The organism is Sagittula sp., assembly GCF_052825245.1.
Map to the genome: position 1 here is coordinate 56,651 of NZ_JBRBWD010000015.1, position 54,124 is coordinate 110,774.

Annotated in this window: 58 protein-coding genes (2 of these 58 cut by a window edge); 27 read left to right on the forward strand and 31 right to left on the reverse strand. The window is 66.5% G+C overall.

Going from position 1 to position 54,124, the window contains the following annotated elements; genetic code table 11:
• Both ACU0DV_RS04860 and ACU0DV_RS04865 read left to right on the forward strand, forming a co-directional pair.
• Positions 1-470 carry the 3' portion of an NAD(P)/FAD-dependent oxidoreductase gene (locus tag ACU0DV_RS04860; RefSeq protein ID WP_446241141.1) on the forward strand. Its footprint begins 832 nt before the window's first position, so the window shows 470 of its 1,302 coding nt (coding positions 833-1,302); the start codon falls outside the window, past its left edge; its stop codon occupies positions 468-470.
• 129 nt (positions 471-599) lie between these two features.
• Positions 600-1,805: a DegT/DnrJ/EryC1/StrS family aminotransferase gene (locus ACU0DV_RS04865; protein WP_370313311.1), complete on the forward strand. Its 1,206-nt coding sequence runs from the start codon at positions 600-602 to the stop codon at positions 1,803-1,805.
• A 74-nt stretch (positions 1,806-1,879) separates the two neighbouring features.
• Here ACU0DV_RS04865 and phaR read toward each other — a convergent pair whose 3' ends face one another.
• Both phaR and xseA read right to left on the reverse strand, forming a co-directional pair.
• Positions 1,880-2,425 (reverse strand): polyhydroxyalkanoate synthesis repressor PhaR, encoded by a 546-nt coding sequence (phaR, locus tag ACU0DV_RS04870; RefSeq protein ID WP_446241142.1) that lies wholly within the window; start codon positions 2,423-2,425, stop codon positions 1,880-1,882.
• A gap of 136 nt (positions 2,426-2,561) precedes the next feature.
• On the reverse strand, positions 2,562-4,103 hold the full coding sequence (gene xseA / locus ACU0DV_RS04875; protein WP_446241143.1) for an exodeoxyribonuclease VII large subunit: 1,542 nt from the start codon (positions 4,101-4,103) through the stop codon (positions 2,562-2,564).
• Between the two features lie 163 nt (positions 4,104-4,266).
• Here xseA and purD point away from each other — a divergent pair, with 163 nt between their 5' ends.
• On the forward strand, positions 4,267-5,529 hold the full coding sequence (gene purD / locus ACU0DV_RS04880; protein WP_446241144.1) for a phosphoribosylamine--glycine ligase: 1,263 nt from the start codon (positions 4,267-4,269) through the stop codon (positions 5,527-5,529).
• A 43-nt stretch (positions 5,530-5,572) separates the two neighbouring features.
• Here the strand turns inward: purD and ACU0DV_RS04885 are convergent, their stop codons facing one another.
• The gene (locus ACU0DV_RS04885) at positions 5,573-6,127 is read right to left on the reverse strand and encodes a 5-formyltetrahydrofolate cyclo-ligase (protein ID WP_446241145.1); all 555 of its coding nucleotides are present in this window, start codon (positions 6,125-6,127) and stop codon (positions 5,573-5,575) included.
• Entirely contained in the window at positions 6,124-7,527 is a 1,404-nt protein-coding gene (gene mgtE, locus ACU0DV_RS04890) for a magnesium transporter (RefSeq protein ID WP_100929831.1), read from the reverse strand. Before mgtE ends, ACU0DV_RS04885 begins: the two co-directional genes overlap by 4 nt.
• A gap of 125 nt (positions 7,528-7,652) precedes the next feature.
• Here mgtE and guaD point away from each other — a divergent pair, with 125 nt between their 5' ends.
• Positions 7,653-8,939, forward strand: coding sequence for a guanine deaminase (gene guaD / locus ACU0DV_RS04895; protein ID WP_446241146.1), 1,287 nt, complete (start codon positions 7,653-7,655; stop codon positions 8,937-8,939).
• A gap of 6 nt (positions 8,940-8,945) precedes the next feature.
• Here the strand turns inward: guaD and ACU0DV_RS04900 are convergent, their stop codons facing one another.
• The 4 genes from ACU0DV_RS04900 to ACU0DV_RS04915 form a co-directional block, all read right to left on the reverse strand.
• Entirely contained in the window at positions 8,946-9,371 is a 426-nt protein-coding gene (locus ACU0DV_RS04900; RefSeq protein WP_446241147.1) for a CAP domain-containing protein, read from the reverse strand.
• Entirely contained in the window at positions 9,368-10,708 is a 1,341-nt protein-coding gene (locus ACU0DV_RS04905; RefSeq protein WP_446241148.1) for an 8-oxoguanine deaminase, read from the reverse strand. The genes ACU0DV_RS04900 and ACU0DV_RS04905 overlap by 4 nt, the downstream gene beginning before the upstream one ends.
• 12 nt (positions 10,709-10,720) lie before the next feature.
• The gene (hisN, locus tag ACU0DV_RS04910) at positions 10,721-11,503 is read right to left on the reverse strand and encodes a histidinol-phosphatase (RefSeq protein ID WP_446241149.1); all 783 of its coding nucleotides are present in this window, start codon (positions 11,501-11,503) and stop codon (positions 10,721-10,723) included.
• 73 nt (positions 11,504-11,576) lie between these two features.
• The gene (locus tag ACU0DV_RS04915) at positions 11,577-11,948 is read right to left on the reverse strand and encodes a helix-turn-helix domain-containing protein (protein WP_100929826.1); all 372 of its coding nucleotides are present in this window, start codon (positions 11,946-11,948) and stop codon (positions 11,577-11,579) included.
• 282 nt (positions 11,949-12,230) lie between these two features.
• Between ACU0DV_RS04915 and ACU0DV_RS04920 the strand changes: the two genes are divergently transcribed.
• Positions 12,231-13,199: an NADPH:quinone oxidoreductase family protein gene (locus tag ACU0DV_RS04920; RefSeq protein WP_446241150.1), complete on the forward strand. Its 969-nt coding sequence runs from the start codon at positions 12,231-12,233 to the stop codon at positions 13,197-13,199.
• A 46-nt stretch (positions 13,200-13,245) separates the two neighbouring features.
• Here the strand turns inward: ACU0DV_RS04920 and ACU0DV_RS04925 are convergent, their stop codons facing one another.
• From ACU0DV_RS04925 to rpoH, 3 genes are all read right to left on the reverse strand, one after another.
• Positions 13,246-14,220: a Gfo/Idh/MocA family protein gene (locus tag ACU0DV_RS04925; protein WP_446241151.1), complete on the reverse strand. Its 975-nt coding sequence runs from the start codon at positions 14,218-14,220 to the stop codon at positions 13,246-13,248.
• An 88-nt stretch (positions 14,221-14,308) separates the two neighbouring features.
• Complete coding sequence (locus ACU0DV_RS04930) at positions 14,309-14,776, reverse strand: Lrp/AsnC family transcriptional regulator (RefSeq protein WP_100929823.1); 468 nt, start codon at positions 14,774-14,776, stop codon at positions 14,309-14,311.
• Between the two features lie 323 nt (positions 14,777-15,099).
• Positions 15,100-15,996, reverse strand: coding sequence for an RNA polymerase sigma factor RpoH (rpoH, locus tag ACU0DV_RS04935; protein WP_100929822.1), 897 nt, complete (start codon positions 15,994-15,996; stop codon positions 15,100-15,102).
• A 304-nt stretch (positions 15,997-16,300) separates the two neighbouring features.
• On the opposite strand from rpoH, the gene ACU0DV_RS04940 reads away from it, so the two are divergent.
• Positions 16,301-16,933 (forward strand): DUF4386 domain-containing protein, encoded by a 633-nt coding sequence (locus ACU0DV_RS04940; RefSeq protein ID WP_446273483.1) that lies wholly within the window; start codon positions 16,301-16,303, stop codon positions 16,931-16,933.
• Positions 16,934-16,961: 28 nt separating this feature from the next.
• Here ACU0DV_RS04940 and ACU0DV_RS04945 read toward each other — a convergent pair whose 3' ends face one another.
• On the reverse strand, positions 16,962-17,990 hold the full coding sequence (locus ACU0DV_RS04945) for an RluA family pseudouridine synthase (RefSeq protein ID WP_446241153.1): 1,029 nt from the start codon (positions 17,988-17,990) through the stop codon (positions 16,962-16,964).
• Between ACU0DV_RS04945 and ACU0DV_RS04950 the strand changes: the two genes are divergently transcribed.
• Entirely contained in the window at positions 17,989-18,294 is a 306-nt protein-coding gene (locus ACU0DV_RS04950; protein ID WP_100929820.1) for a DUF6476 family protein, read from the forward strand. The two genes, ACU0DV_RS04945 and ACU0DV_RS04950, sit on opposite strands and share 2 nt — an antisense overlap.
• 25 nt (positions 18,295-18,319) lie before the next feature.
• On the opposite strand, the gene hpaH is transcribed toward ACU0DV_RS04950, so the two are convergent.
• From hpaH to ACU0DV_RS04980, 6 genes are all read right to left on the reverse strand, one after another.
• A complete protein-coding gene (gene hpaH, locus ACU0DV_RS04955) occupies positions 18,320-19,117 on the reverse strand; it encodes a 2-oxo-hept-4-ene-1,7-dioate hydratase (RefSeq protein WP_446241154.1) in 798 nt (265 codons plus the stop codon).
• Positions 19,114-19,968 carry a fumarylacetoacetate hydrolase family protein gene (locus tag ACU0DV_RS04960; RefSeq protein WP_370312558.1) on the reverse strand — a complete coding sequence of 285 codons (855 nt, stop codon included), beginning with the start codon at positions 19,966-19,968 and terminating at the stop codon, positions 19,114-19,116. The genes hpaH and ACU0DV_RS04960 overlap by 4 nt, the downstream gene beginning before the upstream one ends.
• Entirely contained in the window at positions 19,968-21,362 is a 1,395-nt protein-coding gene (locus ACU0DV_RS04965; protein ID WP_446241155.1) for a pyridoxal phosphate-dependent decarboxylase family protein, read from the reverse strand. Before ACU0DV_RS04965 ends, ACU0DV_RS04960 begins: the two co-directional genes overlap by 1 nt.
• Positions 21,363-21,659: 297 nt before the next feature.
• On the reverse strand, positions 21,660-22,640 hold the full coding sequence (gene hpaD, locus ACU0DV_RS04970; RefSeq protein WP_446241156.1) for a 3,4-dihydroxyphenylacetate 2,3-dioxygenase: 981 nt from the start codon (positions 22,638-22,640) through the stop codon (positions 21,660-21,662).
• A gap of 91 nt (positions 22,641-22,731) precedes the next feature.
• A complete protein-coding gene (hpaE, locus tag ACU0DV_RS04975; protein WP_446241157.1) occupies positions 22,732-24,234 on the reverse strand; it encodes a 5-carboxymethyl-2-hydroxymuconate semialdehyde dehydrogenase in 1,503 nt (500 codons plus the stop codon).
• 49 nt (positions 24,235-24,283) lie between these two features.
• A complete protein-coding gene (locus tag ACU0DV_RS04980) occupies positions 24,284-24,694 on the reverse strand; it encodes a 5-carboxymethyl-2-hydroxymuconate isomerase (RefSeq protein ID WP_446241158.1) in 411 nt (136 codons plus the stop codon).
• 63 nt (positions 24,695-24,757) lie between these two features.
• Here ACU0DV_RS04980 and hpaR point away from each other — a divergent pair, with 63 nt between their 5' ends.
• On the forward strand, positions 24,758-25,219 hold the full coding sequence (gene hpaR, locus ACU0DV_RS04985) for a homoprotocatechuate degradation operon regulator HpaR (RefSeq protein ID WP_446241159.1): 462 nt from the start codon (positions 24,758-24,760) through the stop codon (positions 25,217-25,219).
• A 2-nt stretch (positions 25,220-25,221) separates the two neighbouring features.
• On the opposite strand, the gene ACU0DV_RS04990 is transcribed toward hpaR, so the two are convergent.
• Genes ACU0DV_RS04990 through rsxA form a run of 8 tightly spaced genes read right to left on the reverse strand, consistent with a single transcriptional unit; the run spans position 25,222 to position 31,601 of the window.
• Positions 25,222-26,208 carry an FAD-dependent oxidoreductase gene (locus tag ACU0DV_RS04990; RefSeq protein WP_446241160.1) on the reverse strand — a complete coding sequence of 329 codons (987 nt, stop codon included), beginning with the start codon at positions 26,206-26,208 and terminating at the stop codon, positions 25,222-25,224.
• A gap of 31 nt (positions 26,209-26,239) precedes the next feature.
• Positions 26,240-26,497, reverse strand: coding sequence for an RnfH family protein (locus ACU0DV_RS04995; protein ID WP_370312564.1), 258 nt, complete (start codon positions 26,495-26,497; stop codon positions 26,240-26,242).
• Complete coding sequence (locus tag ACU0DV_RS05000) at positions 26,494-27,216, reverse strand: electron transport complex subunit E (protein ID WP_446241161.1); 723 nt, start codon at positions 27,214-27,216, stop codon at positions 26,494-26,496. Before ACU0DV_RS05000 ends, ACU0DV_RS04995 begins: the two co-directional genes overlap by 4 nt.
• A complete protein-coding gene (locus ACU0DV_RS05005) occupies positions 27,213-27,875 on the reverse strand; it encodes an RnfABCDGE type electron transport complex subunit G (RefSeq protein WP_446241162.1) in 663 nt (220 codons plus the stop codon). The genes ACU0DV_RS05000 and ACU0DV_RS05005 overlap by 4 nt, the downstream gene beginning before the upstream one ends.
• A complete protein-coding gene (locus ACU0DV_RS05010; RefSeq protein WP_446241163.1) occupies positions 27,872-28,939 on the reverse strand; it encodes an RnfABCDGE type electron transport complex subunit D in 1,068 nt (355 codons plus the stop codon). The genes ACU0DV_RS05005 and ACU0DV_RS05010 overlap by 4 nt, the downstream gene beginning before the upstream one ends.
• Entirely contained in the window at positions 28,936-30,459 is a 1,524-nt protein-coding gene (gene rsxC / locus ACU0DV_RS05015) for an electron transport complex subunit RsxC (protein WP_100929809.1), read from the reverse strand. The genes ACU0DV_RS05010 and rsxC overlap by 4 nt, the downstream gene beginning before the upstream one ends.
• Complete coding sequence (gene rsxB / locus ACU0DV_RS05020) at positions 30,456-31,004, reverse strand: electron transport complex subunit RsxB (RefSeq protein WP_446241164.1); 549 nt, start codon at positions 31,002-31,004, stop codon at positions 30,456-30,458. Before rsxB ends, rsxC begins: the two co-directional genes overlap by 4 nt.
• 15 nt (positions 31,005-31,019) lie before the next feature.
• Positions 31,020-31,601, reverse strand: coding sequence for an electron transport complex subunit RsxA (gene rsxA, locus ACU0DV_RS05025; RefSeq protein WP_100929807.1), 582 nt, complete (start codon positions 31,599-31,601; stop codon positions 31,020-31,022).
• Positions 31,602-31,887: 286 nt separating this feature from the next.
• Here rsxA and ACU0DV_RS05030 point away from each other — a divergent pair, with 286 nt between their 5' ends.
• The 6 genes from ACU0DV_RS05030 (at position 31,888) to ACU0DV_RS05055 (ending at position 35,092) form a co-directional block, all read left to right on the forward strand.
• Entirely contained in the window at positions 31,888-32,175 is a 288-nt protein-coding gene (locus tag ACU0DV_RS05030; protein ID WP_100929806.1) for a 2Fe-2S iron-sulfur cluster-binding protein, read from the forward strand.
• Between the two features lie 53 nt (positions 32,176-32,228).
• Positions 32,229-32,426, forward strand: coding sequence for a 4Fe-4S binding protein (locus ACU0DV_RS05035; protein ID WP_100929805.1), 198 nt, complete (start codon positions 32,229-32,231; stop codon positions 32,424-32,426).
• 6 nt (positions 32,427-32,432) lie between these two features.
• Positions 32,433-32,882, forward strand: a complete 450-nt coding sequence (locus ACU0DV_RS05040) for a SoxR reducing system RseC family protein (RefSeq protein ID WP_446241165.1) — start codon at positions 32,433-32,435, stop codon at positions 32,880-32,882.
• Positions 32,882-33,958, forward strand: a complete 1,077-nt coding sequence (locus tag ACU0DV_RS05045; RefSeq protein WP_446241166.1) for an FAD:protein FMN transferase — start codon at positions 32,882-32,884, stop codon at positions 33,956-33,958. The genes ACU0DV_RS05040 and ACU0DV_RS05045 overlap by 1 nt, the downstream gene beginning before the upstream one ends.
• Before the next feature lie 70 nt (positions 33,959-34,028).
• Positions 34,029-34,400 (forward strand): 2Fe-2S iron-sulfur cluster-binding protein, encoded by a 372-nt coding sequence (locus ACU0DV_RS05050; protein ID WP_100929802.1) that lies wholly within the window; start codon positions 34,029-34,031, stop codon positions 34,398-34,400.
• Between the two features lie 149 nt (positions 34,401-34,549).
• Complete coding sequence (locus tag ACU0DV_RS05055; RefSeq protein ID WP_100931004.1) at positions 34,550-35,092, forward strand: peroxiredoxin; 543 nt, start codon at positions 34,550-34,552, stop codon at positions 35,090-35,092.
• Positions 35,093-35,425: 333 nt separating this feature from the next.
• Here the strand turns inward: ACU0DV_RS05055 and ACU0DV_RS05060 are convergent, their stop codons facing one another.
• Genes ACU0DV_RS05060 through ACU0DV_RS05070 form a run of 3 tightly spaced genes read right to left on the reverse strand, consistent with a single transcriptional unit; the run spans position 35,426 to position 36,694 of the window.
• Positions 35,426-35,842, reverse strand: coding sequence for an SRPBCC family protein (locus tag ACU0DV_RS05060; RefSeq protein WP_446241167.1), 417 nt, complete (start codon positions 35,840-35,842; stop codon positions 35,426-35,428).
• Positions 35,839-36,357, reverse strand: coding sequence for an SRPBCC family protein (locus tag ACU0DV_RS05065; protein ID WP_446241168.1), 519 nt, complete (start codon positions 36,355-36,357; stop codon positions 35,839-35,841). The genes ACU0DV_RS05060 and ACU0DV_RS05065 overlap by 4 nt, the downstream gene beginning before the upstream one ends.
• Complete coding sequence (locus ACU0DV_RS05070) at positions 36,347-36,694, reverse strand: ArsR/SmtB family transcription factor (protein WP_370312575.1); 348 nt, start codon at positions 36,692-36,694, stop codon at positions 36,347-36,349. Before ACU0DV_RS05070 ends, ACU0DV_RS05065 begins: the two co-directional genes overlap by 11 nt.
• Before the next feature lie 289 nt (positions 36,695-36,983).
• Here ACU0DV_RS05070 and nifH point away from each other — a divergent pair, with 289 nt between their 5' ends.
• From nifH to nifK, 3 genes are all read left to right on the forward strand, one after another.
• A complete protein-coding gene (gene nifH, locus ACU0DV_RS05075; RefSeq protein ID WP_100929798.1) occupies positions 36,984-37,862 on the forward strand; it encodes a nitrogenase iron protein in 879 nt (292 codons plus the stop codon).
• Between the two features lie 123 nt (positions 37,863-37,985).
• Positions 37,986-39,488, forward strand: coding sequence for a nitrogenase molybdenum-iron protein alpha chain (nifD, locus tag ACU0DV_RS05080; RefSeq protein WP_446241169.1), 1,503 nt, complete (start codon positions 37,986-37,988; stop codon positions 39,486-39,488).
• 191 nt (positions 39,489-39,679) lie between these two features.
• A complete protein-coding gene (nifK, locus tag ACU0DV_RS05085) occupies positions 39,680-41,218 on the forward strand; it encodes a nitrogenase molybdenum-iron protein subunit beta (protein ID WP_283980736.1) in 1,539 nt (512 codons plus the stop codon).
• Between the two features lie 124 nt (positions 41,219-41,342).
• Here nifK and ACU0DV_RS05090 read toward each other — a convergent pair whose 3' ends face one another.
• Positions 41,343-42,218, reverse strand: coding sequence for a MurR/RpiR family transcriptional regulator (locus ACU0DV_RS05090; RefSeq protein ID WP_100929795.1), 876 nt, complete (start codon positions 42,216-42,218; stop codon positions 41,343-41,345).
• Positions 42,219-42,356: 138 nt separating this feature from the next.
• Between ACU0DV_RS05090 and ACU0DV_RS05095 the strand changes: the two genes are divergently transcribed.
• Genes ACU0DV_RS05095 through ACU0DV_RS05125 form a run of 7 tightly spaced genes read left to right on the forward strand, consistent with a single transcriptional unit; the run spans position 42,357 to position 50,149 of the window.
• On the forward strand, positions 42,357-43,106 hold the full coding sequence (locus ACU0DV_RS05095; protein WP_446241170.1) for an N-formylglutamate amidohydrolase: 750 nt from the start codon (positions 42,357-42,359) through the stop codon (positions 43,104-43,106).
• Entirely contained in the window at positions 43,091-43,687 is a 597-nt protein-coding gene (locus tag ACU0DV_RS05100; RefSeq protein WP_446241171.1) for a TRAP transporter small permease subunit, read from the forward strand. The genes ACU0DV_RS05095 and ACU0DV_RS05100 overlap by 16 nt, the downstream gene beginning before the upstream one ends.
• Entirely contained in the window at positions 43,687-45,009 is a 1,323-nt protein-coding gene (locus ACU0DV_RS05105) for a TRAP transporter large permease (protein WP_100929792.1), read from the forward strand. The genes ACU0DV_RS05100 and ACU0DV_RS05105 overlap by 1 nt, the downstream gene beginning before the upstream one ends.
• Before the next feature lie 48 nt (positions 45,010-45,057).
• On the forward strand, positions 45,058-46,098 hold the full coding sequence (locus ACU0DV_RS05110; protein WP_100929791.1) for a TRAP transporter substrate-binding protein: 1,041 nt from the start codon (positions 45,058-45,060) through the stop codon (positions 46,096-46,098).
• Between the two features lie 53 nt (positions 46,099-46,151).
• Entirely contained in the window at positions 46,152-47,513 is a 1,362-nt protein-coding gene (locus ACU0DV_RS05115; protein WP_446241172.1) for a glutamine synthetase family protein, read from the forward strand.
• 46 nt (positions 47,514-47,559) lie between these two features.
• Entirely contained in the window at positions 47,560-48,945 is a 1,386-nt protein-coding gene (locus ACU0DV_RS05120; protein WP_446241173.1) for an aldehyde dehydrogenase family protein, read from the forward strand.
• A 58-nt stretch (positions 48,946-49,003) separates the two neighbouring features.
• Positions 49,004-50,149: an iron-containing alcohol dehydrogenase gene (locus ACU0DV_RS05125; protein ID WP_446241174.1), complete on the forward strand. Its 1,146-nt coding sequence runs from the start codon at positions 49,004-49,006 to the stop codon at positions 50,147-50,149.
• A 118-nt stretch (positions 50,150-50,267) separates the two neighbouring features.
• Here ACU0DV_RS05125 and ACU0DV_RS05130 read toward each other — a convergent pair whose 3' ends face one another.
• Positions 50,268-50,600 (reverse strand): antibiotic ABC transporter, encoded by a 333-nt coding sequence (locus tag ACU0DV_RS05130; RefSeq protein WP_100929787.1) that lies wholly within the window; start codon positions 50,598-50,600, stop codon positions 50,268-50,270.
• A 168-nt stretch (positions 50,601-50,768) separates the two neighbouring features.
• Here ACU0DV_RS05130 and nifE point away from each other — a divergent pair, with 168 nt between their 5' ends.
• The 3 genes in view from nifE to nifX are tightly spaced (at most 1 nt apart) and all read left to right on the forward strand, a layout consistent with a single transcriptional unit that may run on beyond the window.
• Positions 50,769-52,340, forward strand: coding sequence for a nitrogenase iron-molybdenum cofactor biosynthesis protein NifE (nifE, locus tag ACU0DV_RS05135; RefSeq protein WP_446241175.1), 1,572 nt, complete (start codon positions 50,769-50,771; stop codon positions 52,338-52,340).
• A gap of 1 nt (position 52,341) precedes the next feature.
• Positions 52,342-53,727 (forward strand): nitrogenase iron-molybdenum cofactor biosynthesis protein NifN, encoded by a 1,386-nt coding sequence (gene nifN, locus ACU0DV_RS05140; RefSeq protein WP_446241176.1) that lies wholly within the window; start codon positions 52,342-52,344, stop codon positions 53,725-53,727.
• A protein-coding gene (gene nifX / locus ACU0DV_RS05145) for a nitrogen fixation protein NifX (RefSeq protein ID WP_446241177.1) crosses the window boundary here: on the forward strand, positions 53,702-54,124 show its 5' portion. 72 nt of this gene lie beyond the right edge of the window; 423 of the gene's 495 nt are visible here — the first part of the coding sequence; its start codon is at positions 53,702-53,704; its stop codon lies off the right edge, out of view. The genes nifN and nifX overlap by 26 nt, the downstream gene beginning before the upstream one ends.

Sequence of the window (54,124 nt, forward strand, 5' to 3'; positions counted from 1 at the left end):
TGCTGGCGCGCGATGTGGCCGTGGCCGACGACCTCTTCGTGGTCAACTACTTCCGCCTGTCCGAGGACCGGCGTCTGCTGTTCGGCGGCGGCGAAAGCTATGGCTACAAGTTCCCGAAGGACATCCGTGCCACGGTGCGCAAGCCCCTATCGCGGATCTTCCCCCACCTCGCCGACGCCCCCCTGACCCATGCATGGGGCGGCACGCTGGCGATCACCATGAAGCGCCTGCCCCATCTGGCACGGCTGGGGCCGAACGTGCTCTCGGCCTCGGGCTATTCCGGCCACGGGGTCGGCAACGCGGTGCAGGCCGGGCGCCTTCTGGCAGAGGCCGTGCGCGGCCAGTCGGAGGGGTTCGACACCTTCGCCCGCCTCCCCACTCCAGTCTTCCCGGGCGGCGGCGCCTTGCGCTCTCCGTTGCTGATGCTGGCGATGACGTGGTTCTCGCTGCGCGACCGCCTCGGCATCTGACGCCCCCGATCCCGTCACCCATCGGCCACAAAATCCCTGCCTGTCGCGTCCTGCGGCGCAAAGACCCTTTGCGCTGCGCGCCGGCTTGTTTTAGATTTCCGAAAACGGACCTTAAGGATTTTGAAAACCATGCTCCCCAACATGCATGACGCCGAGCCGATCCCGCCCGAGGCCCGCGCCGAGATCGACCGCCTGCTGCAATCCGGCGACCTGTTCCGTTACACCGCGCCCGAAGATGCGCCCGTCGCCCTGCTGGAACGCGAATTCGCCGCCGAGATGGGGGTGAAATACGCGCTCGCCGTATCCTCCTGCTCGGCCGCGCTGTTCCTGTCGCTCAAGGCACTCGGCCTGCCCCGCGATGCACGCGTGCTGATCCCGGGGTTCACCTTCGCCGCTGTGCCCTCCTCGATCATCCACGCGGACCTTGTCCCCGTGCTGTGCGAATGCGGCGACAACTACCGCATCGACATGGACGACTTCGCGGCCAAGCTGGACAGCGTCTCGGCGGTCATCGTCTCGCACATGCGCGGTCACACCTCCGACATGGACGCGATCATGGCGCTCTGCGATGCGAGGGGCATCCCGGTCATCGAGGACGCGGCCCATTCGCTGGGCACCACCTGGCACGGCCGAAAGATCGGCACCATTGGCCGGATCGGCTGTTTCAGCTTCCAGTCCTACAAGCTGCTGAACGCCGGCGAAGGCGGCATCCTGATCACCGACGACGCAGAGGTGGTGGCGCGCGCTGTGATCCTCTCCGGCGCATACGAACACATGTGGCAGAAGCACCTGCGCCCCGGCGACAACACCGCCGAGCTGGAGGCCGCCTTTGCCCGCTGGCAGAACCGCCTGCCGCTCTACAATCTGCGCATGTCGAACCTCTCGGCAGCGGTGATCCGTCCTCAAATTCCGCATATCGCGCGCCGAGTGACCGATGGCCGCCGCAACCACGACCGGGTGGCCACGCAGATCGACGCCTCGCCCTGGCTGCACGTCCCCGCCCGGCTCGAGCCGGAGATGCGCGCCCCGGACTCGCTCCAGTTCAACGTGGTCGGCATGGACGAGGCGCAGACCCGCGCCTTCGTCTCGGTCGCGGCGGGCAACGGAGTGAAGGTGCAGGTCTTTGGGCTGAGTACGGACAACGCCCGGGCCTACTGGAACTGGCAGTTCCTACCCGAGATGCCCGATCTGCCGAAGACCCGCGCCATGCTGATGTGCGCCTGCGACACCCGCCTGCCCGCCCGCCTGACGGAGGAAGAGTGCGATGCGGTGGCGGCCGTGCTGATCCACGCCGCCGAGACCGTCATGGGCGACCAGCGCGCCTACGGCACCTGAAAATACGGGCGTTCAGGAATCGGAAAGGCGCGCACCGGCAGGCCCGGGTGGCGCGCCTTCGATGAACAACGGGCTTACTTGTCGAGCTTCGACAGCTTGTTCTGAAGCTCGGCCAGTTGTTTCTTTATATCGCCGAGGTCGTCCCCGCCCTTGGCCGGTGTCTCCATCGTCGGCCCGGTCGAGCCCGCAACCCCGCCGGTCATCGCCTTCAGGAACGCCTCCTGCTGCGCCTGCATCGCCTCGAGGCTCTTGGCCATGGACGGGTTCATGTTGCCCATGTTCTCGACCCACTTCGACTGGCTGTCGCGGAACATCTCGAAGGTCTGGGCCAAGAACTGCGGCACCGTGCTGGTGGCCTGCGTCGTGTAGCTGCGGACAAGGTCGGTCAGCACGTTGATCGGCAGGACGGACTCGCCCTTGCTTTCATGCTCCGCCACGATCTGCAGAAGGTACTGCCGCGTCAGGTCATCTCCGGACTTCAGGTCGACGATCTGCACGTCCCGGCCATCGCGAATGAAGCCCGCGATATCCTCCAGCGTCACGTAGTCGGAGGTCTCGGTGTTGTACAGCCGCCGGCTGGCGTAACGCTTGATCAAAAGCGGTTTTTCGGTCTCGGCCACGGGTTCCCCCTCCTCCGGAAAATGCAGCGATGCAGCAAAGCCTATGCGAGCGCAGAAGAAAAGGAAACCCTTCTGTGAGCAGGGCTTCCATGCGCTGAAAGCGTGACGTGGCAGGGGGTTACGGCAGGCGCGCCCGTCAGAACAGGCTGCCCTGCTCGGGCGGCTCCTGTTTTGCCTTGCGGCGTTGGGGCGCGCCGCCGCCCAGCTTCAGCCTCCCGTCGGCGAATTCCACCTCCAGCCCGGAGGCCTCCTCCGCAGCGGCCCGGCTGGTGACAACCCCGCTCTCGGACCAGACGACGGCATAGCCGCGGTCGAGCGTGGCGCGATACGAGAGCGTCTCGGCCAGGCGGGCCAAGGCCTCCAGCCGCTGACGGGTATCCTGAAGGCGGGCCTCCTGCGCGGCATCCATCCGTTGGGACAACCGGTCCAGCCGCTCGCGCCCGGTGCCGATCTCGCGCAGGATGGCACGCGGCGTCAACCGCGCGGCCCGCGCGTCCAGCGTGTCCCGCCGCACCTTGATGGCCCGTTCCAGCGCCGGGCCAAGGCGGGCCGCGCGCTCATCCAGCCGCCCACGCTCCACCGACACCGCGCGCCGCAGGATCGCAGGGCGCAGGGACCCCACGGTTTCGGTCAGCCGCAGGCGCTGCCGGTCCACCGCGCGGGTCAGTGCCGCGGGCAGCCGGTCGCCCATGACATCCAGCCGCTGCCGCGGCCCTTCGACCAGTTCCTCCGGGCGGGGAAGCGCACGCGCCAGATCGCGCAGCCGCTGCCCGCGATGCTCGATCCTGAGGCCCATCGCGCGGGTCATTCGTGCACCGAAATCCCGGATCTGTGCAGCAAGTTCCATCCGTACCGGCACCGCCAGTTCGGCGGCGGCAGTGGGCGTCGGCGCCCGGCGGTCGGACACGAAGTCGATAAGCGTGGTGTCGGTCTCGTGCCCCACCGCGGATATCAGAGGGATGTCGGAAGCCGCCGCCGCCCGCGCCACGACCTCCTCGTTGAATCCCCAGAGGTCCTCGACGGAGCCGCCCCCCCTTGCCACGATCAGCAGGTCCGGACGCGGCAAGGGACCGCCGCGCTGGAAGCGGTTGAACCCCTCGATGGCCCGGGCCACCTCCGGCGCGCAGGCCGCACCCTGCACCGCCACCGGCCAGATCAGCACCTTGCGCGGGAAACGATCGCGCAGCCTGTGCAGGATATCCCGGATGACCGCGCCCGAAGGCGAGGTCACGACACCGATGATGTCCGGCAGGTAAGGCAAGGGTTTCTTGCGCCCGGCGTCGAACAGGCCTTCCGCCGCCAGCGCCGCCTTGCGCTTTTCCAGCATCGCCATCAGCGCGCCCGCGCCTGCCGGACGGATATCCTCCAGCACGATCTGGTACTTCGACTGCCCCGGGAAGGTGGTCAGCCGTCCGGTGGCCACCACCTCCATCCCCTCCTCCGGCTGGGTCTGCAGGCGCGACGCCACGCCCTTCCACATCACCCCGGAGATCACCGACCGGTCGTCCTTCAGGTCCAGGTACACGTGCCCGGAGCGCGGTCGCGACACGCGCCCCACCTCGCCCCGCACCCGGACGAAACCGAACTCCCCCTCGATCACGCGCTTCACCGCGCCCGAAAGCTCGGAGACCGAGAATTCCGGCGTGTTGCCATTCGTGCCGTCGTCGATCAGGTCCATGCCACGCTCTCTTGCCCTCACTTCCCGCGAACCTTAAAGCACCCGTAAACCGATCAAAAGCGCCCCCGTCCTTCATCTTGGTGACAAATACCTCGGGGGTCCGGGGGCTGGCCCCCGGTCCCGCCCAGGCCATCCGCCCCGACTGCAACACAGGAGCACGCACATGAACATCCTCATCCTCGGCAGCGGCGGACGCGAACACGCCCTGGCATGGGCCGCGCTCCAGAACCCGAAATGCGACAAGCTGATCGTCGCACCGGGCAACGCGGGCATCGCGCAGATCGCGGAATGCGCACGTATCGACATCGAGGACGGCGGCGTGGTCGCGGAATTCGCTTCCGACAACGCCATCGACCTGGTGATCGTCGGACCGGAGGCCCCCCTGGCGGCGGGCGTCGCAGACCGGCTGCGGGAGGCCGGCCTGTCTGTCTTCGGCCCCTCGGCAGCGGCGGCACGGCTCGAAGCCTCCAAGAGCTTCACCAAGGAAATCTGCGACGCCTGCGGCGCGCCCACCGCCGCCTACGGACATTTCACCGACGCCGATGCAGCAAAGGCCCATATTCGTGCAGGAACCGCCCCTGTCGTGGTCAAGGCGGACGGTCTGGCCGCGGGCAAGGGCGTCATCATCGCCGAAACCCTCGACGAGGCCTGCGCGGCAGTCGACGAGATGTTCGGCGGTGCCTTCCGCGGCGCAGGTGCCGAGGTGGTGATCGAGGAATTCATGACCGGCGAAGAGGCGTCCTTCTTTGTCCTTGTCGATGGCGAAACCTGCCTGCCGGTCGGAACGGCGCAGGACCACAAGCGGGTGGGCGAAGGCGACACCGGCCCGAACACCGGCGGCATGGGCGCCTACTCTCCCGCCCCGATCATGGACGATGCCGTGACCGCGAAGGCGCTGGACGAGATCGTGCGCCCCTGCATGGCCGAGATGGTCCGGCGCGGCACGCCCTACCAGGGGGTCCTTTACGTTGGCCTGATGATCGAAGACGGCCAGCCGCGGCTGGTGGAGTACAACGTGCGGTTCGGCGATCCGGAATGCCAGGTCCTGATGCTGCGGTTGGGCGCTCAGGCACTGGACCTGATCCACGCCTGCGCCGATGGGCGGCTTGCCGATGCACAGGTCAACTGGGCCGACGACCACGCCATGACCGTCGTCATGGCAGCCGACGGCTACCCCGGCAGCTACAAGAAGGGCACCGTGATCCGCGGGCTGGACGCCCTGCCCGAGGACAGCTTCAACGTCATGTTCCATGCCGGCACGACCGAGGCCGACGGCGCGGTAACGGCTACCGGCGGGCGCGTCCTGAACGCAACGGCACGCGGCGCCACGCTGCAGGAGGCCCGCGACCGGGCCTACGCGATGGTCGATGCGGTCGACTGGCCGGAAGGGTTCTGCCGCCGCGACATCGGCTGGCGGGCGCTCTGACACCTGCACCGCCGGGGCAGGCCCTGACGGAAAGGGGCCGGCTTCAGGGCTCGATGATCTCCCGCTCGGTCACGATCAGGTCGAGCGGCTGGTCCGTGTCCTCCAGCGGCAGATCATCCATCTCCTGACCGGCAAACGCGAAGCCGATGGCAAGGGTCGGTCGTTTCGCCCGCAGCCGCTCCAGCGTGCGGTCGTAGAAGCCGCCGCCATATCCCAAACGCCCCCCGCTCCGACTGAAGGCAACCAGCGGCACGATGAGGATCTCCGGCACCATCGCCATGCCCGCCGACGGGATGCGCGCGCCGAAGGGTCCGTCCGTCATCTCGCAGTCCGGCTCCCAGACGGAAAAGCTGAGCGGCAGCCCCGGTCCGTCGATCACGGGCACGCCGACAGGACCGTAGGCCGAGGCCTCGGCCATGGCGGCGAGCGGGTCGATCTCCGTGCGGATGGCCATGTAGCCCGACAAAGGCACCCCGCGATGCCCTGCCAGTATCTCGCTCAGACGTCCCGCCTGGCCCGGCAACCGTGCCTCGAACGCCGCTTTTCGTGCAGCAAAGGCCGCCTTGCGGGCGGCCGCCTTGCGCTCTTCCAGCGTCACAGCAGCACCACAACGGCGAGCCCGAGGAAGGCGAAGAAGCCGACCACATCCGTGACGGTGGTGACGAAGGCGCCGGAGGCGAGCGCGGGATCGACGCCCACCTTTTCAAGCACCACCGGGATGATGATCCCCGCCAGACCTGCGATCACGAGGTTGATGACCATCGCCGATGCGATCACCCCGCCCAGGGCAGGCGAGCCGAACCAGATGATGCCGACGATCCCCATGATGACCGCGAAGGCCACGCCGTTGATCAGGCCGACCACGCCTTCACGGCGGATCACCCGCCACAAGTTGGAGCCGGTGAGGTCCTTGGTCGCCAGCGCACGCACCGCAACGGTCAGCGACTGCGTCCCGGCGTTCCCCCCCATGGAGGCGACAATGGGCATCAGGACCGCCAGCGCGACGATCTCGGCGATGGCCGCTTCGAACTGCGCGATGACAAGGCTGGCCAGAACCGCCGTAACGAGATTGACCGCCAGCCAGGGAATGCGGCGCTTGACTGTATCGACCACCTTGTCCGACAGGCGGCTTTCGCCGTCCACACCGGCCAGCCGCAGGATGTCTTCCTCGTTCTCCTCGTCGAGCACCGCCATGGCGTCGTCGATGGTGATCTGTCCGACGAGGCGGTCGTTCTCATCCACGACCGGGGCGGAGATCAGGTGGTACTGGTTGAAGGCATATGCGACCTCGCCCTCGTACTGCATCACCGGGATGGTGTGGAACGACTCCTCCTGGATCGACTTCAGGGTCACGTCGCGCTTGGACGACATGAGCCGCCCGAGAGTGACGTTGCCGACCGGCCGCAGGCGCGGATCGACCAGCACGATATGGTAGAACTGCTCTGGCAGGCTCTTGGACGAACGCAGGAAATCGATGGCCTCGCCGACACTCCAATGCTCGGGGGCCATGACGACCTCGCGCTGCATGAGACGGCCGGCGGAGAACTCCGGGTAGGCCAGCGACTGCTCGACCGCGGCCCGTTCGCTTTCCGGAAGTACGTCGAGGATCGCTGTCTGCTGCGGCGTGTCGAGGTCCTCGATCAGATCGACCACGTCGTCGGAATCGAGCTCGCGGACCGCCTCGGCCAACACCTGCGGCGTGAGGATGCCGATGACTTCCTCGCGCAGCGCCTCGTCGAGTTCCGAGAGGATGTCGCCGTCCATCTCGTGCCCGTAAAGCCGGATCAGCCGCATCCGGTCGTAGGCGTTCACCTGTTCCAGAAGGTCGGCGATGTCGGCCGGGTGCAGCGGCTCCATGAGCTCGACAAGCTGCTCCCGGTCGTCGGTGTCTACGGCGTACAGAATCCGCGCGACAGCCTTGCGGTCGAGGTCGTATCCCTCGTCGCGCGCCTCTTCCCGCGCGTCCTCGTCGGCCACTGCCTCGCTTTCCTGCGCCATGTGCCTGCCCTTCCGCGTTTCTTGTCACGGAGACTAGGTCAAGCGCCCGGAAAGCAACAGGGCAGATTGTCCTTTTCGCAGCGGCCCCATAGGGTTTGCCCGGACTGCGCGGGAAGGAGATCGCGATGACATCAGAGCTGCATCTCGGGCAATTGATCCGTTTCAGCGCAGACCCCTTCAAGGAGGGGATCGAAGCGGCCGAACACGTCACTTCGGGCGCGATTCTGGTCGTTGACGGCAAGATTGCAGAAGTTGGCGGGGCGGACGCGCTCAGAAAACGTCACCCTGACGCGACGGTGCGCGACCATGGTAGCGGGCTGATCCTTCCCGGCTTCGTGGACGCCCATGCGCATTACCCGCAAACCGCAATGATCGCGAGCTGGGGCAAACGGCTGATCGACTGGCTGAACACCTACACCTTCCCCGAAGAAAGCCGGTTCCAAGACCCTTCCTACGCGCAAGAGATCGCGGGGCGATACCTCGACCTGTTGCTCGCGCATGGCACGACCACGGTCTGCACCTATTGCACGATCCACCCGGCCTCCGTCGATGCGATCTTCGAAGCGGCTGAGGCACGCGGCATGCGGGTGTTCGCGGGCAAGACCTGCATGGACCGCAACGCGCCGGACACGCTGCGCGACACAGTGCAAAGCGCCTACGATGACAGCAAGGCACTGCTGAGCCGCTGGCATGGGCGCGGGCGGGCGTCCTACGTCATCACGCCCCGCTTCTCACCCACGTCGACGCCCGAACAACTCTCGGCCCTTGGCGCGCTTTGGGCCGAGCATCCCGACTGCCTGATGCAGACCCACCTGTCCGAGCAGACCGAAGAAATCACGTGGGTCAAAGGGCTTTTCCCGGAGGCGCGCGATTACCTCGACACCTACGAGGCGCACGGGTTGCTCGGGGCCAATGGTCTCTACGGGCACGCGATCCACCTTGAGCCGCGCGAACGCGACCGGCTGCGCGAGGTCGGCGCCGCATTGGTTCATTGCCCGACGTCCAACACGTTCATCGGCTCCGGGCTGTTCGACATGGACGGGCTGATGGCAGAGGGGCCCCGGATCGGGCTCGCCACCGACACGGGCGGCGGGTCCTCCTTCTCGATGCTGCGGACCATGGCGGCGGCCTACGAGATCGCGCAGCTGCGTGGCCGGGCGCTGCACCCGGCAGAACTGCTGTGGCTTGCGACCGAAGGCTCTGCCCGCGCCCTGCGTCAGGACAGGATCGGTCGGCTGGAACCGGGCGCGGAGGCGGATTTCGTCGTCCTCGACCTCGCCTCCACCCCGGCCATTGCGCAGCGCTCCGCCGTAGCGGAAACCATCTGGGAGGCGCTCTTCCCGACGATCATAATGGGCGACGACCGCGCGATCGCGCAGACCTATGTGATGGGCAAACCGTCCAAAGCGTGAGGCGCCTCAGCAGCCGTCGCGGCCCAGCACCAGCACCCAGACATCGCCCGGCGCGCGGACCAGTCCGTATTCCCTGACCTCCGGCTTCACCATATTTTCGCGGTGCGGCGGGGAAGCGATCCAGTCGCCCAGCACCTCGGACAGGGTCTTCTGGCCCTTGGCGATGTTCTCGGCCACGGCGCAGGCCCGGTAACCCTGCCGCCTGACGCGGGTCATGACGTCACTGCCGTCCGAGCCCTCGTGCGAAAAGAAACCCTTGCGGGACATGTCGAGCGCATGCGCCTTGGCCGCCTCTTCCAGGCGGGGCGAGGGATTGACCTGGTCCAGCCCTTCTTCGGCGCGCAGGCCGTTCAGCATCTGGCGGACGGGTTGGGCGGTGGCAGCACCGGCGGCAAGAATAGCCGCAAGACACAGTCCATAAAGGATTTTCACAGAATATTCTCCAAACGACGCACAAGCGCATTCTGCCTTTTTATGGCAGCGTCCAGATCGAAAGTCACCACCTGCCCGTCCCGGACCACCTGCCGCCCCTCAACCAGAAGGTGTCGGACCTTGGGCGGCCCCGCCAGCAACAGCGCAGCTGGGTCCCAGCTTCCTGCGGACTCGATGCCCGACACGTCCCACAGTGCGATGTCCGCGCGCTTGCCCACAACAATCTGACCGCAGTCGTGGCGGCCCAGCACCTCTGCCCCGCCGCGCGTCGCGATGCGCAGTGCCTCGCGCGCGCTCATGGCGTCGGCGCCGCGGACGACACGCTGCAGCAGCATGGCCTGCCGCGCCTCGGCCACGAGGCTCCCTGCGTCGTTCGAGGCCGAGCCATCCACCCCGAGACCCACCTTCACGCCCGCATCGCGCATGGCGCGGACCGGCGCGATGCCAGATCCGAGGCGGCAGTTGGAACAGGGGCAATGGGCGACCCCGGTGCGGCTGCGGGCGAAGAGGTCGATCTCCGTCGTGTCGAGCTTCACGCAATGCGCGTGCCAGACGTCGTCGCCGGTCCAGCCGAGATCCTCAGCGTATTGACCCGGCCGACAACCGAAATGCGCCTCGCTGTAGGCGATGTCCTCGTCGTTCTCGGCGAGATGGGTGTGCAGCATCACGCCCTTGTCGCGGGCCAGCAGAGCCGCGTCGCGCATCAGGTCCCGGCTGACCGAGAAAGGCGAACAGGGGGCGATGCCGACGCGGACCATGGCGCCGTCGCGGGGATCGTGGAAGGCGTCGACCACGCGGATGCAGTCTTCGAGGATGGCCGCTTCCCGTTCCACGAGGCTGTCGGGCGGCAGGCCGCCGTCGCTTTCTCCAATGCTCATGGCACCGCGGGTCGGATGGAACCGCAGCCCGACCTCGCCCGCCGCCGCGATGGTGTCGTCCAGCCGGGCGCCGTTGGGATAGAGGTAGAGATGATCGGAAGTCAGCGTGCAGCCGGTCAGCGCCAGTTCGGCCAGACCGATCTGCGCCGAGACAAATATCTCCTCGGGACCGAAGCGCGCCCAGATCGGGTAAAGCGTCTGCAACCAGCCAAAGAGCAGGGCATCCTGTCCGCCGGGCACCGCACGGGTGAGCGTCTGGTAAAGGTGGTGATGCGTGTTCACGAGGCCCGGCGTCACGACGCAGGTCGCCGCGTCGATGACCTCTCCCGTTGTGGCAAGGCCGGTGCCGATCTCTGCGATGATCCCATCGCGCAAACGGATGTCCGTGCCGGTCGTCTCCGTTCCGGCATCGTCCATGGTCAGGAGGTGGCGGGCATTGCGGATCAGGATCTCGGGCATTGCGGCGGCTCCTCAATAGCCTTTCAGGATCTCCAGCGCCGCCGCGTGCAATTCCGGGTTCGCCGCCGCCAGAGCGCGACCGCCGTCATGCACCGGCCCGCCCGCCCAGTCCGTCACGATCCCGCCCGCCGCCTCGATCACGGCGATGGGGGCCTGGATGTCGTAGGCCTGTAGCCCGGCCTCGATGACGAGGTCGATCTGCCCGGCCGCCAGCAATGCGTAGGCGTAGCAGTCCATGCCATAGCGCACCAGTTTGGCGCGGGCCGCAACGGCTTCGAAACCGGCGCGGTCCTGCGGCTGGCCGACTTCGGGGAAGGTGGTGAAAAGCAGGGCGTTTTCGAGGCCGGAGGTTCGCCGTGTGACCATTGGGCCCTGCCCGCGCGGACCACGCCACGCCGCCTGCCCCAGCCCGCCGGAAAAGCGTTCGCCCATGTAGGGCTGGTCGACGATGCCATAGCGCGGGCCGGTGTCGTCCGACAGCGCCACGAGCACGCCCCATGTCGGGGTTCCGGCAAGGAAGCCACGCGTCCCGTCGATCGGGTCGAGCACCCATGTCAGCCCACTGGTGCCGGATTGCGTGCCGTATTCCTCGCCAAGGATCGCGTCGTCGGGCCGGCGTTCTGCCAGGACCTTGCGCATCGCCTCTTCGGCGGCGCGGTCAGCGGCGGTCACGGGATCGAACCCGTCCGTCAGCTTGTTGTCCGCAGTCAGCCCGGCTGATCTGAAGTAGGGGAGTATCGCCGCCCCGGCTGCATCTGCAAGGGCGTGCGCAGTGCCGATCAAATCTTCGGCCAATCGTCCTGAAATGTCCACCTGTCGCCTCCGTACGCTTCGCCCTGTCAGGGGCTATCGCAGGCGGCGCGGCGGCTCAAGCCACGTCGGACAGGACGCGGGCGAGTTCGAAAAGACGGCGTCGCTGGTTCTCGGGGATCGCGTAGTAGGACCGCACGAGGTCGAGTGCTTCCTTGTCGCCAAGGATATCCGCCGGGACGTTGTCGCCAGAAGCAACTTCGGAATTCTCGTTTTCGATGCCTTCGAAGAAGAAGCTCACCGGAACGTCGAGCGCATCTGCGATGTCCCAAAGGCGGGAGGCACTGACACGGTTCGCACCCGTTTCGTACTTCTGGATCTGCTGGAACTTGATACCCACTTTTTCGGCCAGCTGTTGCTGGGTCATGCCCACCAGCCAGCGGCGATGTCTAATACGTTTTCCAACATGAACGTCAACGGGATGCGCCATCGTGTGTCTTCCTGTTCTAAGGTTTGGCCAAATGAGAGACCCGGTTATCTTCAGACCGTCCGACCAGCCTCATCCTGCACGTGTATGGCCTGATGTGCTACATCAAAACGGTCACTCATATCAAGACACACAACCGCCTAATAATGGTAAACGCGAACGAATAACAACACAAAGTTGAAAAAAAACAGGAATTGTTGCTGTTAATAAATTTGGACTGCACATTACGCGTCCAAGGCGCGAGGAATTCGTCGATCTTCCGGCGCAAAAGGATAGGAGGCACCTATGCGTGCGTACGTTAAATTTTCTCCGGACTCCGCACCGGAGTTGAAAGAAATCGAGGTACCGACCCCGGGACCGGGAGAGATTCGGATTCGAGTCGCCGCCTGCGGCCTGAATTTCGCCGACCTTTTGATGATCAAGGGTACCTATCAGGATACTCCGGACTGTCCTTTCGTACTCGGTATGGAGGTCGCCGGCGTGGTTGATTCGCTCGGTGAGGGTGTCGAAAACTTCGCTCCGGGGGACCGTGTGGCGGTCTTCGGCGGGCAAGGCGGTCTGGCCGAGATGGCCTGTTTCGATGCCACCCGCGCCGTCCGTCTGCCGGATACAATGGACTTCACCACCGCCGCGGCCTTCCAGATCGCCTATGGCACCAGCCATGTCGCCCTCGATCACCGCGCGCGCCTGCAACCGGGAGAGACCCTTCTGGTGCTGGGCGCTGCCGGGGGTGTCGGGCTGACGGCGGTGGAGATCGGCAAGCTGATGGGCGCGACGGTCATCGCCTGTGCCCGCGGCACCGATAAGCTGGAGGCCGCGAAAGCGGCCGGTGCAGACCACCTGATCGACGCGCGGACACAGGACATACGGGCCGAGGTGAAGGCGCTCGGCGGTGCGGATGTGGTCTATGATCCCGTTGGTGGCGAACAGTGGGAGGCCGCCTTCCGCGCCTGCAATCCCGAGGCGCGCCTGCTGCCGATCGGCTTCGCATCCGGCGACGTGCCGCAGGTCAAGACGAACCACCTGCTGGTCAAGAACCTCTCCGTGCTGGGCGTCTACTGGGGCGGTTACCTCGCCTTCCGGCCAGACATCCTGACCGGGTCGCTCGCGACGCTGATGGAGTGGCATGGCGCGGGCCGGCTCAAGCCGCATGTCAGCCACACCTACCCGCTCGATCAAGCGGCGGAAGGGCTGGCTCTTTTGCGCGACCGCAAGTCGACCGGCAAGGTGGTCATCACCATTCAGGAGATGTGATCGCGACCCAAAGGGCCGGGGCGCAAAACCGCGCCCCGGTCCGTCCTCACGCCTTTTCGGCCGCCCAGATCATGTCGATCATCTCCTGCGTCCCGCGGGAGAATTCTAGCGGACAGGGATAGGGCGCGCCGTCCAGCACCGATGCATTGAACGCCTCGACCTGATGGACGTAGTGATTGTCGGACGGGAACCGCCACCTTGTCACCTTCAGGTCCTTGCCCTGCACCTCCACCTCGGCCTGCCCGTAAACCGCCGCGTTGAAGGGCGTTGTCAGGCGCATCACGCCGCCGTCGCCGTGGAAAACCACCTCCTGCCAGGGCGCCATCCGCATCGACACCACGCCTGTATAATGGAACGAGGGGAAGCGCGCGGTGATGTGGCTCCAGACATCGACGCCGTTCTCCCGCTCGATTTCCGTCGACAGGATCGCCTGCGGCTCCTCGCCCGTCACGAAGCGAACCGTTCCGTAGGCGTAGACGCCGATGTCGGGCACCGCGCCGCCGCCGGTCTCCGGACGGTTGCGGATGTTCTCGCCGTCGCTGCTGTTGTCATAGGAGAAGGCGACGGAAACACGCTTGAGCGCGCCGATGGCCCCCTCTTCATAGAGCGCCTTGGCCTTCTTCCACTGGGGGTGGTGCACGACCATGTAGGCCTCTGCCGCGAGTTTTCCGGTGGCATCCCGGGCGGCGATCACCGGCGCGAAGTCGGCGGCCTGCATGGCCAGCGGCTTCTCGACCAGCACGTGTTTGCCCGCCTCCAGCGCCTTCACCGCCCATTCGACGTGCAGGTGGTTCGGCAGAGGGATGTAGACCGCGTCGATCTCCGGATCGGCCAGCAGGTCGTCGTAGGAGAGGTGCACCTTCAGCCCCGGCGCGCGCTCTGCAAACGGCGCGGCCTTTTCCTCGCTCGATGTGGCAAGCGCACAAAGCCGCCCGCGGCGCGCCTGGTTGATGGCCGGTCCCATGTGCTCGCGCGCGAACTTTGCCGCGCCGAGGATGCCCCATCTCACGTGATCTGTCATCGTCAGCTCCCTGGTGTTTGCGCTCACGCTAGACCAGTTGCGCCGGGGATGGAACGTGCCGCGCCCGCGAAATCCGGGCGATCGGGTGTCAGTCGGACAGGAGCGGCCAGGGGCTGCGGGTCTTGGCCTGCCGCAGGATGAAATGCGTCTGGCTGACCCGCACCAGCCCGCCGGCCAGCATCCCGCGCTTCAGGAACGCCTCAAGGTCCTCCGGATCGCGCGCCGCAACCTTCAGCAGGAAATCGCAGGCCCCCGTCACGGACTCGCACTCGACGATCCGCGCCTCCTGATCCACGAGGTCGCCGAAGGCCGACAGGGTGTCATCGGAATGGTCGATCAGGCTGACGAAGACATAGGCCAGCGCGCCAAGCCCGAGGGCCTTGGGGTCCAGCCGCGCGACGTAGCCGCGGATGACGCCCTCGTCCTCCAGCCGCTTGATCCGCCGCCAGCAGGGCGAGGTCGAAAGCCCGGCCGCATCAGCCAGCGTCTGGATGCTGGCCTTCCCGTCATGCTGCAAATGCGCGAGGAGTTTGCGGTCGGTGTCGTCTAGCTTCATGATCGGATATTGCCCTTCATTCCCATGCTTCTGGAATAAGTTTCCCGCAATCATTGGAAAACTCGGCAACAGGGTTTTCGGTTCCGTAATCCGAGAAACTACGCAGTCGCAGCATTCGACTCAATATCAATTGGCCGCCGTACTATTTACCGATTCCCAATAGATGTATTGTTTAGTACATTTCTTTGGGGTTTATCGTTTCATGAATGAAAAGGCCCCCTCCGTTTCCGGAGGGGGCCGCCAGCGCCTTCGAACACATGAGGTAATCTTGGGAGTCCGCCGCTTTGACCACCGGGCCACCGCTGCCGGCCCGGCGGAACGGTTCAGGCGCTGGTCAGCATGCCCTGCTCGCGGGCAAGGTCACGCATCCGCTTCTGCAGCTTCTCGAACGCCCGCACTTCGATCTGCCGGATACGTTCCCGGCTGACGTCGTACTGGCCCGAAAGCTCTTCCAGCGTCACCGCCTGGTCGGACAGGCGCCGCTGGGTCAGAATGTCCTTTTCCCTCTCGTTGAGCACGTCCATCGCCTGCTCCAGCAGGGCGCGGCGCGCCTCGAGCTCGTTACGTTCGGCATATTCACCGGCCTGGTCGGCATCCTCGTCCTCAAGCCAGTCCTGCCATTGCATCGACCCTTCGCCTTCGGAACCGACCGTTGCGTTGAGCGACGCGTCGCCACCGGACAGGCGCCGGTTCATCGAGATGACCTCGTCCTCGGACACGCCCAGATCGGTCGCGATCTTTTCGACGTGTTCCGGACGCAAGTCGCCGTCCTCCAGCGCGCCGATGCGGCTTTTGGCCTTGCGCAGGTTGAAGAACAGCTTCTTCTGCGCCGAGGTCGTGCCCAGCTTCACCAGCGACCAGGACCGCAGGATGTATTCCTGGATCGAGGCGCGGATCCACCACATCGCATAGGTGGCAAGGCGGAAGCCCTTTTCCGGGTCGAAACGCTTCACCGCCTGCATCAGGCCGACGTTCGCCTCGGAGATCACCTCCGCCTGCGGCAGTCCGTAGCCGCGGTAGCCCATGGCGATCTTGGCCGCGAGCCGCAGGTGAGACGTCACGAGCTGGTGTGCCGCCTGCGTGTCCTCGTCCTCGACCCAGCGTTTTGCCAGCATGTATTCCTCTTCAGGCTCCAGAAGCGGGAACTTGCGGATTTCCTGAAGGTAGCGGCTCAGACCGGCTTCCGGCGTCGGTGCCGGGAGATTTGCGTAGTTGCTCATGCCTTGCCCCTCTCGTACGACGCGTTTGCGCCTTTCATGTTACACGGCTTAACATCCAGATGGCCCTTGGCCACATCGGTTTCAAGATGCTTAACCAACAAACGTTGCGCATAAGTTAAGGTTTCGTGAACGTTGGGGAACCCATATGTCAGCGGGTTCACATGCACGTGCACTCGATGACATCCGGCTTTTCCAACCCATACATTATCGCATGACATGGATGCATTTTCAGCAAATTTCCATACACAACGCGATGACGTACTCCGCGACCAAACCCAATCCGAACGTCACGGAGTATTATCCCATGCCCGCCCTCGACGCACCTCGCCAGATCCGCACAGCCGGTGTGCTGTATCTGGTCATCATCGCTTCCGGCCTGACGGCCGAGCTGGCCCTGCGCGGACCCGCGCTGGCAGGCGGGGCAGAGACGCTGGTCACCCATCTCTCCTCCATCCGCCTCAGCCTTCTGGCCGACGTCGTCATGCTGCTGGCGGACATTGCCCTGGCGCTTGTCTTCTTCACCCTTCTGCGCCCGGTCTCCGAAGGCCTGTCCCGCGCCGCCATGGTCTTCCGTCTCGGACAGGCGGCGCTGATCGGCACCAGCCTCGTGGCCCTCTCGGCCGTGCCGCAACTGGTGGAGGGCGGGCGCACCGATCTTGCCCTGACCTTCGCCGCGCTCCATGCCAGCGGCTATGATATCGGTCTGATCTTGTTCGGGGTGAACGCGATGCTGATGGCGAAACTGGTCTGCCTGTCCCGCGTCGCGCCGATGGTGCTGCCTGCCGGGCTGATGCTGACCGGGCTCATCTACATCGCCGGCGGGATCACCCGCCTGGCCGCGCCCGACCTGAACGTGCTGATGCAGCCCGCCTACCTCGTCTGCATCGTGACGGAGGTAGGGTTCTGCCTCTGGCTGCTGATCGCTGGCCGACTCTGACCTAAGTCAGGCACGGACACTCGGCGCTTCACGCCACCGTGCGCAGCGCCGCCAGCAGGTCCTGCATGTCCGCAGGCAAAGGCGCCTCGAACAGCATTTCTTCCTCCGTCACCGGATGGACAAATCCCAGCTCGGCCGCATGCAGCGCCTGCCTGTCGAAGGCATCGGCGGCGGCAAAGGCCGCAGGGGAGAGCGCGCTGCCCTTCAGCTTGCGCCGCCCGCCATAGGTGCTGTCGCCCACCAGTGCGTGCCCCGAATGGGCCATGTGCACGCGGATCTGGTGGGTGCGCCCGGTCTCGAGCCGGCATTCCACCAACGCGAGGCATTCCGGCGCGCCGAAGGTCTCCAGCACGCGGGCATGGGTGATCGCGTGCCGCCCCTGCCCGTCGAAGAACACCGCCTGCCGCTGGCGGTCCGTCCTGTGCCGCGCGAGGCCGGAGGTGATCGTGATCCCGCCCCCTGCCCCGGCAGAGACACCGCGCGTGCCCATCAGCCGGGGATCGGCCACATCCGGCACGCCATGCACAACCGCCAGATAGGCCCGGCGCGCCGTGTGCTTCTCGAACTGCTTGGCCAGCCCGTGATGCGCGCGGTCGGACTTTGCCACGACCAGCAGGCCGGAGGTGTCCTTGTCGATCCGGTGCACGATGCCGGGCCGTTTCTCGCCGCCGACGCCCGACAGATCGCCGCCGAAGTGGTGCAGCAGCGCGTTGACCAGCGTGCCGTCCGGCGTGCCGGGCGCGGGGTGAACCACCATGCCCGCGGGCTTGTTCACGACCAGCAGGTCGGCATCCTCGAAGACGATCTCCAGCGGGATGTCCTGCGGGACGACGTCATACTCTTCCGCCGCCGGCACGGCGATCTCCAGCACGTCCCCCTCAGCGACCTTCGCCTTGGGATCGGTCAGCGGCGCGCCCTCGCGGGTCACGGCGCCCTCGGCGATCAGCCTGCCCAGACGGGTGCGCGACAGGGCCGCGGCCTCTGGCACATCGCGGGCAAGGGCCTTATCAAGGCGTTGCGGCGGATCGGCCGCGATGACGACACGAAGGCGGTCCATGGAAACTCCCGAGCCGGAATATCGGCACCCGCCCGGCCTGCGGTTCCTGCAGGCAATGGTGACGGTGCTCATGGTGGTGATGATGGTCGGGATCGTGGGGATCCTCGGCCTGATCTGGCACCGCTATAGCAAGGCACAGGCGCCGCTGCCAGAGGTCATCACCCTGCCCGGTGGCGCAACCGCCACCGCTTACACGCAGGGCGTGGACTGGTACGCCGTGGTGACCGGCGACGACCGCATCCTGATCTTCGACCGGGGCACCGGCAAACTGCGGCAGGAAATTGCGGTCGAACCGGCGGAGTGACTCCGCCCGCGCGGCCCGAGTGCAATCAGCCGAAACTGATACCCACCTGACCGAAGGCACCGAAGTCCGCCTCCACATGGCTGCCCGGCGGGCATTCGAGCGGACGGATGAACGAGCCCGACAGGATCACCTGTCCCGGCCGGATCGACTGACCGTAGGTGCCCATCCGCTCGGCCAGCCAGACGATGCCCATCACCGGATCGTTTAGCACCCCCGCACCCAGCCCGGTCTCCTCGACCTCGCCGTCGCGGCTGACGATGGCCCCCACCCAGCGCAGGTCGACCAGCCGCGGATCGTGCCGCGCCTCCCCCAGAACGATCCCCGCGTTGGCCGCGTTGTCGGAGATCGTGTCGACGATCACGCGCGCCTGACCCGTCGCCGGATCGCTGCGCAGGATGCGGGTGTCGAGGATCTCCAGCGCGGGGCAGACGTAATCGGTGGCGGCGATCACCTCCTCCCGCGTGACCCGGCCCTCCAGCGGCGCCTTCATGACAAAGGCGATCTCTGCCTCCACCCGCGGCTGGATGAAGCGGCCCCCGGGCACCATCCCGTCCGTTTCAAAGGCCATGTCATCGAACAGCACACCGGAATCCGGCGTGTCGATCTTCAGCGCGTCCTGCATGGCCCTCGACGTCAGCCCTATCTTCCAGCCGATCACCTTGCGGCCCTCCACCAGCTTGGCAGTCATCAGCGCCGCCTGCACGGCGTAGGCGTCGTCCATGGTCATGCCCGGATGCTTCAGGGACAGGAGGCCGATCTGGCTGCCCATCTTCTCTGCCTGCAAGAGGGCCGTGGCGGCGGCGTGGATCTCGTCCTCGGTCATTCGTCCTCTACCCCGTTTCTCAGGATTCCGATGCCCTCGGCCTCCACCTCGACCACGTCGCCGGGTTTCAGCCAGACCGGCGGATCGAACCGCGCCCCTGCCCCGGTGGGCGTGCCGCAGACGATCACGTCTCCCGGCACCAGCGTGGTGAAGGTCGAGACATAGTTCACGATGTAGCGGAAATCATACAGCATCCGCGACGTGCGGTCCTTCTGGCGCACCTCGCCGTTGACCCGCGTCTCCAGCCCGATGTCGTCGAGCTGCGCGGGATGGGTGAACGGCACAAGCCACGGCCCCATCGCGGCGGACCGGTCCCAGTTCTTGCCCTGCGTCACGTTGAACTTCGCATGGCGCACCCAGTCGCGGATCGTGCCCTCGTTGCAGAGCGTCAGCCCGATGATGTGGTCATAGGCCGCCTCGCGCGAGATCCGCCGCCCGCCCTTGCCGATAACGATGGCGATCTCGCCCTCGTAATCCAGCTGTTCGCTCTCCGGCGGCCGCACGAGGTTCGCGCCATGCCCGACAAAGGACCGCGGGAACCGGATGAAGAGAGAGGGCTTGCCCGGCGCCTCCTGCCCGTCCTTGTATTCGGCATTGCGGTCGGGGAAGTTGACGCCGACGCAGATGATCTTCTCGGGTGTGCGCACCGGGATCTCCAGCACCGCGTCGGCATGGGCCACGTCCGCCGTCTTCCCCATGGCCGCCTGCGCCAGACCCTTGAGCGATCCCGCCGCGATCACCTCGCACAACCCGGGATGTCCGTCGAAGCCGGTCATCTCGACCAGCCCGTCCTCCTGCCACAGCCCGTATTTCGCCCGGCCCTCGTGGGTGAAGCTGACAAACCTGACCATCACATCCTCTCCGAAATCTCGCGGATCACGTCCGCCGCCATCATCACGTCGTCGCGCGTGCAGTCGAACTGGCCGACCTGGAACCGCACCACCTTGCGCCCGGCGAACATGCCTTGCGTGACATAGATGCGCCCGTCTGCATTGATCGCATCCACCAGCGCCTGTTGTGTCGCATCGTCCCCCGGCCCGCGGAAGGTGAAGAGCGACAGGATCGGCTCCGTCACGATCTCGAAGCCTTGGGCCCGCAGCGCCTCGCACACCTCACCGGACCAAGCGACGTGGTTGCGGATGCGTGCCCGCAGGCCCTCCAGACCGTAGTACCGCAGCATGAACCAGAGCTTGAGGGCCCGGAACCGCCGCCCCAGCGGGATGGTCCATTCCGAATAGTTCACCACCTCCGAGCCGGAGGTCCTGAGGTACTCCGGCTCGATCTTCAGCGTGTCGATCTGCTGGCGCGGGTCCTTCAGGAACTGCACGGAACAGTCGAACTGCGCGCCCAGCCACTTGTGCGGGTTGAACACGATGCTGTCGCAGGCCTCCACCCCCGGCCACATGGCGTCGCGGATTTCCGGGCAGATCATCGCCGCCCCGCCCCAGGCCGCGTCGAGATGCAGGTACAGCCCCTCCTCCCGCGCCACAGCGCCCACGGCCGACAGGTCGTCCCAGGCGCCGATGCCCGTGCCGCCGGTGATCGCGATGATGCCCGCCGGCACATGGCCCGCCGCACGGTCCGCCGCGATGGCCGCCCGCAGCGCGGCGGCATCCACGCCATAGGATGGCGCGCCAACATCCGGCAGCTTCACGAGGTTCTCCTGCCCGATGCCCGCCACCCAGCAGGCCCGGTCGATGGAGGAATGCGCCTGTCCCGAACAATAGATCCGCAAAGACCCCTTGCCCGATAGCCCCTCGCGGTTGCCCGACCAGCCGGTCGCCCGCTCCCGCATGGTCAGCACAGCCGACAGCGTGGCCGACGAGGCCGAATCCTGGATCACCCCGGACCAGCCCTCCGGCAGGCCCACCGCCTGCCGCAGCCACTGGACCATGACGCCTTCCATCTCGGTCGCAACCGGCGAGGTCTGCCACAACATGCACTGCGGCGCCATCACCGTGACCAGCATCTCCGCCAGCATCGAGGGTGGCGCGGCATTGGCCGGGAAGTAGGCGAAGAACCGGGGATGCTGCCAATGCGTCAGGCGCTCGGGCACGACGCGCAGGAAATCCTCCCAGATCGCCTCCATGCCTTCGCCGGCCTCGGGCGGGGCCGCCTCCAGCAAGGCCGCCGCCTCCCCGGGCTGCACATCCGGCCGCACCGGCCGGTCCCTGAGCGTCTTGTGATAGTCGGCCCCGAAAGCCGCCGCCTGCGCGCCCCAGCGCGCAAATTCATCCCAATCCATCTTTCCTCCGTGCAGCGCGCCGCATTTGGCGCACCCTGCCCTTCATCTTGGCCCAAATACCTCGGGGGCGCCGCCGGAGGCGGCGGGGGCAGAGCCCCCCGGGCCGCACCACAAGTGCATCCAGCACCACGCGGCGCACCTGAATGCCCGCAACCACATCACCCTCGGCACCACACATCAACACGCCCGATCCCCGATCATCCTTCCTTCACCGACTCGGCCCAGAGTGGAGGGCGGTAGGGAGGGGGAAACACCGACAAGGCCATTCATAAAGCGTTCACCACGTCGGCCAACCTGTCAGGGCGCCACGATCGGCGTCGCCTTCAGTTCAGCCGCGCGCGGCTCCACCCCGTGGAAAAACGACCCTTCCTCGAACCACGACCGCGGCGCAGGCGCGCCCCAGAGCGTCTGGCGCTGCGGGTCCTTCAGATCCCAGCGGATCGGCTCCAGGTCCGGGTCCACCGTCTGGTAGTCCGAACAGTAGATCTCAATCCGGTGCCCGTCGGGGTCGCGGATATACAGGAAGAAGGCGTTGGAAATCCCGTGCCGCCCCGGCCCCCGCTCGATATTGGAGAGGTAGCCGGTCGTCGACATCAGGTCGAGAAGGTCGATGATGTTCAGCGGGGTCGGCACCCAGAACGCGGTGTGGTGCAGCCGCGGTCCCGTCCCGTTGGTGAAGGCCACGTCGTGCACGCCGCCCTTGCGGTGCATCCACGCCGCCCAGAGCTTTCCGGACGCGTCATCCTCGGTGTATTCCGTCACCCGGAACCCCAGCTTGCCGTAGAAGGCAACGGCGGCATCCACGTCCGGCGCGAAGCAGTTGAAGTGGTCGATCCGCAGCGGCTTCACCCCGTGGTACAGCTTGTACTGCTGGTGGATCGGCGGCAGGCGATCCATCCTGTGATAGAACTCCATCGGCGCGCCGAAGCAGTCCACGGTCCGCAGCGTCCGCCCCTGGTGCGACCGCTCCACCCAGTCCACCGCATGGCCCCGGTCCGCGAACCAGTCATGCGCGCGGTCGAGGTCCTCCTCGGCATAGACCTTGTAGGCCAGGTATTGCACCGCGGGGTTGTCCGTCTTGCGCAGCACCATGCAGTGGTGGCCGCGCTCCTCCAGCGCCCGCAGGCACAGCATGTCGGCGGTCTCCTCCGTCACCTGCAGACCCAGCGTATTCACGTAGAACGCCTTCGAGGCCGCGAGGTCCGTCACCCCGAATTCTACGTGGCTCAGCCGCACGATGTTGAAGGGCGGATAAAGGTTCGGTTCGGGAATCGGCATCTCTCACTCCTCCGGGGACGGCCCGCGCCGCCGCATGTCTCTCTTCCATCGGGACCGGGGGCCGCTCTCCTCAACGCCCCCTCGGTGCCCGTCAGCCGCCCAGCGTGGGGATCCGGTGCTCCGTCGTGGCGAAACAGACGTTCACCGTCTCCATGTAGAAATCGAACGACCAGTCGCCGCCGTCGCGCCCGATGCCGCTGGCCTTCACACCACCGAAGGGCGTGGGCAGGTGCCGCACATTCTCAGAGTTCACCCACATCATCCCCGCCTCGAGGGCCGAGGTCATGCGGAACGCCCGCTCCAGGTCCCTGGTCCAGAGATAGGCGGTCAGGCCGTATTCCGTGTCGTTGGCGATGCGCAGCGCGTCCGCCTCGTCCCTGAAGGGGATCGCCGTCAGCACCGGGCCAAAGATCTCCTCCCGCGACACCGCCATCTCGTTGGTGGCACCGGTGAACAGCGTCGGCGCCACATAGCAGCCGGTCTCGCCCAGCTTCTTCCCCCCCGTGGCGATGGTCGCGCCCTCGGCCACGGCCTTCTCGAAGTAGGACAGCACCTTCTTCTCGTGCACCGGGTGGATCAGCGGGCCGATCACCGTCTCAGGGTCCAGCGGATGGCCGACCCTGATCCGCGCCGCCCGCTCCGCCACCTTCGCGCAGACCTCGTCGTAGACGGTGTCCTGCACCAGCAGCCGCGACGACGACGTACACCGCTCGCCGTTCAGCGAGTAGATCATGAAGACCGCCGCATCCACCGCGCGCTCCAGATCGGCATCGTCGAAGACGATCACCGGGTTCTTGCCGCCCAGTTCGAAATGCACCCGCTTCAGCGTATCGGCGCCCTGCCGCATGATGTGCGAGCCGGTGGCGCTCTCGCCGACGAAGGCCACCGCCCTGATGCCGGGATGTTCGGTCAGCGCACGGCCGCAGTCCTCGCCGAAGCCGTTGACCACGTTCAGCACCCCCGGCGGCAATCCCGCTTCCTCGGCGATCTCCACCAGAAGTCGCGCCGTCAGCGGCGAGAACTCCGCCGGCTTCTGGACCACCGTGCAGCCCGCCGCCAGCGCAGGTGCGATCTTCCACGTCGACAGCATGAAGGGCGTGTTCCACGGCGTGATGACCCCGACCGGCCCGATCGGACGGCGCGAGGTCATGTTGACCTGCCCCGGCGCGTGCAGAGTCTGGCCGTCGCAAGCCTCCGGCGCCTTGTCCGCGAAGAAGCGGAAGTTCTCCGCCCCGCGCACCGCCGCCTTGGACATGAAGCGGATCGCCTGACCGGTGTCCATCGCCTCGACCACCGCGATGTCGTCCGCCCGCGCCACGATGGCATCCGCCACCTTGTGCAGCAGGGCCCGGCGCTCCTTGCCCGGCATCGCCTTCCACTCACCAAAGGCCGCATTTGCCGCCTGCACCGCCGCGTCGATCTCGCCCGCGCCGCCGCGGGCGACCTGCGCCAGCACCGCCCCATCGACCGGCGAGACGGTCTCGAACGACGCGTCCGAGCGCACGTCCCGGCCGCCGATGCGATGCGCCACACCGCCCGAGACGCGCGCCAGCGCCGCCTCCGCCCGTGCCAGATTTCCCGCCAGATCCGCCATCTTCCCGGCCTCCTGCTTCATCTTGGTCCAAATACCTGCTTGCCCGGCCTCAGCCGGTTGCGTTGTCCGCCGCCAGGCGCGCGTGGATCGAGTTCGCCTTCCACGACAGCTCCGGATCGATTTCCCGGATCTCCAGCGAGAGCATGAAATGCGGCGCGGCAAGCTGGTCTGCGCAGACCGCCTCGGCCACCTGGAAGAGCTGCCGCCCGGCCTCGGCCAGCACGTCCTTGTCGCGGCCCGCACCCACCGAAAGTTCCAGCGCGAGGAAGTGGTTGACCACTCCGTGACCCGGGTTCGCGTCGCCCACCATGGCTAGCGAACAGCGGTGCATCTTCACCCGGATACCGCCCAGCGGGAAGACGCCCGTCTCCGCCATGGCGGCGTGCAGCGTCCGCCCCAGCACCTCCATGTCGAGGTGCGCCTCAAGGCCCGCCGAGTATTCGCAACGCAGATGTGGCATGTCATCCTCCCTTTGACACTTAACATGTTAAGTTTTATTCTGCCTGTCAACAGGAGACTTCAGATGCCCGATTTCCCGCTGTCCCAGACCCGCCGGACCCTGCCCATCGCGCTGCTGCGCGCCCGCGAAGCGGTGATGGAGCGGTTCCGCCCCATGCTGCGCGCCATCGACGTGACAGAGGCGCAGTGGCGCGTGCTGCGGGTGGTGCAGGAGATCCCGGGGATCGAACCGACCCGGCTGGCCGAGCAGGCGGTGATCCTTGCGCCTTCACTGACCCGCATCCTGAAAACGCTGGAATCACGCGGACTTGTCACCGTGGAGCGCGCGGCAGAGGACCGGCGGCGCACGCAGGTTCGGCTGGCCCCCGGCGGCGACCGGCTGCTGCGCGAGGCGTCGAGGGAAAGCGCCGCCATCTATGCGACCATAGAACGGGAGCTGGGGGCAGAGGATCTGGCGGCGCTCCTCGACAAGCTCGACGTGCTGCTGACGCGGCTGAACGGGCCCGGGGATGCCGCCGACGGTTGAGTTCAGCCCTTCAGGGACGCCCTAACCGATTGCAGCGCTCCGTCGATGGTTCTTTCCGCTTCGGCGCGGGCATCTCCCAGCACCAGCGCCCCGGCCCGAAGTTTCGACACACCGGAGGCGTCGCAAGGGCACCAGCCGGATGCGTCAGTCAATCCGGATCGGCCGGCGATGTCGCCCGCCATCATCGGAGTGACGAAATTCACCGCGTCCGCCAACAGAAGGCCGGCGTCCGTCTCGATCCGTCCATTCCCAACATCCACCGACAGGACCCGGCCACCTGCGCCCGGCCCGAACCACTCGCAGGACACGCCGGCGCTCAGGGCGGCACGCTTCAGCGCCGGGTCTGCGGAGCCGTCGAGTACGGTCATCCGTGCCTCAGGGCGGTTCTTGGCCAGCCACCGGCCGAGAGTCATCGCGCGTTCCACCGCCACGGACCGGTGGCTAACGTCGGCCGGCAGCCGAAGGACAAGGTGCCCGCGCTCCGGCATTGCGCCCAACGCGGCCATCAGCCGCCGTGCCTCCCGCGCGCTGCCCCAGGCCGCGGGCCATGCGAAGCGGGCGGCGGCGCCGAGCCCGGGGATGTCTTCCGGGCGGGGCATCGTTCCCGGGGCGACGCAGATCCGGTCGAATGCCTCCGAACGGCCGGAGAAGAGGGCGATCCGTGCCGCCCGCCAGTCGATCCCGATCACCTCGTCCAGCAGGACCTCCACCCCATGTGCGCGAAGCGTCTCCAGCGTCACGCTGGCACAGGGTGCGGCAAAGGCTGTGGCCGGAACGGGGGACAGACGGGTCGGGTCGCGTTCGACCAAGAGGACGGACGCCGCGGGCTGCGCGGCCTTCAGCGCCAACGCCATGGCGGCACCCGCAGCACCGCCCCCGACCACCAGCGCCCGCCCGCGCGAAGGCAAGGCCAGCGTCAGGGCGGCGGCGCCTGCAAGGGTCAGCATCGACCGGCGGGTCAGGCGATTGCGTTTCGATGAACCTGTCATCTTGGTGCTCCTCTGGCGGGGCGGGGCCCTGTCATGTCCGCTTTTCAAGAAGTTCGGCGTCGGGATGGATCGGACGGTAGATCTCCACCCGGTCCCCCTCCGCCACGGGTTTGTCGAGCTTCGCCACCGCGCCGAAGATGCCCACCCGATTGACCGCAAGGTCGATCTCCGGGAACTGCTCCAGCAGCCCGGAGCGCTCGATCACGTCGCGCACCGTCGCGCCCTCCGGCACGTCGATGTTGCGCCAGACCTGCGCGGTCGGCTTCGCATAGGCCACGCCCACGTTCATCGCTGTTCTCCTTCCGGTGGGGTCAGCACGCCGGCGGCGATGAACTCGCGCGCTGTCGCGTCGAGCGAACGGGCGCGGGCCGGCGCCTGTGCGCGACGATCCATCCGGCCTTTCAAGGCCAGCAGGACGCCCAGCACGATGAACCCGCCGGGCGGCAGGATCAGGATCAGGAAACCGTCATAGCCGGGCAACACGGTCGTTTCGAGGAACCCGAAACGCGGTCCCAGCAGGACTGCTGCATTGGCGAACAGCGTCCCCGATCCGAGGATCTCCCTCACGGCGCCCAGTCCGACAAGTGCCAGCGTGAAACCCAGGCCCATCATCAGCCCGTCGACCGAGGACGCCAACGGCGCCCTGCGCGAGGCAAAGGCCTCTGCCCGGCCCAGAATGGCGCAGTTGGTGACGATCAGCGGAATGAACAGCCCCAGGACCTTGTGCAGATCGTGCACCCATGCGTTCAGCGCCATGTCCACCACTGTCACGATGCAGGCGATGACGAGAACGAAGGCGGGGATGCGGACCTCTGGCGGGATGAACGACCGCAGCAGCGACACGGCAAGCCCCGAAACCACCAGCACGGCGGTCGTCGCGAGGCCCATCCCGAGGCCGTTGGTGGCGGTTCCGGTGACCGCCAACAACGGGCAGAGCGCAAGCAGCTGGCCGAAGACGATGTTGTTGTTCCAGAGCCCGTCGCGGGCGATCCTGGCGTAGTCGGTCATTGCCCGGCCTCCTTGTCCAGATGTGCAAGCAGCACGTCGCTCTGGCGGGCAAACATCTCCAACCCCCGGTGCACGGTGGCAACCACGGCCCGCGGCGTGATCGTCGCGCCGGAGAACTGGTCGAAGACACCGCCGTCCCGCTTCACCTTCCACTTTTCAGGCAGCGGATCGGCCAGAGAGCGCCCCGCAAACCCGAGGATCCAGCCGTCCTTCGCCACTTCGATCTTGTCGCCCAGACCCGGCGTCTCGGCATGGGACAGGACACGCACGCCCAGCACAGACCCGTCCGGCGCAATCCCGAGCAGCACCCGGATTGCCCCGCCATAGCCGTAGCCGGTCAGTTCGAAGGCGACACCGGTAACCTGCTGCCCCTCGACGGCGAGATAGACGGGGACAGTGCCTTCCACCCCGTCCTCGACCATGCGCTCAGTTGTGCCGGGATCGTTGTCGTGATCCTCAGGCGGCAACACCTGCAGCAGGGAGGCGTTCAGATCCTCCGTCGCGCGGGCCGCAATGGCCGGCCGGGTCAGGTCGTCGGACAGGCCGAGGATCAGCGCCGTCGCGAGCGAGAACGTGCCCAGCATCAGCGCCGGACGCGCAGCCCCCGCGCGCGATACCGAGGGCGAGGCCTTGGGAGAAGCAGGCTCGTGACAACTCATGACCGGTCTCCCAGCGGCAGGGGGTCCCCCTTGCGGGTACGCCCGAAGATCCGTGGCCGCACGTATGTGTCGATGAGTGGCGTGCAGGCGTTCATCAGCAACACGGCAAAGGCCACGCCTTCCGGAAACGCCCCCCAAGTGCGGATGATAAAGGTCAGGCTGCCGATCCCGACGCCATAGATCGCCTTGCCCATCGCCGTGACCGGCGAGGTCACGTAATCCGTGGCGATGAAGAAGGCGCACAGCATCAGCGCGCCAGAGCCGAGGTGCACGGCCGGAGGCGCAAAGTGCAGCGGGTCGATGAGCCAGGCCACGCCGGACAAGACCGCGACGGAGCCCAGCACCGCCAGAGGTGTCACCACGTTGATGATCCGCAGCAGCACCAAGGCCAGGCCGCCGCCCAGGAGCAGCAGCGCCGACGTCTCGCCCAGCGACCCGGGGATGCGCCCGGTAAAGAGCGGCCAGGCCCCGCCCGCCTCGGCCATGATCTCCGGCACCGTCCGCCCGGCGTCGAGTTGGCTCTGCATCGTCCCCAGAAGCGAAGCGCTGCTCATGGCGTCGAAGACCGGCATGCCGCCGAAAGTGACCGCCAGCGCCTGCGCGAGGTCGGGGCCATGCGCCGCGTCGAAGGGGGCGACCCATTGCGTCATCGGCACCGGCAGCGCAACCAGCAGCATCGCCCGTGCGACCATGGCCGGGTTGAAGAGGTTCTGCCCCAGCCCGCCGAACATGTGCTTGGCAATAACCACCGCGATGAAGGCGCCCGTGACCCCCACCCACCACGGCGCCCATGGCGGCAGGGTCAGCGCGACGAGCCAGCCGGTCAGCAGGGCCGAGCCGTCCCTGGCAAAGCGGGCGACGGGTCTGCGCGCCACCCAAAGGCATGCCAGTTCGATCAGGTAGGCGGATGCCACGGTCACGCCGAACAGGAAGATCGCCGGCAGACCGAAATGGTAGAGCCCGAAAGCCGTGGCCGGAGCGAGACAGACCATCACGGCCACCATCGTCCGCGCGACGTTGAACATCGAGTGCGTATGCGGCGCGCTGGCGAGAATGACACTCATTTGGCCGGCTCCCCTTCGGATGACGTGGCCACCGCCTCGGCCGCCTTCTTCGCCGCCATCTCGGCCTTGCGTTTCGCCATGGCCTGCCGCTTCTTCTCGGCAATCGCGTCCTCCCGGGCCGTCCGGGCGGCAGCGAGGCGCTTGGTTTCTTCCTGCTGGTGCTTGCGGGCCGTCCGCTCTGCCAGCCTGCCCTTGGCAAAGTTGAACCCCTGCACCAGCGGGATGTTCGATGGGCAGATGTAAGAACAGCACCCGCAGGACACGCAGTCGAGCAGACCCACGCCGGCTGCACCGTCGAGGTCGTCCGCCTGGATCTTTGCGTTCATTTCGAATGGCGTGAGACCGCAGGGGCAGGCCTGCACACAGGTGCCGCAGCGGATGCAGGGCATGACGTCGGCCTTGCGCGTCTCTGCCCTTGTGAGGGCGAGCACCCCGTTGGTGCCCTTGACCAGCGGCACGCGGCGGTTGGCGATGGGCATGCCCATCATCGGTCCGCCCAGCAAGAGACGGTCCGGCTCCTCCACCAGCCCGCCACAGTGCTCAAGCAGGTCGGCGACCGGGGTGCCGATCAAGACGCGCACATTCGCCGGCCGCCGGATACCCTTGCCCGAGACGGTGACCACGCGGCTGACCAGCGGCTCGCCGTAGCGGACCGCATGATGCACGGCCTGCGCGGTCGCGGCGTTGTGCACGACGACGCCCAGTTCTGCGGTCAGCGCGCGGGCCGGCGTTTCCAGACCGGTCACAACCTTCACGAGGTGCTTCTCCGACCCCATCGGATACTGCGTCGGGACAACCTTTACCCGCAGCTTCAGACCGAGCCCGAGGTTGTGGCGGCGCATCGCGGCGACGGCCTTCGGCTTGTTGGCCTCGATGGCGACGACGATCTCCCCGACACCCAGCGCCCGCGCCATGATGCCCGCACCATCCGCGATTTCCTCGCCGTGTTCCTGCAACAGCCGGTCATCGCAGGTGAGGTACGGCTCGCATTCGGCAGCGTTGATGATGAGCGTCCTGAGCGGATAGCGGTCGCGCAGGTTCAGTTTGACCGCCGCCGGGAAGGTCGCGCCGCCCATGCCGACGATGCCCGCCTCTGCCACGCGGGCGGCGATCTCTTCCGGCGTTGCATCCTCCGGTCGCAGACGCGGGAGGCGATCACCCCAGGTGTCCTGTCCGTCGGTCCGGATGGTGATCGTCGGCACCGGAAGGCCCGAAGGATGCGGGGCGGTGAAATGGCCCACGGCGATCACCCGTCCGGAGGTCGGTGCATGCACGTTGGCCGAAACAGGACCGCGCGCCTTGCCGATCAATTGTCCTTTCAGGACGAAGTCGTCACGCACCACAACCGGTTCCGCCTGCACGCCGATATGTTGCTGCAGCGGCACGCGCACCAGGGGCGGCACCGGCATGGTCTCGATCGCGCAGTCCGCGGTCAGGTACTTGCGCGTCTCCGGATGCACGCCGCCCCGGATGGAGAACAGAGTGGCAGGAGCCAGGAAGGAGCCGAGGTTCAGGCTCATGCCGCGACCTCCGCGCTCGGCAATGCCGGTTTCGACCAGTACCAGCCGCGCAGGGTCTGCGGTTTCGACCTCAGCAGGATCGCCTGCGTCGGGCAGGCTTCGACACAGGCATCGCAGCCGATGCAGGCGTCGGTGACGACGGTGTGGATCTGTTTGGCCGCACCGACGATGGCGTCGGTCGGGCAGCGCTTGAAGCACTTGGTGCAGCCCGTACAATGATCCTCGAAGATGAAGGCCACCAAGGGGACGGCCTCTTCGACCCCGCCCGCGCTGGCAAGGTCCGCGCCCATGATTTCCGCCAGCTTCACCGCGACGTCGCGCCCGCCCGGCGGACACAGCGTCACCCGCGCGCTGCCATCGGCGATGGCATCCGCAGCGCCCCGGCATCCCGGGAAACCGCATTGCCCGCAGTTGGTGCCGGGCAGGACGCTTTCGATTTCATCCACGATGGGCGGTGTCTCGACATGGAAGCGACGGGCGGCCACGCCCAGCAACAGCCCGAAACCGAGACCAAGCGCGGACATGGAAGCAACGGCAGCGATCATCGGAAGTCTCCCCTTTCAGTTGGGAACCAGCCCGGCAAAGCCGAGGAAGGCCATCGACAGGAGGCCGGCAGAGATGAAGGCGATGGGCGGGCCGGCAAAGGTCTGCGGCACGGACATCTCCGCCAGCCGCTCACGCATCCCGGCAAAGATGACGAGGACGATGGTGAACCCGAGGGCGGAGCCGAAGCCGTACAGCAGGCTTTGCGCGAACCCGTGCCCCTCCTGGATGTTCAGGAGGGCTACACCCAGCACCGCGCAGTTGGTGGTGATGAGGGGCAGGTAGATCCCAAGCGCCCGGTAAAGCCCCGGTGCCAGCTTGCGCATCACCGTTTCCGTGAACTGCACGATCGCTGCGATCACGAGGATGAACGACAGGATGCGCAGGAACTGCAGTTGCATGGGGATCAGGATTGCCGTCTCGACGACCCAGCTGGCGGCGGCGGCCAGCGTCAGAACGAAGGTGGTGGCGAGCCCCATGCCCACCGCCGCGTCGATCTGTTTCGACACCCCCATGAAGGGGCAGAGACCGAGGAACTTCACCAGCACGACGTTGTTCACGAGGGCGGTGCCCAGAAGGCTCATGAAGAGGTCCTGCATGGTCAGAGGTCCTTTCCGCGGGATGGCCCGACAGGGCGTTCGGAAGGGGGTCCAGCAAGAGGCGTGCCAAGCTGTCCCGGGCCCCGGCGTGCCCCGCAAGGACGGGCGTTCGCGGGGCCGGCCCGGGGCGCCGTTGTCCCAAAGCCGACAATTTGTCCGGCAGCCGGTGTCGGGAAGCCTGCCCTGCGCTGTCCTTTTAGGGCTGTCCGCGCTTGGCACCGACCTTGCTGAACACTTGGAAACCGGGCCGCACCGCAAGCCTCATCCGTTCTCAAGGACCCGCCCCATGCCACACGCCAAGCTAACGTTCACCGACGTGTCGCTCACCGTGAACGTCCCCGCCGGCACCCGGATCATCGAGATCTCGGAAAAGATCGGTGCCGGCATCACCTACGGCTGCCGCGAAGGCGATTGCGGCACATGCCTGACGTACGTGGAGGAAGGAGCGGAGAACCTCTCGGAACCCTCGGCACTTGAGGCACAGGTCCTGCGCGAGGCGATGGCCGGGCGAAACGACCGCCTCGCCTGCCAGTGCCAGGTGCTGGGCGGCACCGTGAAGGTACGCCCCGGCTGACGCCGTCCCGACATGAACGCTCAACCCTCTGAAACCACGAAAGGAAACCTCCCATGGCCATGTTCATTGTCTCTGATCTCTGCACGTCCTGCGGCGACTGCGAACCCGTCTGTCCGACCGGCGCCATCGTCCCGCAAAAGGGTGTCTTCTTCATCAAGGCCGACATTTGCACGGAATGCGAGCCGGACCACGACATGCCGCAATGCCTGTCCGTCTGCATGGAAGACGGCTGCATCATTCCCGCGGAGTGACAGGTCATGGACGACCGGATGATACGCCGGACCCTGCAGGTGGCATCTGTCGGGGAAGGACGCGTGGCGCTTGAAGCCAAGCGCCTGACCGCCTGCACCACCTGCGCCGCTCGCGCCGGTTGCGGTGCCGGGGCGCTGGCAGAGATGGCGGGCGATGACCTTCTGCGGCTGGAGCTGGACAGCCACGCTCGGGTCGCACCGGGGGACGATGTCGTGGTGTCCATGCCCGCCGGGACCTTCCTTGGCGTGGCGGGGCTGGCCTACCTGTTGCCGCCCGCGGTGCTCGTCCTGGCGGTAGCGCTTTTCTCGGCGCTGGGGCTTTCGGACGGACCGATGGCCCTGCTGGCGGTCCCGGTGCTGGCGGTCTCCTTCCTGCCGCTCTGGCGAGCGGAACGGACAGGGCGCCTGACGGATGACATCCGCATCGAACGCGTGATCCCGGCGGTTCGAAACTGATGCGCGGGCCGCGCCTCTCCCTGCCGGGGCTCGCCGTGCTGAGCGCGCTGGCCCTCTTCGGCACCCTGCGCGCCGCAGAACCGGAGAGCGAGGCGCGCACGACGCTTTATGTCTTTGGCACACTTGTGGAAATCGTACTCTACGGCGTCGATCACCAGACCGCAGAGAGCGCCTTTTCGACCCTGTCACACGACCTTCGGAAGATGCACGCCGAGTGGCACGCATGGCAGCCGGGCGCCCTTGGCACCTTGAACGCGGCATTGGCAGAGGGGCGCACCGCCGAGGTCGGGGACAGATTGGCAGATGTGCTGAGGGAGGGATCGGAGTTGTCGTGCCTCAGCCACGGCACATTCGATCCGGCAATCGGGCGGCTGATCGCGCTCTGGGGATTTCATTCCGACACACCGCCGGAGGACGGGCTGCCCGACCTGGCACGGGTGGACGCGCTGGTGCGTGCGCAGCCGCGCATGGCGGACCTGACGATTGACGGTCGCCGCGTGACCTCGGCCAACCGGGCCGTGCAGCTCGACCTCGGAGGATATGCCAAGGGGGCCGCGATGGACCTTTCGGCGGACCGTCTGAGGGCGATGGGCGTGGAGAATGCGGTGCTCAATTCCGGCGGCGACGTGAACGTGATCGGCACCCACGGAGACCGCCCCTGGCGCGTGGCGATCCGCGATCCGTTCCAATGGGGCGCCGTTGCCGCCGTCTCACTCCGGCCCGGGGAAACCCTATATACATCAGGCAATTACGAGCGCTTTTTCGAACACGACGGCACGCGGTTCGCGCATATTCTCGATCCGCGCGACGGGTGGCCCGTGCGGAACGTCGTGTCCGTTTCGGTGCTGGACGACAACGGAACGCGGGCCGATGCGGCAGCCACGGCGCTGTCGGTCGCAGGGCGCAAGGACTGGCCCCAGGTAGCGGCGGACATGGGCGTCACGGCGGTGCTGATGATCGCTGACGACGGCTCGATGCTTGCGACGCCCGCCATGGGCGCACGGCTGGAGATGATCGGCGGCACCCCTGCCCCGGACATCGTGGCCCTGCCCGCCCCCGTCCCGCCCGACTGCTGAACCCCGGACACGAGACTTCCTGCCACGACCTTCACACCGTTCAAACCACTTCACCCAGAAAGGGTCCGACATGGCCAACATCACCTTCCAGTCCCCGATCATGCACCGGGACAAGACCGTCTATGCCGTTGCAGGCAATACGAAAACCATTCTCGCCGTGGCGAGGGACAACGCCATTCCGATCCCCTTCGACTGCGGCGACGGCAACTGCGGGTCCTGCCTGATCGAGGTCACCTCGCTGGATGCCAAACCGGCGATGAGCATGGCGCTGACCGAAAAGGAAAAGGCCCGCCTGAAGGAACTGCAGAAGATCACCGATGCGGAGATCGCGAATGCGGAAGTCAACGACGTGCCACCGCGGTTCCGGCTGGCCTGCCAGTTCATCGCCCGTGACGAGAACGTGACGGTCCGGTTCCCCGGCACACCCGGCGGCTCTTTCTGAAGGCACGCCGCCGCAGTGCGGCGCGAATTTTCAGCAGACGATACAATTGCTTGAGGGACATACCAGCCATGCGCCCCGCAACGATTGACGCGGCGCAGCACAGAGGACACCCAAGGGCCAAACCTCCCATCAGCGACAGGAGACAGATGATGAAGACCGGAACCAGACTGCCCGACGTGACCTTCCGCACCCGCGTGCGCGACGACAGCATCGAGGGCCCGAACCCCTTCCGCTGGCAGGACATGACCACCGCCGACTACTTCGGCGGCAAGCGGGTGATCCTGTTCTCCCTGCCGGGCGCGTTCACGCCCACATGCTCCACCTACCAGCTGCCGGGATTCGAGGACAACTTTGCCGCCTTCCAGGAGCAGGGGATCGACGCGATCTACTGCCTTTCGGTCAACGACAGCTTTGTGATGAACCAGTGGGCCAAGGCGCAAGGCATTGAGAACGTGAAGGTTATTCCCGACGGCTCGGGTGAGTTCACGCGCCGGATGGGCATGCTGGTGCACAAGGACAACCTTGGCTTCGGCGCACGGTCCTGGCGTTATGCGGCCATCGTCAACGACGGCGTGGTCGAGGCATGGTTCGAAGAGCCGGGCCTGATGGACAACTGCCCGGACGACCCCTACGGCGTCTCCTCGCCGGAGAACCTGATGGCCCACCTGACGCAGGCCGTGGCCGCAGAATAAGCGCCTTTCCGAGGCAAAGACAAAGCCCCGCCCGACCGGCGGGGCTTTTTGCCGCGTATGCGAGACAACCGGCCCCAAAGCCCTGTCATCAACGCAGCGGCCGCCCCGTTAAATACGCCGCGTTAACCGTTTGTTATGGTGAGTCCCGGCCGGTTCGATATCCTGAACCGGCCGTTTGTTAACCTTTCCTGCCGCAGTGCGGCGTGGGCGAATCGGGCGTTTCGCCCCGGATCGGTCCATTGCGGCCCTTTCCCGCCCCGATGGCCCGAAACCGGCGCCGGGGGCGGCTCACGTTTCCGTGAACCGCAGGCATTTTTTCATGCCGCCCCCGGCTCAGAGGCTTTCGGCGTGGGCCTTGAAGTTGTTCAGGATCGCCTGCCAGCCCTCGCGCTGCATCTCGACGGAGTGCTCGGTTTCCGCGTCGAAGACGGTGACCACCTGCGTGCCGCCGTCGACCGGGGTGAAGGTCGTCTCTGCCAGCCGTCCGTCGTCCATCAGGAAACTGGCTTTCTCCTGCGGCACGACCTCCTGGTAGGTGGCCGTGAAGTCGAAGCCGAAGGAGCCGTCCTTCGCCTCCATCCGGCTGCGGTAGGCGCCGCCGGGCCGCAGGTCGACGGAAGCCGAGGGGCAGCACCAGTCGTCGCTGGCAAAGTTCCACCGGGTGATGTGGTCCGGCGTGGTCCAGGCGGTCCAGACGGTCTCGGGCGGCGCGTCCACCTGCGCGGAGATGGTGACTTTTTCGAAGCTCATGTCGGGGTCCTTTCGGTCGTGAGGTCGTCGAGCAGGGTGTCGAGGCGGGTGAGCGAATTGGCCAAGCCGGCCTCCATCCCCATGTCGATCACCGTCTGCAGATCCTTTTCGGAGGCGTAGGCGATGACCGTTCTGACGGTGGTGCGGTCGCCCTCGCCGGTGAAGCGCACGTCCCAGTCGGAGGTCGGCATGTCGGGGTTCACCGCACCGTCCGCGTCGGAAAAGGCATCGCGGGAGGTGTAGCGGTCCTGCGCCTCGATGCGGATGTAGTCGAAGCGGTTCCAGAACTCCGCGCCGTCCGGGTCGACCATGGCGAAGTGCCAGTGCCCGCCATCGGAGAAATCCATGGACTTCGTGCGCGCGGTGAAGGGCTCGGGCGCGAACCAGCGGTCGAGGAGGTCCGCCTCCGAGTGGCAGCGCCAGACCAGCGCCTTCGGTGCCGCGAAGTCGCGCGTGATGGTCAGGCGGTGCGCGGGCATATCCGCCTGGAAGGTAAAGCGCAGGTCAGGTTTCATTCTTGTCCTCCTCCGTGAGGGTCGCCAGCAGGGTGTCGAGCTTGTCGTAGCGGCTTTTCCAGACGTCCCGCTGGGCGTTGAGCCAATCCTCGATGAGCGCCAGTCGTTCCGGTTCCAGCGTGCAGGTCCTTACGCGCCCGGTCTTCTCGGTGCGGATCACGCCCGCGTCTTCCAGCAGCCGCACGTGCTGCAGGAAGGACGGCATGGCCATGTCGAAAGGACCGGCCAGTTCGCTGACCGTCGCGGCCCCGTGGCCCAGCCTTTGCACCACGGCGCGCCGGGTCGGATCGGAGAGCGCGTGGAAAAGCGTATCGAGGGGAGCGGGTTGCTGTTTCATGCCGCTATCCTGCCTCGATTCTTTAGTTAGGTAAATACCTAAGTTTTGATGCCTGACCCGGCGGCAAGGACACACCGGGCCGCTTTGTCGGCTTTTGTCCGACAGCGGGTGAAACCGGACACTTTGTCGGGCGCTGGCACCTGCCCTGCACAGCGGATTGTTCCCAAAGGATTTTCCGGATGGACGCCCGGCTGAAGGGGCTTGGCACAGAGCCTGCTGATCCTTCCCCGAGCGCGGTCGCGCGCCGTCTCGTCCTCGATTGAGAATTAGCAACCAAAGGAAACTCGACATGAGCGAACTTCGTCAGATTGCCTTTTACGGCAAGGGGGGGATCGGCAAGTCCACCACCTCGCAGAACACCCTCGCAGCCCTCGTGGAACTCGGACAGAAGATCCTGATCGTCGGCTGCGATCCCAAGGCCGACTCCACCCGCCTGATCCTGAACTCCAAGGCGCAGGACACGGTGCTGCACCTCGCGGCCGAGATGGGCTCCGTCGAGGATCTCGAGCTGGAAGACGTGCTGAAGACCGGCTTCAAGGACATCAAGTGCGTCGAGTCCGGCGGTCCCGAGCCGGGCGTCGGCTGCGCCGGCCGCGGCGTCATCACCGCCATCAACTTCCTCGAGGAGAACGGCGCCTACGATGACGTGGATTACGTGTCCTACGACGTTCTGGGCGACGTGGTCTGTGGCGGTTTCGCCATGCCGATCCGCGAGAACAAGGCACAGGAAATCTACATCGTCATGTCCGGCGAGATGATGGCGCTTTATGCCGCCAACAACATCGCCAAGGGCATCCTGAAGTACGCCAACTCCGGCGGCGTACGCCTGGGCGGCCTTATCTGCAACGAGCGCCAGACCGACAAGGAACTGGAACTGGCGGAGGCGATGGCCTCCAAGCTGGGCTCGAAGCTCATCCACTTCGTGCCGCGCGACAACATCGTGCAGCACGCCGAGCTGCGCCGCCAGACGGTGCTGCAGTACGCCCCCGAAAGCCAGCAGGCGGAAGAGTACCGCCAGCTTGCCAACAAGATCCACGGCAACTCTGGCAAGGGCGTGATCCCGACTCCGATCACCATGGAAGAGCTGGAGGAGATGCTGATGGAGTTCGGCATCATGCAGTCCGAGGAGGAGCGCCTCGCGGCCATCGCCGCCACCGAGGCGGTCTGAGCGCCCCGCGGGGCGGCGTGCCGCGGCGGCCGCCCCTTTGCGACATGACGTAGGGTGGGCCTTCGGGCCACCCTGCCCCGCCCACCCCGAACAGTCCCAAGATCAGTGAGAGGAGCCAAAAGGATGGCCAAGGATCACGCAACAGGGCCGGAAGACTACGAGGCAATGATCGAGGAAGTCCTCGAAGCCTATCCGGACAAGGCGAAGAAGCGCCGCGCCAAGCACCTGACGGTGTCGAAGGCGAGCGACGAGGAACCCGATGCGACGACCGGCATCGCCTCGAAGTGCGACACCCAGAAATCCAACATCAAGTCCGTTCCGGGCGTCATGACGATCCGCGGCTGTGCCTATGCCGGATCGAAGGGCGTGGTCTGGGGGCCGGTCAAGGACATGGTCCACATCTCTCACGGCCCCGTCGGCTGCGGGCAGTATTCGTGGTCCCAGCGCCGCAACTACTACATCGGCAAGACCGGGGTGGATTCGTTCGTGACGATGCAGTTCACCACCGACTTCCAGGAAAAGGACATCGTCTTCGGCGGCGACAAGAAGCTGGCCAAGACGATCGACGAGATCGAAGAGCTGTTTCCGCTGTCGAACGGCACCACGATCCAGTCCGAGTGTCCCATCGGCCTGATCGGCGACGACATCGAGGCCGTCGCCCGCCAGAAGCACAAGGAGCACGGCAAGACGATGGTGCCGGTGCGTTGCGAGGGTTTCCGCGGCGTGTCGCAGTCGCTGGGCCACCATATCGCCAACGACGCGGTGCGCGACTGGGTGTTCGAGAAGGGCGAAGGCGCCGGTGCGGGCTATGAGCCCGGACCCTACGACGTCAACGTCATCGGCGACTACAACATCGGCGGCGACGCCTGGGCCTCGCGAATCCTGCTGGAAGAGATGGGCCTCAACGTGGTCGGCAACTGGTCCGGCGACGCCACCCTGGCCGAGATCGAACGCGCGCCGAAGGCAAGGCTCAACCTCATCCACTGCTACCGGTCGATGAACTACATCTGCCGCTACATGGAAGAGAAGTACGGCATCGGCTGGATGGAGTACAACTTCTTCGGCCCGACCCAGATCGCCGCCTCGCTCCGCGCCATCGCGAAGAACTTCGACGCGACGATCCAGGAGAACGCCGAGAAGGTCATCGCAAAGTACCAGCCGCTGGTGGACGAGGTCATCGCCAAGTATCGCCCGCGTCTCGAGGGCAAGTCGGTCATGCTTTATGTCGGCGGCCTGCGTCCGCGCCACGTCGTCACCGCCTACGACGACCTCGGCATGGTGATCGCCGGCACGGGTTACGAGTTCGGCCACAACGACGACTACAAGCGCACCGGCCACTACGTGAGGGAAGGCACGCTGATCTACGACGACGTCACCGGCTACGAGCTGGAGAAGTTCATCGAGAAGATCCGCCCCGACCTCGTGGGTTCCGGCATCAAGGAGAAGTACCCGGTGCAGAAGATGGGCATCCCGTTCCGCCAGATGCACTCGTGGGACTATTCCGGCCCCTACCACGGCTACGACGGCTTCGCGATCTTCGCGCGCGACATGGACATGGCGATCAACTCGCCGGTCTGGACCATGTACGACGCACCGTGGGAGGCCCAGGCCATCGCGGCAGAGTGACGGGCGGCGCCGCGGCCCGGGCCGGCGCGGCGGGTCGGTGACCCGCCCGGCGGACAGAGGGTCGCGGCGCGGACAGCGGGGCCAGAGGGCCCACCCCGCGGAGGGCGGACGCCGCCCTCCCCATCTCCAGAACTGTTCTTCCACACCAGGCGCGTCTCGGAATGCGGACGGCCAACAGAAGGAATACATCCATGCCCCAGTCCGGCGACAAGGTGCTCGACCACGCACCGCTCTTCCAGCAGCCCGAGTACAAGGAGATGCTGGCCAACAAGAAAGTGAACTTCGAATGCGGCCATCCCGACGAGATGGTCAAGGAAATCGGCGACTGGACCAAGTCCTGGGAGTATCGCGAGAAGAACCTCGCCCGTGAGGCGCTGACCGTGAACCCCGCGAAGGCCTGCCAGCCGCTGGGCGCCGTGTTTGCCGCCCAGGGCTACGAGCGGACCATGCCGTTCGTGCACGGCTCGCAGGGCTGCGTCGCCTACTACCGCTCGCACCTGAGCCGTCACTTCAAGGAGCCGTCCTCCTGCGTGTCCTCCTCGATGACCGAGGACGCGGCGGTCTTCGGCGGGCTGACCAACATGGTCGACGGGCTTGCCAACACCAAGGCGCTGTACGATCCGAAGATGATCGCCGTCTCGACCACCTGCATGGCCGAGGTGATCGGCGACGACCTCAACTCCTTCATCCAGCAGGCAAAGCAGAAGGGATCGGTGCCGGACGACTTCGACGTGCCCTTCGCCCATACGCCGGCCTTCGTGGGCTCCCACGTGGACGGCTATGACAATGCGCAGAAAGGCATCCTGCAGCACTTCTGGGAAGACGGCACCCGAGTCGAGGCCGACCGGATCAACGTGATCCCCGGTTTCGACGGCTTCGCCGTGGCCAACAACCGCGAGATCCGCAAGCTGCTGGAGGCTATGGGTGTCGACTTCACCTTCCTGTCGGATGTCTCGGACGTCTATGACACGCCGTCGGACGGCGCGTTCCGCATGTATGACGGCGGCACGAAGCTCGAGGACGTGAAGGCGGCGCTGAACGCCAAGGCCACGGTGTCGATGCAGGAATACTGCACGCCGAAGACGCTGGAATACGTTGCGGCGAAGGGCCAGCAGACGGTGGCGCTGAACTACCCGATGGGCGTGCAGGGCACCGACGAATTCCTGATGAAGGTCAAGGAGCTGACCGGCAAGGACATCCCGGAGGCGATCCGCATGGAACGCGGGCGCCTGATCGACGCCATCGCCGACAGCCAGGCCTGGCTGCATGGCAAGACCTTCGCGATCTACGGCGATCCGGACTTCGTCTACGGCATGACCCGCTTCGTGATGGAACTGGGCGGCGAGCCGGTGCACTGCCTTGCCACCAACGGCGGCAAGAAGTGGGCCAAGAAGATGGAGGCCCTGCTGGCCTCGTCCCCCTTCGGCAAACAGGGGCAGGTCTGGGCGGGCAAGGACCTGTGGCACATGCGGTCCTTCCTGAACACCGAGCCGGTCGACCTGCTGATCGGCAACTCCTACGGCAAGTACCTCGAACGGGACACCGGCACGCCGCTGGTCCGGCTGGCCTTCCCGATCTTCGACCGTCACCACCACCACCGTTTCCCGACCATGGGCTACCAGGGCGCGCTGACGGTGCTGGTGAAGCTTCTCGACACGATCTTCGACAAACTCGACGACGACACCATCGTGCCGGGCGAGACGGACTATTCCTACGACCTGACCCGCTAAGACGCATATCGTGCAGCAAAGGACCGGCGGGGGCAGCCCCGCCGGTTTTTCGTTTCCCGCCTCGCAGCAGAGTTCGCCGGGAGCGGCCTGCACCTCCTTGGCGTATGCGCCGGGATGAAGCGGGTCAGCCGCCCGGTTTGCGGAACAGGCGCGTCTGCTCGAAGAGGCTGTCGAGCCGGTCGAAGCGGTCGCGGGTGGCGGGCCAGCGTTCCTCCTGCGCGGCGGCGATCAGCGCCTCCAGCAGCATCATGGTGGAGATGTTGGAATCCCAGGCGGAGGGGATTTCCACCCAGCAGTTGAAGCTTTGCGTGGCGAGGTCGGCGATCGGGCTCGACCACTGGTCGGTGAGCAGGACCACGTTCACGCCCTTGGCGCGCGCCAGTTCGGCGAGCCGCAGGAGGTTCGATTCGTAGCGCCGGATGTCGAACATCAGGAGCGTGTCGCCCTCTTCCATGTCGAGCAGGTAGTGCGGCCAGTTGGCCGAGGCGGAGGTGAGATGGATCACCTTCGGACGCACCGCCTGCAGGTGGGTGAAGGCGTAGTCGGCCAGCGCATGGGTGATCCGGCCGCCGACGATGAACAGCGTGTGGCCGCTGTCGGCAAGCAGGTGGGCGGCGGCGTCGAAGCTGTCGGAGGAGAGGTTGGAGAAGGTGGTCTGGATGTTCTGCGTCACCGCCTTGGCGAAGCGGTTGAGCAGGTGCGATTCCGGCGCCTCCGCCGCCCAGTTGGCGCGGCGTTCGGTGGGGCCGGAGACCTTGGCCTGCAGTTCCTTCAGCAGGGCCTGGTGGAACTGCGGGAAGCCCTTGAAACCCAGTTTCTGCACCATGCGGGCGATGGTGGGGGTGGAGGTGCCGGTTTCCGCCGCGACGATGGTGATCGAGGCGAGCCCCGCCGCCGGATAGTTTTCCAGAAGCGCGTTGGCGGCCTTGCGTTCGGAGGCGGTCAGGCTGGTGTAATGCTCCCGGATCAGGTCGCGGACGGTGGCGTTGGGCTGCGTCAAGGTCGGTCCCCCCGGGCGTGTGCTTCAGCATTGGGCTGCGGTGGCGGGGCGCGCCGGAAATCCCCGGCCCGCCCTTGAAGAAATATTGACACAAGCTGCGCGGATGTGGAGAGTTTTCTTCAAAGAGGGGAGAAAAGGATGTCCGAAGGGCCGGGCGAAGACCGTCTGAACGTGGTCGAGGTGGTGAACGGGGCGGGGCGCGGCGGCGTCCTGCTGATCTGCGAGCATGCGTCGGCGGCCATACCGGCACGGTTCGGGGACCTTGGCCTGACGGCGGAGGCGCGGGTCAGCCATGCGGCCTGGGACCCGGGCGCGCGCGACCTGGCGGCGCTGCTGTCCGCCGAGCTCGATTCGCCGCTGGTGGCGGGGACGGTGTCGCGGCTGGTCTACGACTGCAACCGCCCGCCGGAGGCGCCGGGCGCCATGCCCGCGCGGTCGGAGGTCTTCGACGTGCCGGGCAACGCCGGTCTGACCGATGTGCAGAAGGCCGAGCGGGTGGAGACGGTCTATCGCCCGTTCCGCGCCGCCGTCGAAGCCCGGCTCGACGCGGCGCGCGCGGTGGTGACGGTGCACAGCTTCACCCCGGTGTTTCACGGTGCACCGCGCGACACGGAGATCGGCCTCCTGCACGACAACGACGCGCGGCTGGTGGACCTGATGCTGGCGCATGCGCCCGAGGGCCGCGTGGTGCACCGCAACCGCCCCTACGGTCCGGAGGACGGCGTGACCCATACCCTGAAGGCGCACGCCCTGCCTCGCGGCCTGCCCAACGTGATGATCGAGGTCCGCAACGACCTGCTGACCACGCCGGAGGACATCCGGGCCGTGGCGCGCCACCTAATGGCGATGCTGACCCCGGCGCTGGAGGCCACATGCCCCGCGTCCTGATCGGTTTCGTCCGCGCCATCGAGGCGATGAACCGCGCCATCGGCCGGGTCGCCATGTACCTGATCTTTGCGCTGATCGGCGTGCTGCTGTGGTCCTCGGTGTCGAAGGTGGCCTTCCTGCCCTCGCTCTGGACGCTGGAGACGGCGCAGTTCGTCATGGTGGCCTACTACATCCTCGGCGGGCCCTACTCGATCCAGCTTGGATCGAACGTGCGCATGGACCTGTTCTACGGCAACTGGACGGTGAGGCAAAAGGCCTGGGTCGACGCCTTCACCGTGCTGTTCCTGATGTTCTACCTCGGTGTTCTGCTTTATGGCGCGCTGGGATCGCTGGCCTATTCCATGGGCTACTTCGGGATGCAGCCGCTTGATTACTTCTTGGAATTCTTCGGGGCGCTCCTGACCGGCGGGATCGACGGCGCGGCGGAAAAGCTGGGCTTTCTCGAACGGTCCTCGACCGCGTGGCGCCCGATGCTGTGGCCGATCAAGCTGGTGCTGGCCTTCGGCATCTTCCTGATGATTCTCCAGACACTTGCAGAGCTGATCAAGGACATCGGCCGCATCCGCGGGGTAGAGATCTGATGTCCTATGAAATGATCGCGATCACCATGTTCGCCGGCATGATGCTGATGCTGATGACCGGCCAGCGCGTGTTCGGCGCCATCGGTTTCGTGGGTGCGCTGGCGGGGCTGCTGCTGTGGGGCACCGGGGGCGTCGACGTGCCCTTTGCCGCCGCGATGAAGCTGATGAAGTGGTATCCGCTGCTGACGCTGCCGATGTTCATCTTCATGGGCTACGTGCTGTCGGAATCGAAGATCGCCGACGACCTCTACAAGATGTTCCACGTCTGGATGGGGCCGGTCCGCGGCGGTCTGGCGATCGGCACCATCGGCCTGATGGTGCTGATCTCGGCCATGAACGGCCTCAGCGTCGCGGGCATGGCCATCGGCGCCACCATCGCGCTGCCGGAACTGCTGCGCCGGGGCTACGACAAGATCATGGTGACGGGGGTCATCCAGGCCGGGTCGTCGCTGGGAATCCTCGTGCCGCCCTCCGTCGTGCTGGTGCTTTACGCGATGATCGCGCGGCAGCCGGTGGGCCAGCTCTGGCTCGCGGGGGTGATGCCGGGCCTGATGATGGCGACGCTCTTCATCATCTACATCTACGTGCGCTGCCGCCTGCAGCCGGAGCTTGGGCCGGTGCTGCCAAAGGAAGAGCGCGACGTGCCCATGTCCGAGAAGCTGCGCCTGCTGCGGGCGGGCATCCTGCCGCTGGTGATCTTCTTCGTTATGATGTTCCCCTTCGTGAAGGGCTGGACATCGCTGGTGGAAAGCTCGGCCATCGGGGCGCTTGCGGCCTTCGTCGCGGCGGTGCTGAAGCGGCGGATGACCCGCGAGGTGTTCGAGACCTCCGTCCGGCAGACGCTGGCCATTTCCTGCATGTTCATGTGGATCATCCTCGCCGCACTCGGCTTCGGCGCGATCTTCGACGGGCTGGGCGCGGTGCGCGCCATCGAGAACCTGTTCACCGAGCAGCTTGGCCTTTCCCCCTGGATGATCCTGATCCTCATGCAGCTGTCGTTCATCGTGATGGGCACCTTCCTCGACGACACGGCGATGCTGGTCATCGTGGCGCCGCTTTACGTGCCGCTGGTGGGCGAACTGGGGTTCGACCTGATCTGGTACGGCGTGCTTTACACGATCACCACGCAGATCGCCTACATGACCCCGCCCTTCGGCTATAACCTGTTCCTGATGCGGGCCATGGCGCCGCCGGAAATCGGGCTGACCGACATCTACCGCTCGATCATTCCCTTCGCGCTGGTCATGGTCTGTGCACTGGCGCTGGTGATGGCCTTCCCGCAGATCGCGCTCTGGCTGCCGGACCTGGTTTACGGAAAATAACCCTCAGAAGCCCCGTACAGGGGACGCATTTCAACAAGGAGACTGGATATGACGACCTCACGCAGAAAGTTCCTGAAGACCGCAGGTGTCGGCGTTGCCGCCGCACCGCTGGCCGCGCCCGCGCTGGCGCAGTCCACCATCACCTGGCGGATGCAGACCTACGCCGGTGCCGCGCTGGCCGAGCACGTGGTCAAGCCCGCCATCGACACCTTCAACAAGATCGCCGGCGACCGGATGCAGATCGAGCTGTACTTTGCCGACCAGCTGGTGCCCACGGGCGAGCTGTTCCGCGCCCTGCAGCGCGGCACCATCGACGCGGTGCAGTCCGACGACGATTCCATGGCCTCGCCGACCGAGGTCACGGTCTTCGGCGGCTACTTCCCCTTCGGGTCGCGCTACTCGCTCGACGTGCCGGTGCTGTTCAACCAGTACGGCCTCGACGAGATCTGGAAGGAAGAATACGCCAAGGTCGGGGTCAAGCACATCTCGGCCGGGTCCTGGGACCCCTGCCACTTTGCCACCAAGGACCCGATCAACAGCCTTGCCGACCTTGAGGGCAAGCGCGTCTTCACCTTCCCGACCGCGGGCCGCTTCCTGTCGCAGTTCGGCGTCGTGCCGGTGACGCTGCCGTGGGAGGACATCGAGGTCGCGGTGCAGACCGGCGAGCTGGACGGCATCGCGTGGTCGGGCATCACCGAGGACTACACGGTGGGCTGGGCCGACGTGACCAACTACTTCCTGACCAACAACATCTCGGGCGCGTGGATCGGCCACTTCTTCGCGAACATGGGCCGCTGGGAAGAACTGCCCGAGGACCTGAAGCTCCTGTTGACCACCTGCATGGAGCAGTCGCACTACTACCGCCAGTGGTGGTACTGGGGCGGCGAAGCGTCCCTGCGCGTCCACGGCGAGAAGATGCAGCTGACCTCCATCCCCGATGCCGAATGGGACCAGGTCGAGCAGGCCGCCCAGAAGTTCTGGGACGAGATCGCGGCGGAGTCGGAGACCAAGGCGAAGGTGGTTGAGATCTTCAAGAAGTACAACGCGGACATGGCCAAGGCGGGCCGTCCGTACCGCTACAACGTGTGACACCCCTGCCCCGGCGCGCATGCGTGCCGGGGCGCCTCTGAAAGGACGACGACATGCCCGGCCCTATCTCTTTCGATGAACTCAAGGCACAGGTCGACGGCGGCCTCGTGGACACCGTGCTGGTGTGCGCGGTCGACATGCAGGGCCGCCTGATGGGCAAACGCTTCCACGCCGGGCACTTCGTCGCCTCGGCCTGGGAAGAGACGCACTGCTGCAACTACCTCTTTGCCACCGACATCATGATGGCCACCCCCGAAGGCTACGAGTCGACCTCGTGGGAGAAGGGCTATGGCGACTACGTCATGAAGCCGGACCTCTCGACGCTGCGCCCGATGCCCTGGCTCGAAGGCACGGTGATGGTGATGTGCGACATTCTCGACCACCACACCCACGAGGAGGTGCCCCACACCCCGCGCGCCATGCTGAAGGCGCAGGTCAAACGGGCGGAGGCCATGGGCTTCACCCCGATGATGGCGACCGAGCTGGAATTCTTCCTCTTCGAGAAGTCCTACCCGGAGATCCGCAAGTCGGGCTTCCGCGCGCTGGAGACGCTGGCGGGCTACAACGAGGACTACAACATCATGCTCACCACACGGGAGGAGCACGTGCTGCGCCCCGTGCGGAACCACCTGTGGGCGGCGGGCATCCCGATCGAGAACTCCAAGGGCGAGGCGGAGACCGGGCAGGAAGAGCTGAACATCAAGTACGCCCCCGCGCTCGACACGGCGGAGTACCACACCATCGCCAAGCACGCGATCAAGGAGATCGCCCACCAGCAGGGCCACGCGGCGAGCTTCATCGCCAAGTGGCACGAGGACAAGGTCGGCTCGTCCAGCCACGTCCACATGTCGCTGTGGGAGGGGGGCACGCCCGCCTTCTTCGACGAGGCGGACAGCCTCGGCATGTCGGGGCTGATGAAGCACTACGTCGCGGGCCTGCTGAAGTACGCGCCCGACGTGACCTATTTCCTCGCCCCCTACATCAACAGCTACAAGCGCTTCCAGGTCGGCACCTTCGCCCCCACGCGGGTGATCTGGTCCATCGACAACCGCACCGCGGGCTTCCGCCTGTGCGGCGAAGGGACCAAGGGCGTGCGCATCGAATGCCGCGTCGGCGGGTCGGACCTGAACCCCTACCTCGCCATGGCGGCGCTGCTCGCGGCGGGCCTGAAGGGCATCGAGGACAAGCTGGAACTGGAACCCGCCTACACCGGCGACGCCTATTCCGGCAACGCCTCGCGCCTGCCCGGCACGTTGCGGGACGCGCGGCGCGAGCTGCTGCAGTCGGAGATGCTGCGCGAGGCCTTCGGCGACAAGGTCGTGATCCACTACGCCCGCGCGGCGGAAGTGGAGATCGAGGATTTCAATCGCGTCGTGACCGACTACGAGATCGCGCGCGGATTCGAGATGTCGTGACCGGGCGGACCCGCCCCGGGACCCCCGAACTGATCCAGAGGATGGAATGACAAATACCCTGAAATGTATCTCGCCCATCGACGGCAGCGTCTTTGCGGAACGTCCGGTGCTGTCGCTGGACGAGGCGAAGTCCGTGGCGGCCAAGGGCCGTGCGGCGCAGGCCGCATGGGCGGCGCGCCCCCTTGAGGAGCGCACCCGTCTCGTGATGGCCGGTGTCGCCGCCGTGGGCGAGATGAACGACGAGATCGTGCCGGAACTGGCGCACATGATGGGCCGCCCGGTCCGCTTCGGCGGGGAGTTCGGCGGCTTCAACGAGCGCGCCTCCTACATGGCGGGCATCGCGGAGACCGCGCTGGCGCCCATCGAGGTCGGCGAGGACGCGACCTTCAAGCGCTACATCAAGCGCGTGCCGCTGGGGCTCGTCTTCGTGGTGGCGCCGTGGAACTACCCCTACATGACGGCGATCAACACCGTCGCGCCGGCGCTGATCGCGGGCAACACGGTGATCCTGAAGCACGCCACCCAGACCCTGCTGGTGGGCGAGCGCATGGCAAAGGCCTTCCACGCGGCGGGCGTGCCGGAGGAGGTGTTCCAGAACGTCTTCCTCGACCATGACACCACGTCCGACCTGATCGCGGCCAATGCCTTCGACTTCGTGAACTTCACCGGCTCCGTCGGCGGCGGGAAGGCGATGGAGCGCGCGGCGGCGGGCACCTTCACCGGCACCGGGCTGGAGCTGGGCGGCAAGGACCCGGGCTATGTCATGGAGGACGCGGATCTGGATGCCGCCGTCGACACGCTGATCGACGGTGCGATGTTCAACTCCGGCCAGTGCTGCTGCGGGATCGAACGGATCTACGTGCACGAGTCGCTGTTCGATGCCTTCGTCGAGAAGGCCGTGGCGGTGGTGAAGGGCTACAAGCTGGGCAATCCGCTGGACAAGGAGACGACCATCGGCCCGATGGCCAACGTCCGCTTTGCCGCCGAGGTGCGCGCCCAGATCGCCGAGGCGCTGGACGGCGGGGCCGTGGCCCATATCGACACCTTCGCGGAGGACGACGGCGCCGCCTACCTGACGCCGCAGATCCTGACGAACGTGACCCACGACATGCGGGTGATGCGGGACGAGAGCTTTGGCCCCGTGGTCGGCATCATGAAGGTTAAGGACGACGAGGAAGCCATCCGCCTGATGAACGACAGCGACTTCGGGCTGACCGCCTCGCTCTGGACCTCCGATCTGGAGCGAGCCGAGCGGGTCGGCGACCGGATCGAGACCGGGACGGTGTTCCTGAACCGCGCCGACTACCTCGACCCCGGCCTGTGCTGGACCGGCTGCAAGCAGACCGGGCGCGGCGGCGGCCTGTCGGTGATCGGCTACCACAACCTGACCCGGCCGAAGTCCTACCACCTGAAGCGGCTCGGCACCGCATGACATCGGCGCGCCTTTTGGCCGCCCCCCTGAACAACGCATATATCGAGAAGGTGACCACATGAGTCTCACCGGAAACTGGTCCTACCCGACCGCCATCAAGTTCGGCGCAGGCCGCATCAGCGAACTGCCCGGCGCCTGCGCGCAGGCGGGCATCACCCGGCCCCTGCTGGTCACCGACCGCGGGCTGGCCGACCTGCCGATCACGGCGCAGACGCTCGACGTTTTGGAACAGGCGGGCCTGGGCCGCGCGCTGTTCGCGGAGGTCGACCCCAACCCCAACGAAAAGAACCTGGAGGCCGGGGTGAAGGTCTACCGCGACGGCGGCCATGACGGCGTGATCGCCTTCGGCGGCGGCTCCGGGCTCGACCTCGGCAAGATGGTGGCCTTCATGGCCGGGCAGACGCGCCCGGTCTGGGATTTCGAGGACATCGGCGACTGGTGGACCCGCGCCGACGCGGCGGCCATCGCGCCCATCGTCGCCGTGCCGACCACCGCCGGGACCGGATCGGAAGTGGGGCGCGCCAGCGTCATCACCAATTCCGAGACGCACGAGAAGAAGATCATCTTTCACCCGAAGGTGCTGCCAACCGTGGTGATCTGCGATCCGGAGCTGACCATGGGCATGCCCGCGATGATCACCGCCGGGACGGGCCTCGATGCGTTTGCGCATTGCGTGGAGGCGTTCTCCTCCCCGTTCTACCACCCGATGAGCCAGGGCATCGCGCTGGAGGGGATGCGGCTGGTGAAGGACTACCTGCCGCGCGCCTACCAGAACGGCCAGGACCTCGAGGCGCGGGCGCAGATGATGTCGGCGGCGATGATGGGGGCGACGGCCTTCCAGAAGGGTCTCGGCGCGATCCACGCCATGAGCCACCCCATCGGCGCGCATTTCAACACCCACCACGGCACGACCAACGCCGTCTGCATGCCGTCGGTGCTGGACTTCAACGCCGGTGCGATCCGCGAGCGGTTCGACCTGGCCTCGGCCTATCTGGGCATCGAGGGCGGCTTTGACGGGTTCCGCGCCTTCGTGCAGGAGCTGAACGACAGCCTCGGCATCCCGCGCCGCCTGTCGGACCTGGGCGTGACGGAAGACGCGATCCCGGCGCTGGTGAAGGGCGCGATCACCGACCCGTCCTGCGGCGGCAACCCTGTTGAACTGACCGAGGCAAACCTCGAAGAGCTGTTCCGCACGGCGCTCTGACGCCTGCGAGAGACGTCTGTGCCCGGCAGCCCGCCCGCCGGTCACATTCCCCGGAGGCCGTGGCACGGATCGTGCCGCGGCCTCTTCCTTTGCGATTACCTTTGCGTGACCTGACGGATCAGGACCGGCGGCGCTTGCCCTTGGTGAGCGTCTTGGGTGACAGGCGGCGGGCGTTCGCCCCGGCGCTGGCCTCGATCGGGGCGAGCGCCGCTTCCATCACCGCGCCATAGCCTTTCTGCCCTGCCGCGGCGCGCATCGCGGCCTCGGTGGCGCGCATGAAGGCGGAGGGCTTCTCGAACACCATGCGCGTGGCTTCGACCGGCTTCATCGTGCCCATCGCCATCTGCGCGACCCGCACCTGGATCACCGTCCCGGCCGAGATCATCACCCGCGCCCCCGCCAGCGTGGCCCGCTGCCATTCGACGGCGGCTTTCATCATGTCTGGATACATTTCTCGACACTCCTGTCGTTGCATTGGGAAACCCCGGGCGCGGCCTGTCAGTTCCCCGACATTGTCGTCTTTCGCCGGCTTATTTGTCGGGTGACGTGCCAGCCGGCAGCGCGCGGGGCACTTGGCACACCGCGTGCTTGAGTTTCCCCGAAGCAGAGGGGATGCGCCATGACCGATGCACTGAAATCCAGGATCGCGGACGTGTTCGACGAACCGGCCTGCGGGACCAACGTGTCCAAGTCGGAGCAACAGCGCAAGAAGGGCTGCGCCAAGCCGCTGACGCCCGGCGCGGCCGCCGGTGGCTGCGCCTTCGACGGGGCGAAGATCGTCCTGCAGCCCATCGTCGACGTGGCGCACCTGGTGCATGCGCCCCTCGCCTGCGAGGGCAACGGCTGGGACAACCGGGGCGCGGCCTCGTCGGGGTCCGAACTTTACCGGATCGGCCTGACCACCGACATGACGGAACTGGATATCGTCATGGGCTACGGCGAGAAGAAGCTGTTCCGCGCGATCCGAGAGACGATCGAGAGCCAGAACCCTCCGGCGGTCTTCGTCTACGCGACCTGCGTGCCCGCACTGATCGGCGACGACATCGACGCGGTCTGCAAGGCGGCGACGGCGAAATTCGGCGTGCCCTGCATTCCGGTCAACGCGCCGGGCTACGTGGGGTCGAAGAACCTCGGCAACAAGCTGGCGGGCGAGGCGATGCTCGATCACGTGATCGGCACGATGGAGCCCGCCGAGACCACGCCCTGCGACATCAACATCGTCGGCGACTACAACCTGTCGGGCGAACTGTGGCAGGTGAAGCCGCTGCTCGACCGGCTGGGCATACGCATCCTCGGCTCCCTCGCCGCCGACGCGCGTTACAAGCAGGTGGCGATGATGCACCGCGCACGTGTCACGATGATGGTCTGTTCCAAGGCGCTCATCAACGTCGCCCGCAAGCTCGAGGAGCGTTACGGCATCCCCTACTTCGAAGGGTCGTTCTACGGCATCTCCGACACTTCGGATTCGCTTCGGGAGATGTGCCGGATACTGGTGGAGCGCGGCGCGGACCCCGGCCTGCGGGACCGTTGCGAGGCGCTGATCGCCGAGGAAGAGGCGGCCATCCGGGCGAGACTCGCCCCCTACCGCCCGCGCGTCGAGGGCCGGAAGGTGCTGCTTTACACCGGCGGACACAAGTCGTGGTCGGTGGTCGCGGCACTCCAGGAGCTGGGAATGGAGGTCATCGGCACCTCTGTCCGCAAGGCGACGGAGGATGACAAGGGCCGCGTCGTCGAGATCATGGGCGACGACAAGCACATGTTCGACAACATGGCGCCGAAGGACATGTACCGCCTGCTGAAGGACGCGGGCGCCGACATCCTGATGTCGGGCGGGCGGTCGCAGTTCGTGGCCCTGAAGGCCAGGATGCCCTGGGTCGACGTGAACCAGGAAAAGCACGAACCCTATGCCGGCTACATGGGGATGGAGGATCTTGTCCGCGCCATCGACCGCGCGGTGAACAACCCCATGTGGGCCGAACTGAGGGAGCCCGCGCCCTGGGACCTGCCGCTGACCGCCGGGCGCACGCTGCCCGCGCCCGCAGGCCCCTGCCCCGTGACCGGCATTCCCGCCGGTCCGTCGAGACCCGTGACTCTGGTGCCCCCGCTGCCGCCGTTTGCATCCCCGCCGGCCGCGGGCGGCCCAGCGGTCACGGACTTCGCCTCCAGCCCCACCGATTTCGAGGATTGCTGAGATGGCGAAGCTCATCCACCCGAAACGCGCCCTGTCGACCATGCCGCTGAAAAGCTCCGCACCGCTGGGGGCGGCCATGGCCTACCTCGGGATCGAGCGGGCGATCCCGCTGTTCCACGGCTCGCAGGGCTGCACGGCCTTCGCTATGGTCCACCTCGTGCGGCACTTCAAGGAGGCCGTGCCGCTCCAGACCACGGCGATGAACGAGGTGTCGACCATCCTCGGCGGTGCGGATCAGATCGAGGAGGCCATCGAGAACCTGCGCAGGAAGGCCGCGCCCTCCTTCATCGGCATCGCCTCCACCGCGCTGACGGAGACCCGGGGCGAGGACGTGCCGGGCGAGTTGAGGGAGATCCTGTTGCGGCGCACGGATTTCGCCGACACGGCGGTGGCCTATGCCTCCACCCCCGACTTCGACGGGGCGTTGCAGGACGGCTGGGCGAAGGCGGTGGAGGCCATCGTCGGGGCGCTGGTGCCCCGCGTGACAGAGCGCGACGTGGACATGCGGCAGGTGACGCTGCTGGCCGGATCGCACCTGAGCCCGGCAGAGGTGGAGGAACTGGTGCGGATGATCCGCGCTTTCGGACTGTCGCCCGTGGTCCTGCCGGACATCTCGACCTCGCTCGACGGGCATGTGTCGGACGACTGGTCGGGCTGCTCGCTCGGGGGCACAACTTTGGCCGACATCGGCCGGATCGCCCGGAGCGCCTTTACCCTCGCGGTGGGCGAGAGCATGCGCAGGGCCGCGCAGATGCTGGAGGACCGCACCCTCGCGCCCTTCCGTGTCTTCCAGTCGGTCACCGGGCTGAAGCCGGTCGACGCCTTCGTGCGCACGCTGATGGGGCTTGCCGGCGTGCAGGACCCGCCCCCGTCGATCCGGCGCGACAGGGCCCGGCTGATCGACGCGGCGCTCGACGCACATTTCCACACCGGCGGGCTGCGTGTGGCCATCGGCGCCGACCCGGACCTGCTGTTCTCCCTCTCGAATGCTTTGGCCTCGATGGGGGCAGAGGTGGTCGCCGCCGTCACCACGTCGCAGCACACGCCCCTCGTCGACCGCATCCCGTCCGGGGAGGTCATCCTCGGCGATCTGGGCGACCTTCAGCGCGCGGCTCAGGCGGGCGGCGCCCAGCTGCTGCTGACCCACAGCCACGGCCGCCACGTCGAACACGCCCTGCACATCCCCCTCGTGCGCGTGGGGTTCCCGGTCTTCGACCGCATCGGCGCGCAGGACGTCTGCCGGGTCGGGTACCGGGGCAGCCGCGCCTTCCTCTACGAGATCGCGAACACCGTCCAGTCCATCCACCACCGCGCGCGCCCCGAGGATTTCGGCGCCGCGCCCATCCCAGAGGAGTTCGAGCATGTCCCGCACGCTGCGCGTCATTGACACCACCGGACCGGCCAGCGAACCGGCCCCGGGCGAGACGCCCCTGCGCATCGCCATCGCCACCAACGACATGGCGTATCTCGGTGCCCATTTCGGCTCGGCGAAGACCTTCGCCGTCTATGACGTCTGGAAGACCGGCCACCGTTTCGTGGCGGCGCATGCCTTCGACAACGTCACGAAGCAGAAAGGCAGGCACGACGACCAGGACGACAAGATCACCCCGAAGGTGGAGGCGCTGAACGGCTGCGCCCTGTTGTTCGCGCTGGCCATCGGCGGCCCCTCGGCGGCGAAGATCGTGCGCGCGGGCATCCACCCGATCAAGCGCAAGGACCCGGAGCCGATCGAAGAGGTGCTGGAGCAGGTCAAGGTGATGCTGAACGGCACGCCCCCACCCTTC

Coding starts and splice junctions, on each gene's coding strand:
- ACU0DV_RS05040 (WP_446241165.1), top strand. CDS start 32,433: ATGGACGACCGGATGATACGCCGGACCCTGCAGGTGGCATCTGTCGGG.
- ACU0DV_RS05130 (WP_100929787.1), bottom strand. CDS start 50,600: ATGTATCCAGACATGATGAAAGCCGCCGTCGAATGGCAGCGGGCCACG.
- nifH (WP_100929798.1), top strand. CDS start 36,984: ATGAGCGAACTTCGTCAGATTGCCTTTTACGGCAAGGGGGGGATCGGC.
- ACU0DV_RS05110 (WP_100929791.1), top strand. CDS start 45,058: ATGACGACCTCACGCAGAAAGTTCCTGAAGACCGCAGGTGTCGGCGTT.
- ACU0DV_RS05045 (WP_446241166.1), top strand. CDS start 32,882: ATGCGCGGGCCGCGCCTCTCCCTGCCGGGGCTCGCCGTGCTGAGCGCG.
- ACU0DV_RS04965 (WP_446241155.1), bottom strand. CDS start 21,362: ATGGATTGGGATGAATTTGCGCGCTGGGGCGCGCAGGCGGCGGCTTTC.
- ACU0DV_RS05035 (WP_100929805.1), top strand. CDS start 32,229: ATGGCCATGTTCATTGTCTCTGATCTCTGCACGTCCTGCGGCGACTGC.
- ACU0DV_RS04995 (WP_370312564.1), bottom strand. CDS start 26,497: ATGAACGTGGGCGTGGCCTATGCGAAGCCGACCGCGCAGGTCTGGCGC.
- ACU0DV_RS04940 (WP_446273483.1), top strand. CDS start 16,301: ATGCCCGCCCTCGACGCACCTCGCCAGATCCGCACAGCCGGTGTGCTG.
- ACU0DV_RS04990 (WP_446241160.1), bottom strand. CDS start 26,208: ATGACAGGTTCATCGAAACGCAATCGCCTGACCCGCCGGTCGATGCTG.
- ACU0DV_RS05120 (WP_446241173.1), top strand. CDS start 47,560: ATGACAAATACCCTGAAATGTATCTCGCCCATCGACGGCAGCGTCTTT.
- hpaE (WP_446241157.1), bottom strand. CDS start 24,234: ATGGCGGATCTGGCGGGAAATCTGGCACGGGCGGAGGCGGCGCTGGCG.
- hpaH (WP_446241154.1), bottom strand. CDS start 19,117: ATGACCGAGGACGAGATCCACGCCGCCGCCACGGCCCTCTTGCAGGCA.
- ACU0DV_RS05010 (WP_446241163.1), bottom strand. CDS start 28,939: ATGAGTGTCATTCTCGCCAGCGCGCCGCATACGCACTCGATGTTCAAC.
- purD (WP_446241144.1), top strand. CDS start 4,267: ATGAACATCCTCATCCTCGGCAGCGGCGGACGCGAACACGCCCTGGCA.
- ACU0DV_RS05095 (WP_446241170.1), top strand. CDS start 42,357: ATGTCCGAAGGGCCGGGCGAAGACCGTCTGAACGTGGTCGAGGTGGTG.
- nifE (WP_446241175.1), top strand. CDS start 50,769: ATGACCGATGCACTGAAATCCAGGATCGCGGACGTGTTCGACGAACCG.
- ACU0DV_RS05000 (WP_446241161.1), bottom strand. CDS start 27,216: ATGACCGACTACGCCAGGATCGCCCGCGACGGGCTCTGGAACAACAAC.
- ACU0DV_RS04905 (WP_446241148.1), bottom strand. CDS start 10,708: ATGCCCGAGATCCTGATCCGCAATGCCCGCCACCTCCTGACCATGGAC.
- ACU0DV_RS04915 (WP_100929826.1), bottom strand. CDS start 11,948: ATGGCGCATCCCGTTGACGTTCATGTTGGAAAACGTATTAGACATCGC.
- ACU0DV_RS05105 (WP_100929792.1), top strand. CDS start 43,687: ATGTCCTATGAAATGATCGCGATCACCATGTTCGCCGGCATGATGCTG.
- nifN (WP_446241176.1), top strand. CDS start 52,342: ATGGCGAAGCTCATCCACCCGAAACGCGCCCTGTCGACCATGCCGCTG.
- ACU0DV_RS05050 (WP_100929802.1), top strand. CDS start 34,029: ATGGCCAACATCACCTTCCAGTCCCCGATCATGCACCGGGACAAGACC.
- rsxC (WP_100929809.1), bottom strand. CDS start 30,459: ATGAGCCTGAACCTCGGCTCCTTCCTGGCTCCTGCCACTCTGTTCTCC.
- nifD (WP_446241169.1), top strand. CDS start 37,986: ATGGCCAAGGATCACGCAACAGGGCCGGAAGACTACGAGGCAATGATC.
- rsxB (WP_446241164.1), bottom strand. CDS start 31,004: ATGATCGCTGCCGTTGCTTCCATGTCCGCGCTTGGTCTCGGTTTCGGG.
- ACU0DV_RS04960 (WP_370312558.1), bottom strand. CDS start 19,968: ATGGTCAGGTTTGTCAGCTTCACCCACGAGGGCCGGGCGAAATACGGG.
- rsxA (WP_100929807.1), bottom strand. CDS start 31,601: ATGCAGGACCTCTTCATGAGCCTTCTGGGCACCGCCCTCGTGAACAAC.
- ACU0DV_RS05070 (WP_370312575.1), bottom strand. CDS start 36,694: ATGAAACAGCAACCCGCTCCCCTCGATACGCTTTTCCACGCGCTCTCC.
- ACU0DV_RS04930 (WP_100929823.1), bottom strand. CDS start 14,776: ATGAAGCTAGACGACACCGACCGCAAACTCCTCGCGCATTTGCAGCAT.
- ACU0DV_RS04950 (WP_100929820.1), top strand. CDS start 17,989: ATGGAAACTCCCGAGCCGGAATATCGGCACCCGCCCGGCCTGCGGTTC.
- ACU0DV_RS04865 (WP_370313311.1), top strand. CDS start 600: ATGCTCCCCAACATGCATGACGCCGAGCCGATCCCGCCCGAGGCCCGC.
- ACU0DV_RS05005 (WP_446241162.1), bottom strand. CDS start 27,875: ATGAGTTGTCACGAGCCTGCTTCTCCCAAGGCCTCGCCCTCGGTATCG.
- xseA (WP_446241143.1), bottom strand. CDS start 4,103: ATGGACCTGATCGACGACGGCACGAATGGCAACACGCCGGAATTCTCG.
- hpaR (WP_446241159.1), top strand. CDS start 24,758: ATGCCCGATTTCCCGCTGTCCCAGACCCGCCGGACCCTGCCCATCGCG.
- ACU0DV_RS04945 (WP_446241153.1), bottom strand. CDS start 17,990: ATGGACCGCCTTCGTGTCGTCATCGCGGCCGATCCGCCGCAACGCCTT.
- ACU0DV_RS04980 (WP_446241158.1), bottom strand. CDS start 24,694: ATGCCACATCTGCGTTGCGAATACTCGGCGGGCCTTGAGGCGCACCTC.
- ACU0DV_RS05115 (WP_446241172.1), top strand. CDS start 46,152: ATGCCCGGCCCTATCTCTTTCGATGAACTCAAGGCACAGGTCGACGGC.
- nifK (WP_283980736.1), top strand. CDS start 39,680: ATGCCCCAGTCCGGCGACAAGGTGCTCGACCACGCACCGCTCTTCCAG.
- guaD (WP_446241146.1), top strand. CDS start 7,653: ATGACATCAGAGCTGCATCTCGGGCAATTGATCCGTTTCAGCGCAGAC.
- ACU0DV_RS05125 (WP_446241174.1), top strand. CDS start 49,004: ATGAGTCTCACCGGAAACTGGTCCTACCCGACCGCCATCAAGTTCGGC.
- ACU0DV_RS05060 (WP_446241167.1), bottom strand. CDS start 35,842: ATGAGCTTCGAAAAAGTCACCATCTCCGCGCAGGTGGACGCGCCGCCC.
- rpoH (WP_100929822.1), bottom strand. CDS start 15,996: ATGAGCAACTACGCAAATCTCCCGGCACCGACGCCGGAAGCCGGTCTG.
- ACU0DV_RS05055 (WP_100931004.1), top strand. CDS start 34,550: ATGAAGACCGGAACCAGACTGCCCGACGTGACCTTCCGCACCCGCGTG.
- ACU0DV_RS05030 (WP_100929806.1), top strand. CDS start 31,888: ATGCCACACGCCAAGCTAACGTTCACCGACGTGTCGCTCACCGTGAAC.
- hpaD (WP_446241156.1), bottom strand. CDS start 22,640: ATGCCGATTCCCGAACCGAACCTTTATCCGCCCTTCAACATCGTGCGG.
- ACU0DV_RS05100 (WP_446241171.1), top strand. CDS start 43,091: ATGCCCCGCGTCCTGATCGGTTTCGTCCGCGCCATCGAGGCGATGAAC.
- ACU0DV_RS04925 (WP_446241151.1), bottom strand. CDS start 14,220: ATGACAGATCACGTGAGATGGGGCATCCTCGGCGCGGCAAAGTTCGCG.
- ACU0DV_RS04920 (WP_446241150.1), top strand. CDS start 12,231: ATGCGTGCGTACGTTAAATTTTCTCCGGACTCCGCACCGGAGTTGAAA.
- ACU0DV_RS05065 (WP_446241168.1), bottom strand. CDS start 36,357: ATGAAACCTGACCTGCGCTTTACCTTCCAGGCGGATATGCCCGCGCAC.
- mgtE (WP_100929831.1), bottom strand. CDS start 7,527: ATGGCGCAGGAAAGCGAGGCAGTGGCCGACGAGGACGCGCGGGAAGAG.